Consider the following 56,295-nt stretch of genomic DNA (forward strand, 5'->3'; position numbering starts at 1 on the left):
CGCCCCGGTCTCGATCCAGCGGATCACCTGGGGCGCGTAGGCGCTGGACGGCTTGCCGGCCACTACGGGGGCCTGCAGCGGGATGTCCAGCACGGGCAGGGCCTGGCCGAACACCTTGATCGCCTCGACCGGCCCGGTGACGGCGCGGACCTTCACCCCGCCGCCGGCCGAGGCCAGCAGCTGGGCGTCGCCCACCACCATGAAGCTCGGCCCCTCGGCGCGCAGCACCGACCAGGCCTTGGCGATGATCTCCGGTCCGATTCCGGCCGGATCGCCTGCGCTCAGGGCGAGAGCTGTCGTCTTCACCGGGTCTCGATGGTCGCCGAGTTGCGCAGGTCTCTCAGATAACGTTTGGAGATCAGCGCAAGCTGTTGTCCACGCAGGCGATTTTCGATCTGATCATGCGTCGGCGCCTGGGCTCCGGACTGCCGCTTGCCGCAGACGGCGATCAGGTGCAGGCCGGCGTCGGTGCGGATCGGGTCGGAGACCTGGCCGACCTTGAGGGTGTTCGCGGCTTCCTGGAAGGCCGGGGCCAGGTCGGTGATCTCGGCCTCGCCCAGATCACCGGCCACCACGCCCTCGACCTTGCCGGCCGTGGCCTCGAGGGTCTCGCAGCTGGTGATCCTGGGCTTGAGGTCGACGAGCAGCTTCTGGGCGGCGTCGACCTGGGCCTGCGGGGCGTCCTTGGGCAGGGCCACGGCGACCTGCTTGAGATCGACCAGGGCCGTCTTCGCGCCCGACCGCTTCTCGCGCAGATAGATGATGTAGACGCCGTCGCGCACCGGGATCGGGGCCGACAGCTGGCCGGGACGCAGTTGCTCGAGCGCGGCGTCGACCTCGGGAGGCATTTCCCCGGGGCTGACCCAGCCGGCGTCGCCGCCGTTGGCCGCTGTCGGCGAGGCCGAGAACTGGCGGGCCACGGCCGGGAAGGGCGCGCCCTGTTGCATCTGGGCGACCAGCTGCTTGGCGCCGTTCTGGGCCACTTCCATGCCGCCGACACGCGCGGCGTCGATGAACACTTCGCTGACCTGGTATTGCGGCTTGCTGGCCGCCTCGGCCTGCCGGCGCTCGAAGGCCTTGATCTGGTCGTCGCCGATCCGCAGCCGCGAGCCGTAGCGACCGCTGATCCAGGCCTGCCAGCTGCTGTCGGCGCGGATCTGGGCCTTCCAGGTGTCGATGCCGACGCCCTGGGCCTGCAACTGCTGGGTCAGCTGCGCCCCAGTCATGTTGTTGCCCTTGGCGATGTCTTCGATCTGCTCGTCGACTTCCTTGTCGGTCGAGATGATCGTGATCTTCTGGGCCTTCTCGACCCGACGCAGCTCCTGCATCTGGACGTGCTCGTCGATCAGCGACCGAAGAGCCTCCTGCTCCAGCTGGGGCAGGTTCTCCTGGGTCGGCTGCAGGCCCGAGGTGACCATCAGCAGGCGCATGCGCTGCATCAGGTCATAGCTGGAGATGATGTCGTCGTTGACGACCGCGGCGACGCTTTCCGACAGCGGATTGGCGCGCGCCGCGGCGGCGGCCGGCGCCGCCGGCGCGTCCACAATTGGGGGCGCCGCGGGAGCGGCCTCCTGAGCCAAAGCCGGCAGGCCGAGGCTCGCCACGGTCAAGGCGAGGATGGAAGCGGTGCAGGCCGCCAGTTTCGTCACGCTACGCGCAGACCGCATCGGTATTGTCGTTCCTCTAGACGCGTCCAAAGGAAGGCGCGCGCTTAATCGCGCGTCCCCCGACGCGGTGACATTCTAATCGGTGTACAGTGTGTCGCCCAATGTGGCGAGCGTTAGGCGCATCACCACCGACTCATTGGACTTCAACTTCAGGCCGTTCGCGGTTTGTGTGTAGCGGTCTTCGTTTTGATAGATCACGTCCAGTCGGACGCAGTCGTCCTTATAGTAGACGCCGAGGTCGCGGCGGGTCCAGGACCACTTGCTGTCGCTGGCCGGCAGGCCGAAGGTCCGGGCGTCCTGGTACGACAGGCGCCCCAGGGCGGTCACGCCCCAGTTCTCGCGGATCTTGTAGTCGCCGACGAAGTCCAGGTTCTCCTGGCGGAAGCCGGTCGTGTCCTTGTTGTCCTTCAGGTAGCGCAGGGAGCCGAAACCACGGGCGACCGAGGCGTCGAGGCCGGCCTCCAGGCGGTTGAGCTTGCTGGTGTCGTTGTCGAAGCGTGCGCGGGTGAAGGCGGTGATCCCACGGATCGGCGTGACCGTGGCCGCCACGACCCAGTCGGAGGCCTTCTGGTCGAGCCCGGCCCGGGTCGGCATCAGCGGATCGACCTTGGTGCGCAGGCTCCGGCCCAGCAGGACGCTGCCGCCCCGGCCGTCGGCGAACTTCACCGTCGCGCGGCCGCCCACGTTCATGCGCGTGCCGCCTTCGTAGAGGTCGAAGCCGGGCGACTTGTTGACGTCGAACAGGTTGGTCTCGTCCAGTTCGAAGTTGGTGCTGTCTTCGTTGAAGTAGATCGGATTGCCGGCGGGATCGCGGGCCACGACGATCGGCACCCGCGAGCTGTCGGACCCGGTGGCCAGCTGGACCAGGGGCTCGAGCACCACGCTGCCGCCGCCCTGCAGCGGCTTGAAGAAGGGCATGCTCAGGTCGACCCCGGCGACGCCCAGTCCGCGCGAATAGTTGATGTTGGTGGTCGTGTCGCCCGCGACCGTGGCGGCGAGCGGCAGGAAGACGTCGCTGACGCGATAGGTGTCGCCGCGCGCCTGGGCGAACGGCTCGACGCGCAAGCCCGAGCCCAGGGTCAGGCTGCCGCGCCAGTCGGCCTTGATCGAGCCGCGGACGGAGTCCACGCCGTCCTGGCCCTTGTAGGCGGCGTAGGCGTAGGGCGGTTCGCCGAACTGGGATTCCGAGCGGGTCAGGACCACGCCGGACCCCTGGACGCGAAGACGGCCGCCCAGGATGGGCGATTCCGGTTCCCAGCGTCCCTCGACCATCGGGCCGATCAGCGGGAAGGCGCCGCTGTTCTCGAACCGGTTCGCCAGGCCGGCGGAATTGACCTGCACGACCCGCAGGCCTTGCACCGAGATCATCGAGGCCGACAGATAGGATCGATCCGATTGCCGGGTCGCGTAGATCTGCGACATCAGGCGATGGTCGTCGGCGGTGAACTGGCCGCGCTGGGCGTAGACGTCGCTGATGTCGTAGTCGTCGAAGATCAGCGCCTGGGACGCCCGCTCGGCGCTGAAGCCCCACTTCCACTTCTCGTCGATGTCGAACAGGCCCTTGGCCAGGATGTAGCTCTTGGCCGTCGCCTCGCCGAAGCGGTCGCCGTGGTTGTCGAAGTCCTTGTCGTAGGTGAGCCCGACCCGCGCCTCGACATAGCCCGAATAGAACCGCTTGCGGTACTGGGCCTTCAGGAACGGGTTAACTTTCGTGTTGAATTGAGGGGTTACCACCAGATCCTGAGACGGCGACAGCACGAACAGATAGGGCTGCTCATAGACCAGGCCGCGCTTCTTGGAGACGCTGATCTTGGGCACCAGGAAGCCGGAGCGGCGTTCGGTCTGCGGATCCGGATGCCAGAACACCGGCAGGTACATCAGCGGCGCGCCAAACACCCGGATGGTCGCGCCATGGTAGTAGACCAGGTGGTTGTTCTTGTCCTGGACCACCTTGTCGGCCTGGATGCTCCAGGTCGGCTTGGGTTTCTCGGCGCACACCTCGCAAGGGGTGTAAATCGCCTTGTTCAGTTCGGTGATCTGCTCGTTGCGGCGCACGGCGCTGTCGGCGGCGATCTTGATGTTTTTGTCCAGGCGGGCCGAGAAGCCGCGGGCAAAGCCGGCCTTCAGGTCCTTGTCCATGGTCATGTCGTTGGCGAACTCGGCGGTGCCGTCGGCGTTGATCAGCGTCACGTGGCCGTGGGCGGTGACCACCTCGGTCTTGGTGTCGTAGACCACCTCGTCGGCGCGCAGGGTGCGGCCCTGGTATCGGGCCTCGACGTCGCCTCGCGCGATCATCTTCTGATTGGCGTCGTCGCGGATCAGAAGATCGGACTCGAGATAGTAGCCCGTATCGCCCAGGCCGTCGTCGACGGCCGGGGCGGGCGCGGGGGCGGCGGGGATCGTGGCGAGCGGCTGCTGCGCCTGCGCCGAGGCGGCGAGGGCGAGCCAGGCCGCTCCGGCCAGCAGGACCGCGCGGCCCTTCTCTTTCGCCCCCCAGCGAAGCTCCATCATCAAAGTCCTCGATCCCGGCGACACAGACTCAACCATCCTCGGTATAGCAAAGCAGCGTCAGACCCGCCAAAAGCGCCACGATGGGCGGGGTCCAGGCCGCCATGGCCGGCGTCAGCACATCGGCCTTGCCCAGTGCGCCACACAGCTCGTTAAAGAAGAAGAAACCAAAGCCCAAGGTTACGCCCGCGCCGGCCAGGCCCGCCAGCCCGCCCAGCCGCATCAGGCGCAACGAGAACGCGGCGGCCAGCACCGACATGGCCGCGAACAGCAGCGGCGTGGCCAGGACCTGCTGCAGCCGCAGGCGGAACGGGATCGACGAGAACCCCGCCGCCTCGGTGCGCCTGATGGTCTCGGGCAGCAGCCAGACGGCGATGGCCTGGGGGTTGTTGAACCGTTCCGACGCCGTACGGTCGTCGAGGTTGGACGGCATGGTGTAGGTCTCGGAGCGGATCGCCCCGGCCCCCGGCATGGCCACGCGCACGCCCGACAGTCGCCAGAAGCCGGGTTCCAGCCGGGCCTCGTCGGCCTCGATCCGCTGCGCGAACTGCAGCGAGCCGTCGGGCTGGACCGCATAGACGAACAGCGACACGCCGCGCAGGCGGACGGCGCCTTCCACCTGATCGCGCGCCCGGGCGCGAATGACCACCTGGGTTTTCTCGTCGCCCTGGCGCAGCCACAGGCCCTTGGGCGCCGACTTCAGATAGCTTTCCATCAGGGCGTCGCGCGAGGTTTCGAACTGGGCGCTCATCGCCGAGGTCAGCGGATTGAGCAGGGTCAGGGTCAGCACGCCCATGATGAAGGCGGCGATCGCCGCCGGCATGATGAAGCGCCAGGCCGAAACGCCGGCCGCCCGCATGGCGATCAGTTCGCTGCGCCGGTTCAGCCCGACGAAGGCCCCCAGGGTTCCGAACAGGAAGATGAAGGGCGTCAGCACCAGGATGGTGGCGGGCGCCTGCAGCACGGTCAGGAACAGCAGTTGGCCGAAACCGACGTCGGCCCGGGTGCCGACGTTCTTGGAAATATCGACGAAGGCGATCAGCATGACCAGCACGGCGACGACGGCCAGGGCGGCAGCCAGGCCGGCCAGGGTCTTCCTGAGCACATAGCGCTCGATCATGCCGACGCCGATCATTGGACGCCCAGCGGCTGGAGGGCGTCGTGCGAGCCGATGGCGATGTGGCGGGTGACCTTCTGGCGGAAGATCTGCCGCAGGCCCCACCAGATCGCCGCCAGCGGCACAGCGTATTGCAGCGGATTGAGCCAGACGTCGTTGTCGCAGGCGGCCTTGACGCCGAAGCCCACGATCTGAACCAGGGCGGCGGCGGCCCCGACGATCGCGATCCGTCGGCCGTAGCCCATTCGGCTGAATGATCCACCGATCACCGCCGCCACCGCCATCGACATCATGGCCAGATTGTAGAGCGGACTGGCCAGGCGCCAGTGGCCTTCGGACAGCAGCTTCTCGCGGTTCTGCTGTTCCCACTCCTGGGTCAGGTCGGGGAAGAACAATTCGTGCGGGTAGCGGTCGCCGATCTTGTAGTGCAGCAGTTCGTCGCTCTGGAACAGCGAGCTGAGGTCGAAGGTGTATTCGTCCCACGACAGGTACTGCAGCACGCCGGAGCTGGAGAACTCCTGGTTGGAGCCCTTTCGCAGCACCAGCACCGGCAGGCCCTTGCGTTCGGCGATGACGCCTTCGCGGGCGGTGTAGGTGATGGCGCCGCCGTCGGCCTTTTCCTGGTGGATGAAAAGGTTGTGGATGATCTGGTCGCGGTCGATCGTCTGGGCGTAGACCGTCAGGCCCGGCCCTGGCTCGGTGAACTCGCCCGGACGCACCAGGGTCGAGGCCAGATCGGACTTGATGTCGAAGAACGTCTCGCGAATCGCCCGCGAGCTCCATGGCGCGACCCAAAGGCTCATGACCAGGGACAGCAGCGTAGCGAACACGGCCAGGCGCATGGCCGGCGAGATCACGCGCCAGCGGCTCATTCCGCCGGCGAAACAGACCACGATCTCCTGTTCCGTATGCAGCCGGTTCAAGGCCACGAGCGTGGCCACGAACAGGGCGATCGGCAGAATCATGCTCAGCAGCTGGGGCAGGGCCAGGGCGATGATCTTCAGGAAGACCATCGCGCTCTGGCGCTGTTCGATCAGGACGTCGAACTCCGACAGGCTGCGCGCCAGCAGGGCGAGCGCCACCAGCGCCAACGTCGCCAACAGCGTCGGGCCCAGCAGCTGGCGGAAAAGATAGCGTTCGATCAGGCGCATCGACGTGGGGACGGGGACCGAGGGGACGGGAATAAGGCGGAGTCGCGCGGCGCGCCCCCAGGGAAGGGTCCCTTCTACACGGCGTGTTCGCGTACGCACAACCGCTCAAGTCAGGCGTAAAAGCGGCGTTCGTCCCCGCCGCGCCGAGGGGCCCGACGATTGGTGCTTTTCTTCGGTCCGGGTTTGGGTCAATCCAACGGGTCGAAGGTCCCGCCAGGGCTCCACCGGTTATCAGGAGCGCGTCATGCGTATCGAGTTCGTCACCGCCGACGCCCAGGCCGGCGCCAACGCCGCCCTGGCCGTCCTGGCCTATGAAGCCGCCGCCCTGTCGCCGGAGGCCAAGGCGGTCAACGAGGCGACCGGCGGGGCGCTGGCCCGGGCCGTCGCGGGCGGCCGCTTTACGGGCGCCAAGGGCCAGACGCTGGACCTGATCGCGCCCGCCGGCCTGGAGGCCGCCCGCGTGCTGCTGGTCGGCGTCGACGGCGACGGCGCCTTCGAGCCCGAGGCCGTCGAACTCGCCGCCGGCCACGCCTTCCAGGCGCTGAAGGCTTCGGGCGTCACCGAACTGGTGCTGAAGCTGGGCGGCGACGCCGAGACCGCCGCGCGGGCGGCCTTCGGCGTCAAGTTGGCCGCCTATCGATTCGACCGGTACCGCACCACCGAGAAGGCCGAGAAGAAGCCCTCGGTGAGCGTGGTCAAGGTGGCCGCCGCCGACCCGGCCAAGGCGCGCAAGGCCTTCGCCGCGCTGGAGCCGGTCGCCGACGCGATTCTGTTCAGCCGCGACCTGGTTTCCGAGCCGGCCAACATCCTGCATCCCGAGGAATTCGCCGCCCGCGTGAAGGGGCTGGAGGCGCTGGGCCTGGAGATCGAGATCCTGGGCGAGGCCGACATGGCCAAGCTGGGCATGGGCAGCCTGCTGGGCGTGGGGCAGGGCAGCGTCCGCGAGAGCCAGCTGGTGGTGATGAAGTGGCTGGGCGCGCCCGACAGGTCGGCCCAGCCGGTCGCCTTCGTCGGCAAGGGCGTCTGCTTCGACACCGGCGGCATCTCGATCAAGCCGGCCGACGGCATGGAGGACATGAAGTGGGACATGGGCGGCGCGGCCGCCGTGGCCGGCGTCATGCACGCCCTGGCCGGTCGCAAGGCCAAGGTCAACGCCATTGGCGTGCTGGGCCTGGTCGAAAACATGCCCGACGGGAACGCCCAGCGCCCCGGCGACGTGGTCACCTCGATGTCGGGCCAGACCATCGAGGTCATCAACACCGACGCCGAAGGCCGCCTCGTCCTGGCCGACGCCCTCTGGTACTGTCAGGATCGCTTCAAGCCCAAGTTCATGGTCGACCTGGCCACCCTGACCGGCGCCATCATCATCTCCCTGGGTCATGACCTGGGTGGTTTGTTCAGCAATAACGACGGCTTGTCGGAAAAACTTCTCGCCGCCGGCAAGGCCGAACGCGAGCCGCTGTGGCGCATGCCGATGCCGGCGTCCTACGAGAAGCAGATCGAAAGCCCGATCGCCGACATGAAGAACATCGGCGGCCGCCCCGCCGGCTCGATCACCGCGGCGCTGTTCCTGCAGAAGTTCGTCAACGGCGTGCCGTGGGCCCACCTGGACATCGCCTCGGTGGCCTGGAAGAAGCCCTCGACCGACCCGACCGTCCCGGACGGCGCGGTCGGCTTCGGCGTGCGGCTGCTCAATCGCCTCGTGGCCGACGCCTACGAAGGCTGACCTTGACCGCCGCGCCCTGCGACATCTGGTTCTACCACCTCGAGCGCAGCCCCTTGGAAGAGGTGCTGCCCGGGCTGCTGGAAAAGACCCTGGGGCGCGGCTGGCGGGCCCTGGTGCGCGGCGGCGATCCGGCCCGCCTGCGGGCGCTGGACGCCCATCTGTGGACCTGGCGCGACGACAGCTTCCTGCCGCACGGCCTGGATGACGAGCCGATGGCCGACCGCCAGCCGGTGCTGCTCACCGACCGGCTGGACAACCCGAACGGCGGCCAGGCGTTGTTCCTGCTCGACGGGGCCGAGCCAGGCGACCTTTCGGCGTTCGAACGCTGCATCCTTTTGTTCGACGGCCGCGACGAGGAGGCCCTGCGCCTGGCGCGGGGCCGATGGAAGGCCTTCAAGGGCGCGGGCCATCCCGTGTCCTACTGGCGCCAGGGCGCCGAACGGGGATGGGAGAAACAGGCATGAAGCGGTTCGTATTGGCTGGCGTGGCGCTGCTGCTGGTCTCCTGCTCCAGCGGCGCGCCGCCGGCGCCCGCTCCCATGCCGCCGCCGACCACCCCGACCGCGCCGCCGGCCGTCGCCTTGCCCGCCAAGCCGCCTGTGGCGGAGAAGGACCAGTGCGGGTTGAAGGACGCCCAGGCGTTCGTCGGCAAGAACCGCACCGACCTGCCGGCCCCGGTGGATCCCTCGCGCTGGCGGGTGGCCTGCACGACCTGCCCGGTGACCATGGACTACCGTCCCGACCGGCTGAACATCCTGTTCAACCCCGACACCGGGGTCGTCCAGCAGGTGAAATGCGGGTAGGGCGTATGCCGACCTGATCGCTTCAGGTCGCGCTTCCGATATGGGTTTCGGGCCTTCTTCGTCACGTGCTCATCGGGAAGCGGCGATCGTACGCCAGCAGTTCAGGTGGACCAACACCAGGTGAGGTACGACCGATTTTGACGTTCCTGAGAGCGAGGATCTTAAGGTCGCGACACGTTCGCGACCATTTTGAACCTCCTACTCTCAGGGCATCTTTTTATGACTGTTCCCTCTCTGCCGATTAGCGGCACAATCGTGGTCAGCACCAGCGAAACCTGGCCAGCGGACCTCATCTATACTTTTGCGCCAGGCGCGAAGATTCAGGTCACCTCCGGCGCCGTGCTAACCATTCGCGGTCGGGTCGAGGCCGGCCGGGCGAAGATTTTCGAGACCATCGGCGCCGGCAGCAAGGTCGTCGGCGTCTCGGAGGTCATTCCCGAATGGTGGGGCGCAACCGGCGATGAGTTAAATAACGACGCGCCCGCCCTCCAGGCGGCGGTCGACTGCGTCAGCGCGGCCGAAAAATCGGCTTCAGCCGGCGGCCGGGCGCGGGTGGTTCTCCAGAGCTATGGGCGCTATCGTTGCGACAGCACTATAGAATTGAAACCTTCGCCGGGCGTGGCGCTGTCGATCATCGGCGCGGGCACGGTTCTGGACGGGTCTCGCCTGATCGCTGGCTCGACCAGCACGACCGGTCCGCTGCTAAAGATTTCGCCGGTGACCCTCCCGGAAATCGGCTCAGTCATCGACGTGGAACTAGCCAATTTCGCCCTGGTTCGAGGGGCCTCGGCCATGGAAACGGGTCTACTCGTCGGTGGTCAAGGCGATCCGCAAGCCTATTGCCGCGTCAACAATCTAATGATCGATGATTTCAAGATTGGCCTGAACCTGACCAAAACCCGGCTCTGGCACATCTCTGACTGCTTGATCTCGTCACGCGAGGAAGCCGGGGCCCGGGCCTGCTTGATCGAGGACGGCGGTGGTCGCTGCGGGGATCTGCAGTTTACGAGCACTATCCTACAGGTGAAGGGCGCCTCCACGCCGGCCGGTTCGAGCACTGTCAGAATCCAGAACACGACGGCTGGCACGGAATTGAAAGGCATCCGCTTCAGCGACTGCGTGTTCTACGGCGGCGCTGTGGGCCTAGACCTCTACAGCACGCGGGAGCTCGGTGACATTTATGTCTCGACGGGCTGCCAGTTCGACTACGAGGCTCCCGGTACACGAGTGTTGGCGACCGCTGACGGCTCCGGCGTGATCGACAACGTCCAAATCACCGGCGTCGATTTTCGCGGCGCCAACGCTCAAATCATTCCCGTGCGTTTCGAGAAAGCCCAGATCACAGCAATCGTTCGGGACATCTCGATCACGGAATGCCGGTTCACCGGCTTTGAGCGGGCGGTTCATATGTACGGGGTCACAGGCGCGGTGGTTTCCAACAACAGATTGTATGCCATCGGAGGTTTCTTCGCGGGGGCCAACATCGACTGGGCCATCGCCTTTTCCGATTGCAACTGCTTCTCGGCGATCGGCAACATCGGCCACAACTCATCCAGCTACGTCCTGCAACATGGCGTGATGGTGGTAGGGACCTCGGACGACTTTACCGTGATCGGTAACGCCTTCAGCGGACTGACGACGAACACCGCTGTGATCAATGGAGCTTCCGGAGTTCACAAGCAGGTCGCTTTGAATACGCCGTAGGCCTCCTTCGGGGTGTGGGAGGTTATCGCCGGCCCACGCCCGGGAACAGCGCCGGCTCGCCGTCGAAGACGCCCAGATAGCCCAGCTCGCCCAGCAGGGGGGTCAGGGTGTCGGCGTAGTCGTCGGCGTGCTGGTGCTGGTGCAGGGGCGCGGGCCGGCCGGCCTGGTCCTGCAGGCGATAGACGGTCCACATCTTGCCCTGCGGGGCCGGGGCGCCGGGCTGCAGGTAGCGGTGCTCCCAGCCCACCAGGGGCGGCACGCGGCCGATTTCGACGTCGAACGGCCGGTCGCGAAAGGCCAGGTCCATGTCCAGCCGCATGGCCTCGGCCAGGCGCTGATCCAGCCAGTCGCCGAACGCGGCGAGCACCACCGTGGCCGACAGGCCTTCGGGATTGGCGACGATGTGATTTCGGGACGTGGTTCCTGAACTCATGCGAGCAGGAATACGCGTTGCGGGTCACGTAAAGGATAAGAGACGTGGTTTAGGCGCATTTACCATGCCGATCTATTCGATCGATCGGCCGAATGCTCGAGCCGCGCCGGTCAAAACCCGCCGTTTCCGGTATTCGCCAAGCCATGGTCAAGCTTAGACGTGGTCGAGGCGATCGAAAAAGCGACATCGACTGTTGCCAAGCTGAAGACCGGCCTTCAGCATCATGCCACCTCAGGGAGAGCGACGAATGAGCGATCAGGCGACGGCCTTGGCGTCCGTGGATTTCGACAAGGCGCGGTTCGCCGCCACGCTGAAGACCCGCGCCCTGCCGCCCTATGGCGCCGGCCAGTGCGCCAAGTACGTGCGAATCGCCCTCGAGGCCGCCGGCATGGCCACCGGGCCCAATCCGCGCCTCGCCAAGGACTACGGGCCCTATCTGGAGGCGCGGGGCTTCACCGCCGTGGCGCGCTTCGTCTCCGGCGACGCCGTCAGCAAGGGCGTCGATTCGGCCGGGTTCAAGCTGGAGGTCGGCGACGTGGCGGTGATCCAGAACCCCAGCAGCAGCACCGCCGGGCATATCCAGGGCTATGATGGCGCCAACTGGATCTCTGACTTCGTCCAGGACGCGTTCTGGCCGGGACCGGCCTATCGCGGCGAGAAGCCCAGCTACGTCATCTACAGGCGCTGAGATGAGGATCGCGATCCTCGCCCTGCTGGCCGGCCTCGCCGCCGGCCCGGTCGCGGCCGGGCCGGCGTCCCAACCGATCGTCGACCCGCTGCTGGGCCTGAAGCTGCCGGCCGGGGCGCGGTTCACGGCCGCGGCCGCCGACCTGGTCCAGGCCTGTCCGGCCCTGGCCAACGCCCGCTGGGACCGGCGGATGTGGATCTTCGCCCAGGCCGGCAACGCCAGCACGGCGGCGGGCGAGGTCCTGGTGGTCGGCGGCGAACTGGTCGAGCGGGCCGGCGACAGGCCGGCCGTCGAGGTCGACAGGGTCGGGGTGCTGCTGTCGCGCGCGCCTGGCGCCTGCCGGCTGATCGGCCCGCCGCGCGAGGTGTTCGACTATGGCGAGGACGGCGTGACGCCGGCGACGCTTGAGGCCCTGGCCCAGGACGCCGCGCGCCGCTACGCCCAGGGCCTGGGCGGCCAGGCCGCGCTGCGCAAGACGTTGAAGCGCCAGCGTATCCAGGCGGACCAGGTCAAGTCCGCCGCCCTGCGCCGGGCCTTCTTCGACCGCAAGTAGGCCTCAGGCCTCCGCCGCCGCCAACTCCTCGGCCAGGCTCATCCAGGTCGCCTCGGCCTCGTCCAGCTTGGCCTTGGCGTTGTCGCGGCGCTTGGTCAGTTCGGCGACCTTGGCGGGGTTCTTGTAGAGCTGCGGATCGGCCAGCTGGGCGTCCAGCTCCGCGACCTGGCGGGTCTGGCGGGTGACCACCTGCTCGGCGGCCTCGATCTTGCGCTTCAGCGGCTCGATGGCGACGGTCTTCTTCGGCGCGGCGGCGGGCTCGGCCTTGGCCGGCTCGCGCGCCACCTGGGTCGGTTTGACGGCCTGCTTGGCGCGGTCGAGCACGAACTTGGCGTACTCGTCCATGTCGCCGTCGAAGGGCTTGACCGTGCCGTCTGCGGCCAGCCACAGGCGGTCGGCGACCAGCTCCATCAGCGAGCGGTCGTGAGTGATCAGGATCACCGCACCCTCGTAGTCGTTCAGGGCGTCCAGCAGGGCGCGGCGCGAGTCGATGTCCAGGTGGTTGGTCGGCTCATCCAGGATCAGCATGTGCGGGGCGTCCATCGCCACCAGGTTCAGCAGCAGGCGCGCGCGCTCGCCGCCCGACAGGCTCTCGACCTTGGTCTCCTGCTTCTCGAAGCCCAGGCCGAACTGGGCCAGGCGCGAGCGGCGCGAGCTTTCCGAGGCGTCCGGCATGGCCCGGCGGATGATCTCCAGCGGGGTGTCCTCGGGATCCATCGCCTCGATCTGGTGCTGGTGGAACCAGCCGACCTTCATCTTGCGGTCACGGTGGAACTCGCCCGACTGCACGCCCAGGGCCCCGGCGATCATCTTGGCGAAGGTCGACTTGCCCGCCCCGTTGACGCCCAGCAGGCCGATGCGATCGTCCAAGTCCATGCGCAGGTTGAGGTTCTTGAGGATCGCGCGGCCGGGCTCGTAGCCGACATAGGCCTTTTCCAGCCGGATCAACGGCGGCGGCAGCGGGCGAGGCGGCGAGGGCAGGGTGAAGGGCGCGACGCGCTCCTCGATCGTGGTGGCCACCGGCTCCATCTTGGCCAGGCGCTTCATGCGGGACTGCGCTTGCGCCGCTTTGGAGGCCTTGGCCTTGAAGCGGTCGACGAAGGCCTGCAGGTGGGCGCGCTCGGCGTCCTGCTTGGCCTTGGCCGACAGCTGCAGGCGGGCCTTCTCGGCGCGGCGCTTCTCGAAGTCGTCGTAGCCGCCGGTGTAGAGTTCCAGCTTGCCGCCGGCCAGGTGCAGCATGTGGGTGCAGCTGTTGTTGAGCAGCTCGCGGTCGTGGCTGACGATCAGGGCGGTGTGCGGGTACTTCTGGAGCCTGGCCTCCAGCCACAGCGCGCCTTCCAGGTCCAGATAGTTGGTCGGTTCGTCCAGCAGCAGCATGTCCGGCTCGGCGAACAGGGCCGCGGCCAGGGCCACGCGCATGCGCCAGCCGCCCGAGAACTCGGCCATCGGCCGGCCGAGGTCCTCCTGGGTGAAGCCCAGGCCGACCAGGATTTCCGACGCCTTGGCCGGGGCGGCGTCGGCGTCGATCTCGATCAGCCGGGCCCAGATCTCGCCCATGTCCTCGGGCGCGGCCGTGTCCAGGCTGGTCAGCAGGCGGTGGCGCTCCTCGTCGGCCTCCAGCACGGTCTCCAGCAGGGTGAAGGGCGTGGCCGGATGCTCCTGGTCCACCGAGCCGATCCGCGCGCTCTTGGGCAGGCTGATCTCGTCGTCGCCGGCGTGCAACTGGCCCAGGATCAGCTTGAACAGGGTGGACTTGCCCACGCCGTTGCGGCCGATCAGCCCGACCTTGGCGCCGGGCGGCAGACTCACGCTGGCGTGGTCGAAAAACCGCCGACCCCAGGCGTCGAAGGTCAGGTCGTTGATCTGAAGCATTTGATTTTAAGGTTACGCGGCGGGTTGGCGGGGAGGAGGCGCCCGGCTATAAGCCCGCAACCTCCCAATCGACAAACTTTCTCTGTGAGATTTTCGGATCATGACCGAACGCACCTTCTCGATCATCAAGCCTGACGCCACGCGTCGTAACCTGACCGGCAAGATCAACGCCGTGATCGAGGACGCCGGCCTGCGCATCGTGGCCCAGCGCCGCGTGAAGCTGACCGAGGCGCAAGCCAAGAAGTTCTACGAAGTCCACGCCGAGCGTCCGTTCTACGGCGAGCTGGTCGCCCAGATGACCGCCGAGCCGGTCGTCGTCCAGGTGCTGGAAGGCGACAACGCCGTGGCCAAGTACCGCGAAGTCATGGGCGCCACCAACCCGGACAACGCCGACGAAGGCACGATCCGCAAGCTGTTCGCCCTGTCGATCGGCGAGAACTCGGTCCACGGTTCCGACAGCCTGGAGAACGCGGCCATCGAGATCGCCCAGTTCTTCAAGGACGAAGAGATCGTCGGCTAAGGCTTCCGCCTTACCGATCCGAGGAGGCCGGCGGAGCGATCCGCCGGCCTTTTTGTTTGCGCGGGCCGCCCCGTATCGGTGACGATCGATCGCATCGAAGCTGGGGAGCCGCCATGAAGGACTATCGCCGCCGCGACGTCGCCCTGGCCGCCGGGCTGTCGGGCGTGGCCGGCTATGTCGACGCCATCGGCTTCCTGAAGCTGGGCGGCTTCTTCGTCTCGTTCATGAGCGGCAACTCCACGCGGCTGGGCGTCGGGCTCGCCACCGGCCAGTGGGCGATGGTCCGCACGGCCCTGGCGTTGATCGGCCTGTTCGTCGCCGGCGTGGTGCTGGGCGCGCTCGTGGCGCGCCGGGCCGGCGAGGGGCGGCGTTCCGTGATCCTGGCGTTGGAGGCGGCGCTGCTGGCCGCCGCCGCCGCCCTGATCTCCCTCGGTTTCGACACGGCCGGCGTCGCGGCCATGGTCCTGGCCATGGGCGCGGAGAACGCGGTGTTCCAGCGCAACGGCGACGTCGGGGTGGGGCTGACCTACATGACCGGCGCCCTGGTCAAGATCGGCCAGCGGATCGCCGCGGCCCTGACGGGCGGCGATCGCTGGGCCTGGGGGCCCTACGCGCTGCTGTGGGCCGGCCTGAGCCTGGGTGGGGCCCTGGGCGCGGCGGCCTATCTGCGGGTCGGCGTCCTGGCCCTGTGGGCGGCGGCCGGGGTGGTGGCGACCCTAGCGGCGGTCAAGGCCTGGCGGGAGCGGCGGGCGGTTTAGGCTTGTGAGCTCGATCCGCCCCTTGCGGTTGTCATCCCGGAAGCCTCACAGGGGCTGTTCGGGACCCAGGGGCCGGCGCAATGCGGTGGTCCTGGGTCCCGGGTCTTCGCTGCGCTTCGCCCGGAATGACAACGGGAGGGGCTAAATCGCCGCGCGCCTCTCACCCCGCCGGCGCCTTGGCCGCCTCGGCCGCGCGCAGCAGGCGCAGGACGTTGCCGCTCCAGATCTTCTCCAGGTCGGCCTTGGTGTAGCCCTCGGCCAGCAGGGCCTGGGAGATCTTCCAGTAGTCCGACGCGTCCTCCAGGCCGGTGACCCCGCCGCCGCCGTCGAAGTCGATGCCGATGCCCACGTGGTCGACCCCGGCCACCTTCAGGACGTGGTTGAGGTGGTTCATGAAGTCGTCGAAGGTGGCCTTCCTGACCGGCCACTTGGCGTCGATGGCGTTGCGCTCGGCCATGAAGGCGGCGCGGTCCGTCTCGCTCATCTTCGACCGCGCCCCGACCTTGGCCATCAGGGCCGCCATCGCCGCCTCGCGCTCGGGGTTCTTGGGCGCGTCGATCATGTAGCTGGAAAAGGCCTCGACCTGGATCACCCCGCCGCTGGCGGCCAGGGCCTTGAGCCGGGCGTCGTCGACGTTGCGCGGATGGTCGAACACCGCCTTGCAGCCCGAGTGGGTCAGGATCACCGGGGTCTTGGACAGGGCGATCAGCTGGTCCAGCACCTCGTCGGACGAGTGCGAGCCGTCCAGCACCACGCCCAGCCGGTTGGCCTCGGCGACGAACTGTTTCCCCTGGGGCGACAGACCATGCCACTCGGACTTGTCGGTCGAGCTGTCGGCCATGTCGTTGTTCTTGAAGTGGGCCAGGCCGCTGATGCGAACGCCCAGCGCGTAGAAGGTCGACAGCAGGCTGACGTCGCCGTCGATCGGATAGCTGTTCTCGATGCTGACGAACACCACGCGCTTGCCCTGGGCGGCGATGGCCGCGGCGTCGTCGGCCTTCAGCGCCAGGGCGAACTTGTCGCCGTGCTTGGCCACCATCTCGCGGATCTCGACGCCGCGGATCAGGGCCGCGTCACGGGCGGCGCGGGTAGCCTCGGGCGTGCGCGGGCCCTGGGGCGTGTAGATGGCGAAAAAGCCGCCATCCAGCCCGCCCTCGACCATGCGCGGATAGTCGATCTGCGAACCGTCCTTGGCCGCGTCGTGGCGGTCGAGGATGTCCCAGCCCGGCCTGCCGAAATTGGCCGGGGTGTCCAGGTGGGTGTCGAGGGTCAGCAGGCTCTCGTGGATCTTGCGGGCCGAGGCGGCGGTTTCGGCGGCGTGGGAGGGAGCGGCGGCCAGGAGTAGGGCCGCGACGGCAGTCGTCAGGAACAGGGAGCGGGTCATGGAAGCACTCGAACGCTGTCCGGCCGGTCTCGCGAAAGACCGGCCGGAACGTGGGCCTAGAAGTCGGCGGAGAGGGTGAACTGGATCGTCCGGTGCGAACCGGGGCGGAAGCTGGCCGGGGTGCTCACCGTGGTGTTGATCGTGCCCAGGTACTTCTTGTCGAAGATGTTATCGACATTGACCCGCGCCTTGACCTGTTCGAACGGCCCGGCCCCGAAGCCATCGCCCAGGTCGAGATAGGCGTTGACGATCGTATAGCCCTTGGTGGTCTCGCTGTTGGTGAAGTTGGTGTAGCGGTCGTCGATGTGGCGGGCCGAGACGTTGAACACCACCCCGTCGGTCGGCTCCACCGTCACCCCGCCCTGGAACAGCCATTTGGGGAAGTCGGGCACCGCGTTGCCGGCGATCTTGAGCGCCGCCGGCGTCGGCGTCAGGGTGAAGTTGGCGATGTCGTCCTGGAATTCCGACTTGTTGTACGAGGCGTTGGCGTTGAAATAGATCTTGCCGCCCAGCAGGTCCGGCTTCCACTGGCCGCTGAACTCGGCGCCCGACGCCTTCACCGCCCCGACGTTCTGGTAGAAGGTCTCGGTCGTGCCGCCGCCGCCCGGCACCAGGGCCGCGAAGGCCTGCAGGCGGTTCTTGAACTGCGTCTTGTAGACCACCACCGAGGCGTTGAAGGTCGGCCGGTTGGCGCGGTAGCCCAGTTCCAGGTTGGTCGAGGTCTCGGGCTTGGGGCCGGTCACCGCCGGGCTGGCGGCCGAGAACACGTCGTCGGCGCCGCGGGGCAGGGCCATGTTCTCCGAATAGGACGAGAAGATCTGGTCGCGGCTGTTGAGGTTGTAGACCACGCCGACCTGCGGCAGGAAATCGTCCTTCCAGTTGGCCTTCAGGGTCGGCTGGCGGCTGTTGATGTAGTCGGCCGGATTGCGATAGCCGCTGATCTTGTAGTCGATGTCGGTGGCCTTGAAGCCCAGCTCGACCTTCAGCTTGTCGTCGACCAGGCTCAGGGTGTCCTTCAGGAAGAACTGCGTGGTCTGGCGGGTCGAGACGTAGTTGCGCTGCCGGTGGACGGGCTCGTTGAACAGCGGCGCGCCGTCGGGGTTGCCGTCCTGCACGTTGTAGCGCGCCTGGGTGCGGTGATAGTCGTCGTCCTCGAGCCATAGGCCCGCCTCGAGCTTGTTGAAGCCCGCGCGCCAGGCGATCTTGCTCGTGACGCCCTTGCGGGTGCCGTCGATGCCCGACAGGCCGTATTGCAGGCCCCTGGGCGCGGTCAGGCCCGGCACGATCAGCCGCTCGGCGTTGTAGCTGCTCAGCGAGGTGGCGTAGGCCTCGGGCGAGACGCCGTAGCCTTCCTTGTCCTCGTAATAGCCGGTGGCGGTGACGTCGATGGCGTCGGTGATCGGGGTGTTCAGGGTCAGGCCGTACAGGTGGTCCTGCCGGCTGTTGACCGCGAACTTGTAGTACTGGGCGTAGTTGCTGTTGGAATAGGGCACGCCGGCCGTGGTCTGCGGCAGGCTGGAGTCGGTGGCCGCCGTGCCGAACGGCGTCGAGAGCGGCACGTGGCCCAGGTAGGCGAAGCCGCGCCCCTTGCGGCCGAACACGTCGCCCGCGGTCCCGGCGTACTGGGCCTTGGTGATCGACGGGCTGTCGTAGTCGAAATAGTCGTTGTGCACGGTCTGGAAGCTGATGTTCCCGCCGTTTGGCAGGGCGTAGTTGATCTTGCCCTCGTAGTGCTTGCGGTCGATCGTGCCGGGGCCGCGCCACAGGTCGCCCTTGATGATCGAGGCGCTGGCGTAGGCCGACCAACCGGCGTGCTCGCCGGTCTCCAGGCGCAGGAAGGTGCGGCGCAGGCTGTCGCTGCCCAGGGTCAGGCTGGCCGAGCCGCCGGCGTCCTCGGACGGCTTCTGGGTGAAGTAGTCGACGATCGGTCCCAGCGAGGCGTAGCTGGGCAGGCTGACGTCGCCGGCCCCGGCCGAGGCGGTGACGCGCGAAAGGTTCTCGTTGTCGACATAGCGGTAGATCGGGCTGCCGCCGAACTGGTCGCTGCGGCCCATCGGGATGTTGTCCAGCAGGAAGCCGATCTGCTGGAAGTTGAAGGCCCGCACCGAGACCGAATTGCCGAACTCGTACATGCCCAGGGCGTCGTTGGCCTGGACGTTGAAGCCGGGCAGGGACTCCAGCATCTTCAGGCCGGTGACGCCGGCCGGGGCCGACAGCAGGGCCTCGCGGGTTATCGACACCGTGGCGGTGGCGTGGTCGGTGCCGATGGCGACGCTGGCCTCGGACACCCGGGCCCCGGTGACGACCAGTTCGTCGACGGTCGAGGCCTTGTCGGCCTCCTGGGCCAGGGCCGGCGTCGCGCCGCCCAGGACCGAAGCGGCCAGCAGCAGGGCCCGGAAGTGGCGCGAGGCCGGCGAAAGGCGCGTGTTCGTCATGACTATCCCCAATCTTTTGACGGGGGCTAAGCTCGACGGTCTGTCTATCTCGGTAAATTCAGAAAAGCTGCTCGCGGCGATAATATAAAATCAGGTCCAAGCGTCGCGCACTCATGTATAAATTATGAACAATAGAAATGATTCTTATTGTATCCGCAAATGAGTATCTCACGAAAACCGCACAGGTTATCGTGTCGAGGTCGGTCGGGTTTTTGAAATCGGGTCAGAACTGGGAGTCAGGTCATCGGCAGCCAGGAGGTGTCGCGACGGACCGTCATGGCCCGTCTTCCGCACCCCCGCTGTCCTTGGCGCCTGAGAGATTCAGCGACGCCGCCGTCCCGGCGGGGATCGCCTTGCTCCTTCGGCGAGGGCGCACGCAGACGCGCCCTGCTTTCCAGCGTTCCGAGGCCGTCGCGGTCCTTCTGCTTGAGCGTTTCCGGGGCGGTTTCGCCTTCAGCGCCGGGCCGGGGCCCGATCTCTCCCGCGAGAGCGCCTACAGAAGGTTCCGTAACCGAGGCGGCGTCAATTCAGGGCGACGCCAGCGCGCTGGGCAAGACGCCGGGCGCCGTTTTGAAACGCAACCCGCGCCGCTTTTCGCGGCGTCCTGTCGAGCGGAAGTTCGCCCTCGTGCAAGTCGGGGCGCTCAGAGGCCGCGCACGAACGCCGCCAGGGTCGCCGGATAGAGCCTGTGCTCCTGCTCCAGCACGCGGTCGCTGAGCATGGGCTCGGTGTCGCCGGGCAGGATCGGTACGCGGGCCTGGCCCAGGATCGGGCCTTCGTCGACGCCGGCGGTGACCAGGTGGACGGTGCAGCCGGCCTCGACCTCGCCGGCCCCCAGGGCGCGGCCGTGGGTGTCCAAACCCGGATAGGCCGGCAGCAGCGACGGATGGATGTTCAGCATCCGGCCTTCCCAGGCGTTCACCAGGTACGGGGTCAGGATGCGCATGTAGCCGGCCAGGGCCACGACCTGGATCCCGCGCGCGCGCAGGGCCGCGTCGATGGCCCGCTCATGGGCCTCGCGATCCTTGCCGTAGGGCTTCTGGTCGACGGCCAGGGTCTCGACGCCCGCGGCAGCGGCGGCGGCCAAGCCGCCGGCCTCGGGCCTGTTCGACAGCACCAGGGCGATCTCGAACGGGCAGGCGGGGTCCTGGGCGGCCCGGACCAGGGCCTCCATGTTGGAGCCCCGGCCGGAGATCAGGACGGCGACCTTGGTCTTCATGCCTCTAGGCCTGGACCAGCTGCCCGCAGATGAACGCGTCCTCGTCGGCGTTCAGCAGGGCCGCCAGCACAGGCTCGGCGTCGCTGGCGGCGACCACCAGGATGAAGCCGACGCCGCAGTTGAACGTGCGGCGCAGCTCGTGGTCGCTGATGCCGCCCTCGCGCTGCAGCCAGTCGAAGACCGGGGGCAGGGGCCAGGCGTTCCAGTCGAACTCGGCCTTGAGGCCCTCGGCGATGCAACGCGGCGGGTTCTCGATCAGGCCGCCGCCGGTGATGTGGGCGCCGCCCTTGACCCGGCCCGACTGCAGCAGGGGCAGGATCGACTTCACATAGATGCGGGTCGGGGCCATCAGGGCCTGCGCCAAGGTCTTGCCTTCCGCGAAGGGCGCCGGGGCGTCCCAGGCCAGGCCCGAGCGCTCGACCACGCGGCGCACCAGGCTGTAGCCGTTGGAGTGCGGGCCCGACGAGCCGACGCCGATGATGATGTCGCCGGCCCGCTGCCTGTCCAGCTTGGGCAGCACGCCGTCGCGCTCGACCGCCCCGACCGAGAAGCCGGCCAGGTCGTACTCGCCGTCGCCGTACATGCCGGGCATCTCGGCGGTCTCGCCGCCCACCAGGGCCGCGCCGGCCAGCTTGCAACCGTCGGCGATGCCGGCCACCACGCTGGTGGCGGTGGCGACGTCGAGCTTGCCGGTGGCGAAATAGTCGAGGAACAGCAGCGGCTCGGCACCCTGGGCCAGCAGGTCGTTGACGCACATGGCCACCAGGTCGATCCCGACCGTGGCGTGCATGCCGGTGTCGATGGCGATGCGCAGCTTGGTGCCGACGCCGTCGGTGGTGGAGACCAGCAGCGGGTCGTCGTAGCCGGCCGCCTTCAGGTCGAACAGGGCCCCGAAGCCGCCCAGGCCCGCCTCGGCGCCGGGACGCCGTGTGGCCTTGGCCAGGGGCTTGATCGCCTCGACCAGGGCGTTGCCCGCATCGATATCGACGCCGGCCTGGGCGTAGGTGAGGCCGTTCTGGGGGTCGCTCATGCGCTTGCTCTGGCTCGAAGACGGCCCAATGGGCCGTTTTTGAAAGGAAACTTGCCGCTCCCCCCAAGCTTGTGCTTGCAGACTCGGGGGTGCGCGAGGCTATTAGCAGCCGATGACGACGATCACCACTACCGCTGAGCTGGCGGCGTTCTGTAATGAGCTGAAGGGTCAGCCCTTCATCGCCGTGGACACCGAGTTCATGCGCGAAACCACCTACTGGCCCAAGCTGTGCCTGATCCAGGTGGCTTCGCCGGACACCGAAGCCTGTATCGACCCGCTGGCCGAAGGCATCGACCTGGCGCCGCTGCTGGACGTGCTGCGCGATCCCTCGGTCCTGAAGGTGTTCCACGCCGCCCGCCAGGACGTCGAGATCTTCAACAATCTCGACGCCATGCCCACGCCGCTGTTCGACACCCAGGTCGCAGGCATGGCCGCCGGGTTCGGCGAGCAGATCGCGTACGACGCCCTGGTCCGCCAGATGCTGAAGATCGAGCTGGACAAGTCCAGCCGCTTCACCGACTGGGCCCGCCGCCCGCTGAGCGACAACCAGCTGACCTACGCCATCGCCGACGTCACCCACCTGGCCACCCTGTTCCCCATCCTGCGCGACCGCCTGGACAAGGCCGGCCGCCTGGCCTGGGTGGAAGAGGAGATGAAGGCGCTCAACGATCCGGCCGCCTACGACGTCGATCCGGAAAAGGCCTGGCGCCGCCTGCGTCCGCGCAAGACCGCCGCCAAGTACCTGGCGGTGTTCAAGGCCGTGGCCGCCTGGCGCGAGCGCACGGCCCAGAGCCGCGACCAGCCGCGCGGCCGTATCCTGAAGGACGAGGCCATCGACGAGCTGGCCACCCAGGCCCCGACCTCGCTGGAGGGGCTCAACACCCTGCGCAGCGTGCCCAAGGGCTTCGGCGGCTCCAAGTTCGGCCCCGACCTGCTGGCCGCGATCAAGGCCGCCCTGGCCGATCCGGAGGGCTACGCGCCGGTGCTGGAGAAATCCGGCCCACCGCCGCCCGCCTCGGCGGGCGCCGTGGTCGAGCTGCTGAAGGTGCTGCTCAAGGCCCGCGCCGAGGAGGCTGGCGTGGCGTCCAAGCTGATCGCCACCGTCTCGGACCTGGAGAAGATCGCCGCCGACGACGAGGCCAACACGCCCGCCCTGCAGGGTTGGCGGCTGGAGGCCTTCGGTTCGGACGCCCTGAAGATCAAGCGCGGCGAGCTGGCCCTGGTCCTGGACGGAGCCCGCGTGCGGGTCGTCGAGGTCCGCCGCGCGGCGCCCAAGGCGGGCTAGAACTTCGCCTTCGCCGGTGGCTCGGCCACCGGATGCAGGGCCTCACAGCAAGGCGCCGCGGCGGTCTTTCGACTGTCGCGGCGTCTTTGTTCCTGAGCTCTGTTTCCCCTGGTCGGGCGCCTACGCCCTATCGCGCGATGTGCGGAAGGAGGTCGCTGGCCGCCACGACCAGCGATCCCAGCACCACGCCGTGGAACACGCAGCCGACGATCACGGTGCGCTTCACCGACCAGCCGGCGTCGGCCGCGAAGGCGCGGGCCAGGTCGTTCTGCAGGCGGCGGGCCGGGCCGACGACCGATACGTCGCTGGCGTCGGCGAGCCGCAAGGCGGGCCGCGCGCGCGGCGCCGGAAAGGCGGTGATGTGGTCTTCGACCTGTTGGACTTCGACGATCCGCTGCTTCTGCATGGATGCTCTCCCCGTTTATGAGGTGGAGCTTGCGATGCCTGTGGATAATAAACCGTACTCGCCGACCGGTGTTCGGGCGCGGCGGGGTGTCGCGGCGGACGGCCAAAAGAAAGGGCCGGCTCCTCGCGGAACCGGCCCCGTCCATCTTTCCAGACGAAGCGTTTAGTAGGTGAAGCGCACGCCCAGCTTGAAGGTCCGGCCGATCAGGCCGGGATAGTGGAAGGTGGTCAGGAAGTTCGGGGCGCTGGCATAGGCGCCCGGCGCGACCGGGGCCTTCTCGTCGAACAGGTTGCCGACATGGCCGTAGACCTGGACCGAGTCGGTGATCTGGGCCGTGCCGTTCAGGTCGACGTTGACGAACTTCTTGATGTAGCAGAACCGCTGGCCCAGGGCCGTGTTGCCGGTCGCATACTGGTTGGCGGTGACGCAGTCGGTGCTGGTCCGCTGGTCAGCGGCCACCGATTTGATCTTGCCGACATAGTAGGCGGTGGCCGACAGGCTGTAGCGGCCCCACTCGACCGTGTTCTGCCAGTTGCCGCGCCAGTCCGGCGTGCCGTTGCCCGAGGACAGCTGGTACGGACCCAGCGTGCCGGCGTACTTCTGCACGCCGTTGGACGTGTGCAGGTCGGACTTCAGGACGTGGGTGACCTCGACGCGGCTGGTCAGCTTGGCGTCGAAGGGCAGGTTCGCCTTGGCCGTGGCCGAGAAGTCGACGCCCGAGGTCTTGGAGAAGTCGGCGTTCACGAACGGCGCGTTGATGATCAGCACGCGGGGCAGGGCGTTCGGGAACAGTGGATCGATGGCGTCGACCAGGTTGCACGAATAGCCCGGACCCACGGCCGCCACGGCGGCGCAGGCGCTGGTGACGTTGGTGCCGGTATAATAGGCGTTGCGGGCGTTCGCCAGCAGCGGGCCGGCCACGATCAGATCGGACTTCTTCACGTCGTAGTAGTCGACCGTCAGGCTGAGCCACGGGGTCGGCTCGGCGATCACGCCCAGGGTGAAGCTGCGCGACTTTTCCGGCTTCAGGTCCGGATTGCCGACATAGCCGCCGCCCAGCGAGTAGGCCTGGGCGTAGGGGTTGGTGTTGCCGCCCGAGGTGAGACCGCCGTGGGCGTTCTGGAAGCTCGGCGGCGGGGTGAAGGTCGAGAAGCCGGCGTACTGGCTGCGCGCGCCCGATTCGGCGAAGGTCGGAGCCCGGAAGCCCTGCGAGTACGTGCCGCGGAACGCCAGTTGGCGCAGCGGCGTGTACTTGGCGCCGATCTTCGGGGAGAAGTGGCTGAAACCTTCCGAATAGTGGTCGTAGCGGCCCGAGGCGTTGATCTCGAGCTGATCCAGGACCGGCGCCAGCACTTCGAAATAGCCGGCCGTGACGGTGTGCTTGCCGAACGCCGACGAGGTGGTCAGCGAATAGGTGTCCAGCTTGGCGTTCTGGTTGTTGTTGACCAGTTCTTCCTTGCGGACCTGGCCGCCGACGGCCAGCTGCATGGTCCCGCCCGGCAGCTCCCACAGCTCCTTGGTGATCGAGGCGTCCAGCGAGTACATCGTCGAGTGCGACGGCGTGGTCACGGTCGGCGAGATGAAATCGCGGACCGCCTGGGTGTTGTTGCCCGGGTTCACGAAGTCGTAGCTGCCGGTGTTGATCGACTTCAGCAGGTTGGCGATGTTCAGGAAGCCGTACTGCTCGATCTTCAGGTTGTCGCGGGCGGCGACGGCGTCGATTCGCCAGTTCCAGTCGCCCCCGAAGTCGCCCTTCAGGCCCGCGGTGCCACGGTAGACCTCGTTCGTGCGGTCGCTGCCGGCCGGGATGTCGCCGAACAGATAATAGGTGCGCGCCGCGCCGTTGGAGGGATCGTTGGCGAAGGCGGTCGCATAGGGGTTGTTCGGGTTCAGGCGACGGCCGGCCGCGGCCGGATCGGCGCAGTTGACGCCGGAGGTGCAGATCCAGACCGGCAGGACGATGCCGGGATTGGTCGAGGCCAGGGACGGCGATCCCCCGAACGGCTGGGTGTTGCGCAGGGCGCGCGGCTGGTTCTTGATGCTGACGAAGTCGTAGGAGTAGCTGCCGGTGACGTAGCCCTCGACATTCTCGCCCAGCTTGAAGCTCAGGCGACCGTTCAGCGCGTAGCGCTCCTGCTTCGGCTGGATCTGGTTGTAGAGGTCGACCAGATCGTACTTGCAGCCCGTGCCGCGCGCGGCGCCGGTCGTCACGGTATAGGTGCCGGCCAGGCAGGTGCCCAGGCCCAGCGCCGTGTACTCGCTATAGGCCGACGAGCCCGTGCCGATGGTGAAGGGCGTGAGGCCGCCGGTCAGCGGGTTGTTCAGGTCGCTTTGGGTGGTGCGCACGACGACGGCGGTCGGGGTGGCGGTCGTCAGCGTGCTGTCGGCGGTGTTGTTGTCCAGGCCGCCGATCGGGCGCAGGTCCTGGGTGTTGTAGGGGAAGCCGCGGCTGTGGCTGGTGACGCGGCCGTCCTTTTGGTACTCGCCGTTGACGTAGAAGTTCCAGCCCTTCTCGGCGTAGTCGCCGTAGCCGAGGGTCAGATCGAAGCGCTGGTGGCGCGCGTCGCGTTCCTGGCTCTGGCCGAATTCGGCGCTGCCGGAAACGCCTTCGAACTGCCTCTTCAGGATCAGGTTGACGACGCCGCCGATGGCGTCGGCGCCGTAGCTCGACGAGGCGCCGTCCTTGAGGACTTCGATACGGTCGATCAGGCTGAACGGAATGCTGTTGAGGTCGACATAGGCGTTATGGCCGTCGTCGTTGATCGGGAAGTTGGCCGAGCGCAGGCCGTCGATCAGCACCAGGGTGGAGGAAACGCCCAGGCCGCGCAGCGAGACGGCCGAGCCGCCGGCGCTGAAGCCGCTCTGGAAACCGGTGCCGATCGAACCGGCGCCGTCGGCCGAGACCGACCGGATCGCGTCCGTGGCCGTCGTCATGCCGGCGCGCTGCAGGGTCTGCGAGGTCATCACCGTGACCGGCGAGGGCGTCTCGGTGTCGGTGCGGCGGAACAGCGAACCGGTGACGACGATTTCCTCGACCTCGGTCTGGTCGGCCGGGGCGGCGGTCTGGGCGGCGGCCTGACCGGAGCCGAATGCGGCGATGGCGGCGCCGCAGATCATCGTCGTGGCCATCAGCCGCGCGCGCGTGGGTTTAGTTCTCAAGTCGGTGACCCCCAAATATGCAAGGCGCGGTTCGTCGCGCCGCGATGACCTACGGCTTAGCTTTCCTAAGCGTGGTTGCAGCAGGGCTACCGATGATTGGGATGATCGGTCAATAGTTGTCGCATTAATGAAATGGAACGTGGTTTTTTTGACACAAAGAGGCACGACTTGACCCGCAATGTTGCAGGATCGAAATGCTCATTTTCAATGCGTGAAGCTGCGCGCATCGACAGGCTTTCGGCCTGATCGTGCTCGCACAATCCTGAGATGCGCCTTCGAGGCGGCTTTCAGAGCGCGGTGATCTTCAGCTTCAGGCCCAGGATCGTCGCCAGGGCGCCCGCTCTTTTGGCGGTCTGCTCGCCCAGGAGCAGGTCGGCGTAGCCCGGCTCGGCGGCCAGCAGCAACTCGCCCTTGTCGATGGCGAGTCGCGACCGGGCCAGCAGTGGCGCGCTGCGGCCCGACAGGTCGCAGCCCAGGCGGATGGCGGCGCCGACGGCCCGGGCCCGTTTCAGGCGGCCCGGCGACAGCAGGCGCTCCAGCACCTCCAGCTCCGGCGGGGTGAAGGCCGTGGCGTGGCGGGCGAAGGCGGCGGCGGCCAGGAAGGCCCGCTCGGCGTGGGTCTGGCCGGCGATCGGCGCGCGCAGCACCTGCTCGAACACCAGGTCGGCGCGATGGTCGGGGTGCAGCCGCGCGCCCAGGTCGGCCAGGCGGCAGGCGGCCGAGGCCAGGACGGCGTCGCGGTCGCCGAAGCACGGCGGCAACTGGGCCAGGGCGGGAGCCAGCCAAGCGTCCAGCGCCGCGCCCAGCTCGTCGGCCACGCCCTGCCGCGCGCCCAGGGAGGCGCAGCCCTCGACCAGCGGGTCCAGCCGGCGCACGCCGGGCGGCATGGCCTCGAACAGCAGGCCCTCGCGCACGCCGAAGGCCGAGATCTCGATGCGCTTGAGGTCCAGGCTCTCGATCAACTGCTCCAGCACGACGGCGGCGTAGGGCAAGGTCTCCGAGCGCTTCTTGCTCATGCCCTCGATGCGCTCGAGCGAGCTTTTCGACTGGTGGGCGACCAGGCGCGCGGCGTCCAGGGCCTCGGCGCGACTGATGCTGTACTGGTGGACCACATGCAGCGGGTAGCCGGTCAGGCGCATGTGCAGCAGGGCCAGGTTGCGCCAGGCGCCGCCGACGGCGTGGAAGACGTCGGTCCTGAAGGCCTGGGCCACCGGCGCCAGGCGCTGGGCGCACAGCCGCCGCACGGTCTCCAGGTCGAAGCCGTCCGACAGGCCCAGGCTGAACGGTCCCAGCGGCAGGGTGACGCCCAGGCCGGCGCCCGTGGTCTCCAGCCGGACCAGCTCCAGGCTGGCCCCGCCCAGGTCGCCGACCACGCCGGTGGCGTCGGGCGCGCCCGCCAGCACGCCCAGGGCCGCGTAGCGCGCCTCTTCCTCGCCCGACAGCACGCGGGTGGAAAAGCCGGTCTCGGCCCTGATCTGCGCGACGAAGGCCGCCCCGTCCCTGGCCTCGCGCACGGCGGCGGTGGCGGCGATGAAGGTCTCGGCCGGCTTGACCGCCTCCAGCACGGCGCGGAAGCGCTTCAGCGCCGCCAGGGTCTGGGCCACGCCCTCGGGATTCAGCCGGCCGCCGTCGCCCAGGTCACGGCCCAGCCCCGCCAGGACCTTCTCGTTGAAGACGGTCCAGATGGCGCGGCCTTCCAGCCGGTACACCACCAGGCGGACCGAGTTGGAGCCGATATCGATAACGGCCGCGTCGCGCGGCGCCGCAAAAGGCATGGGCTTGGTTTAGCGCATTGGGCGGGGAGGGGAAGGCGGCGCGCGCAAAAAGGTTGCCCGCTCCACAGCTCAGCGTTTCAGGCCGATCAGCGGCGCCGGGTCGTGCAGCGTCCGCCGGCAGGCGCGCACGCGCCAGCCCGCCTCGCCCTTCTCGTAGTAGCAGGACCCGAAGCTGACGGGCCGGCCATTGGCGCGACGTCCGCCCTTGGTCATGGCGTAGGTCCCGTCGGGGCTGATCAGCAGGTGCTCGACCGGCTTGGGCCGGACCGGGCAGCGGCCCCACGAGCGGCCATTGGCCATCACCTGCCAAGGTGGTCTGTAGATCACGCCCGACTTGAACAGCGCCCGTTCGCGCGCCCTGGCCCAGGCCAGGTCGGCGGCGTCGCCGACCTGCGTGTCGCCCGGAACCGCGGGCAGGGCGAAGATCACGCAGATCCGCGCCTGCTCGGCCGGGCGCGGCCCGCAGCCGGCCAGGACCAGCGCCGCCAGGACGACGACGGCGCGCCTCACCCCCCGCCTCAACCTCGTCTGCGCGGCCCGACGTGGTCGAAGGCCTGGGGCAGGTCCTTCACCTTGTGGCCCCGGCCCGACAGGCTGGGATTGGTCATGAAGTACTCGTGGGCCGAGAAGGCGCCCTTGCGGTCCCAGGCCGGGTCGCGGGCGTAGTGGCCCTCGGCGTCGAGGTTCCAGCTCTGGGCCTCGTCGTTGAGGTTGGCGACCATGATCTGGTTCAGCACCTGCTGGTGCACGGTCGGGTTTTCGACGGGGACCAGGCTCTCGACCCGGCGGTCCAGGTTGCGCGGCATCCAGTCGGCCGAGCTGATGAACACCCGGGTCTGCGGGCCGGGCATCGGGCCGCCGTTGGCGAAGGCCACCACGCGGGCATGCTCCAGGAACCGGCCGACGATCGACTTGACGCGGATGTTCTCCGACAGTCCTGCAATCCCAGGTCTTAAACAACAAATCCCGCGCACCACCAGGTCGATCTGCACCCCGTCCTGGCTGGCCGAGTAAAGGGCGTCGATGATCTGCGGGTCGACCACGGCGTTCATCTTGGCCCAGATCGCCGCCGGCCGGCCCTCGCGGGCGTTGCGGGCCTCGGTGGCGATCATGGTCAGCAGGTCCGGCTTCAGCGTCTCGGGGCTGAACGACAGCTTCTCCAGCCCGTGCGGCTGGGCGTAGCCGGTGATGAAGTTGAACAGCTTGCCCCCGTCGCGGCCCAGGGCGGGGTCGCAGGTGAACAGCGACAGGTCCGTATAGACCTTGGCCGTCTGCGGGTGATAGTTGCCGGTGCCGAAATGGCAGTAGGTGCGCAGGGCCTCGCCCTCGCGCCGCACCACCACCGACAGCTTGGCGTGGGTCTTCCAGTCGACGAAGCCGAACACCACGTGCACGCCCGCGCGCTCCAGGTCGCGGGCCCACTTGAGGTTATTCTCCTCGTCGAACCGGGCCTTGATCTCGACCAGGGCGGTGACGTTCTTGCCGTTGTCGGCCGCCTCGATCAGGGCCGCGACGATCGGGCTGTCCTTGGACGTGCGGTACAGGGTCTGCTTGATCGCCAGCACGTTGGGATCGCGCGCCGCCTGGCGGATGAACTGCACCACCACGTCGAAGCTCTCGAACGGGTGGTGGACCAGGATGTCCTTCTCGCGGATCGCGGCGAAGCAGTCGCCGCCGTGGTCGCGCACCCGCTCGGGGAAGCGGGCGTTGTAGGGCTTGAACTTCAGGTCCGGACGGTCCGGCGGGATCAGCTCGGCCATCTGGGCCAGGCCCAGCTTGCCGTCGACCAGCACCACGTCCTCGGGCTGGGCGCGCAGGCCCTCGATGATGAACTCGCGCAGGTCCTCGGGCATGGTGGTCTGGATCTTGACCCGCACCACGCGGCCCAGGCGGCGCTTCTTCAGCCGCGCCTCGAACTCGCGCACCAGGTCCTCGGCCTCTTCCTCGATCTCCAGGTCGCTGTCGCGGATCAGGCGGAACAGGCCGCGGCCCTCGACCTCGTAGCCGGGGAACAGGTGCCCCAGGAACAGGATGATGAAGCTTTCCAGCGCCACGATCCGCCGCTCGCGCTTGCGCGTGCTCCTGGCCGGCGCCTGGGAGAGCTCCCAGAACCGCTGCACCTGGCTGGGCACCGGCACCAGGGCGTAGAGGTGCTTGTCGTCGGCGATGCGCCGCAGCTTGAGCGCCAGGCAGAAGCCGAGGTTCGGGATGAACGGGAACGGGTGGGCCGGGTCGATGGCCAGAGGCGTCAGCACCGGGAACATCCGGGTCAGGAAGATCTCCTCGGCCCGCTCGCGGTCCGGCCCGGCGATGTCCTTGGCGTCCAGCAGCTTGAGGCCCTCGCCCCACAGCTCGGCCCGCACCTCGCGCCAGATCCGCTGCTGCTCGGCCATCAGCTCGGCCGCCGAGGCGTTGATCCGCGCCAGCTGCTCGCCCGGCGTCAGCCCGTCCTGGCTGACCACCCGCACGCCCTCGCGCACCTGGCCCTTCAGGCCGGCCACCCGGACCATGTAGAATTCGTCGAGGTTGTTGGCGCTGATCGACAGGAACCGCAGCCGCTCCAGCAGCGGGTGGCGCGGATTGGCGCTCTCCTCCAGGACCCGCTGGTTGAAGGCCAGCCACGAGGTCTCGCGGTTGAAGAACCGCTCGGGCGAGCCCGCCAGCTCCTCGTCCAGCCGCAGGCCCGCCAGGTCCGGCGCGGCCGGCGAGGGCGCGGCGGGCAGGTCAAGGGCGGCGGCGTCGGTCATGGGGGTCTCCGGTCTACTGTGTACAGAGTGACGGAGGGTGGTGACAGGAGCAAGACAAAGGGCGGCGGGGGGCGAAGCTTCGCCTGGAAAGAGGGGGGGGGGGGGGGCGGTGTTCGCGGCGCGACGTCACGAACTATTGTCATCCCGGACGAGCGCGCAGCGCGAAGATCCGGGACCGGGGCCTGAGTTCGGCGCTTGTGGCGGTCCCGGATCCGCGGCCTTCGGCCTTGTCCGGGATGACAGCCGTCTAGGAGACGGAGGGAGCAGCCCTCACTCCTCCTCGTCGTCCCCGCCGAAATCCAGCACCGCCAGGGCCAGGGCCTTGTTGACCTCGCGGCCCTGCTCGATGGACGCCTCGTCCAAGGCCGCCACCGCCGCCAGGGCGGCCGGCGCCGAGCGGGGCAATCTCGCCATCAGGTAGGGATAGAGGTCCGTCGCCGGCCGGATGCCCGCCGCCTCGAAGCCGCGCCGCAGCACCGCCTCCAGCACCAGGTCGTCGGGCGCCTCGATCCGGGCCACGGTCAGGGCGTTGAGCCGCGAGCGCAGGTCGGGCACGTCGGCCTCCCAGGCCACCGGGGCCAGGCGGCCGGTCAGCAGCAGCGAGCCGCCGTCGACCCCGGCCATGTTGATCAGGTGGAACAGGGCCTCGTCGTCGACCAGGTCGCCGTCAGCCCGGCGATCGGCGTCCTCGACCAGCAGCGGCCGGCCGCGCAGGGCGGCCAGGTCCAGCGGCGCCTTGCCGCCTAGGGGCCTCGGAGAGGCCGCCTCGACCACCACGGCCCCGGTCCGCCGCGCCCAGTCGCGCGCCAGGTGGGTCTTGCCCGTCCCCGCCGGCCCGACCAGGGCCAGCCGCCCGTCGGGCCAGGCCGGCCAGGCGTCCAGGCTCTCCAGCGCCAGGGCGTTGGTCGGCGACGCCGCGAACGACTCCCGGTCCCAGCGGGGCGGGACGGTCAGCGGCAGTCGGAACTGACGGGGCAAGGCGGCGTCCGGACAGGGTTACTCGGTTACCGGAGATATAGGCTGCGTCGCGGGGAAGGGCGAGGTGGGCGGACGGTTTGGCTGGGGATGAGGGGCGGGGAGGTGTGGATGGGGCAAGCGTTCGCTCCGCTCCCGCCTCCAACGTCCGTCATTGCCGCCCTTGTGGCGGGAGCCCCTCGTCCCGTCGCGCGGGCGAAGGAGTGGCGCGCCAGCGCGCCAAGGCGGGTCGCACGTTCATAGCGACCCACGGTGGTTGGCAGCGATAGGGTCGGTTTGTCGGCAAGAGGTGACTAAGAGGTGACGACGAATTTCGCCCTATTGGATGCTCGTCTCTCGTCAGTCTGCTGGATTCCAGCGCTCAATCTCGAGCGCGGCGAACGAGTCGAAAAATGCTTCCATGAAAGTGGGAAACCAGGCGCTATCCATCCCCATTGATCGCCGCCCCTCCACCGGTTCGGCGCCAACTAGACCCCAAGGGCACTTAGGCCCGAAGCCTTCTTCGCAGTACGCGATTGCTGTACCTGATCCGGCAGAGTCGTCGAGCACCACCCAGCCAAGGTACTGTTGGTCGGACGCTCCGTAGTCCCAGTCCAACCTTGTTGCGATCGGTTCAACCAAAAGGCTGCGTACTAAGGCGACGATGCGCGGATCATTGACCCTTAGCAATTCCGCGTCGATCCCGGCTTTGAGGGAGTCTCCTGTGATGCTCATGCGCGGAATGTAGCACGACCTCAGCGGCCGATTGCCGCCCTGAACAGACGATCAGCAGGCCCGCTCCAGGTGCCGACAAACCACCTAAACCTGCCGAGGAACCGGCGTCCAATTGAACACCGCTTCATAGAGATCGTCCCAACGCGGGTTGTCGCGTTCGATCAGGTTGATCTTCCATTGGCGCGGCCAGCGCTTGATCGAGGTCTCGCGCTGGATGGCGTCGGTCATCTGGTCGTGGATTTCGTACCAGACCAGGCGCTTGAGGCCGTAGCGGCGAGTGAAGCCGCCAACCCCCTCGCGATGCTGGATGATACGACTGTGGAACTGGCCGGTGACGCCGGTGTAGAGCGTGCCGCGATAGCGGTCGGTCATCATGTAGACGGCGATCCAGGCGTCGGCGGCGACCATGTTGGACCTGTCGGGACGATATGAAGCTATAGGTTGATATTAGCCTTATCACACCTCAGCCGTCATTCCCGCCCTTGTGGCGGGAACCCCTTCGTCCGTCGCAAGAGCAGCGGTGTGGCGCGCCGGCGCGCCAAGGCGGCGCACCGTCGGCTGAACCAGGGGTTCCCGCCACAAGGGCGGGAATGACGGGCGGTGGGGCTGGCGGTGGGACACGCTATATGTGTCAAATGACCACCTCCACCTCCCAAGACCTCGCCGCCTGGCGCGCCCGCATCACCAAGCCCGCCGGCCCCCTCGGCAACGCCTCCCGCGCCGTGCAGCGGAAGATCAACACGATCATCCCCGAGAAGGTCCACGCCGCGATCACCGCCGCCATGGAGGGGATGACCAAGGCGATCCTGACCGGGGCCGACTTCGCCACGGCGTCTCCGCTCCAGGACGCCACCCTGGAGCAGCGGGAGGCCAAGGTGGCGACCGCCATCCAGGGCTGGAAGACCGCCGCCGGGGCCGAGGGCGGGGTGGCGGGGGCGGGCGGGTTCCTGCTGGCGGCGGCCGACTTCCCGCTGCTGATGAGCTTCAAGCTCAAGCTCTTGTTCGAGATCGCCGCCCTCTACGGCCATGACGGGAGCGTGCTGAGCGAGCGGCTCTATATCCTGCACATCTTCGAGCTGGCCTTCTCGGACGTCGAGCACCGCCGCAAGGTGCTGGAGGCCATGGACGACTGGGACGCGCGGCCGCATCCCGCCGACCTGAAGGGCTTCGACTGGCGCTCGTTCCAGCAGCAGTACCGCGACCACATCGACCTGGCCAAGCTGGCCCAGCTGCTGCCCGTGGTCGGCGCCCCGGTCGGGGCCGTGGTCAACTGGCGGCTGACGGCCCACCTGGGGAAGACGGCGATGATGGCCTATCGGATGCGGTGGCTGGCGGGGGAGGGGCGGACGGAGCGGGCGGCGAGCGGGGCCTCCTAGCGGAATCCCATTTTTATCCGCTCATCCCGGCGAATGCCGGGACCCAGATCCCATGGCTGGGTGGAGGATTGGAGAGACTCAGCGCTCCTGGCGTCAGCCACACCGCCATTCCATCTGGGTCCCGGCATTCGCCGGGATGAGCGGAGTTTGGGTGGTTTATGCTCGGCGTATCCGCGATGAACCTCAGCGAAATCAACGCCCTGAACTTTCTCGACCCGTTTCTGTCCTCACCCCTTCCAACCGCCCTTATCCTTGACCCACCTCGTCGCATGGAAAGGGCGCATGGCCAGCGACCGATGCGGCGGCGAGGGGCGATCGAGCGGGTAGCTCTGTCGGTGGTGTTGTCCGCGTGCGTAAGGACAGGACCAACCTCGCGTCTCTGGTGCCGGTCGGGCCTGTTATACAGATACGACGTGGCGCGAGGGCCGGCGGAGCAGCAGGCGAGCGGTGACGCGCTCGCGGTCCGGGACCGGGTGTCGTTGACCTGGCCCGCCCGTCGGAGGCTTCAAGGCGGCGAGGCCCGAACAGGGCTCAGCGCCGCAGGCTTCCGGATAACGACCGCGCGGAGCGATCTGGGCTTCGTCGAAACGGTTACTCTTCAAACACTCCGGACGATGTCCGGCGCTCCGCGACCCTTTCCATAACCTCAGCGGAAGTCCGCGTGAGAGCGAGAGATCGTGCCGGTGACCACTTGCCCCCACCTGGCGGCTTCGCCGCCTGTCCGCCCCCAGAGGGGGCGGAGCCGAGGCTCTTCCCCCTCTGGGGGAAGACGACCGCGAAGCGGTCCGTAGGGGGCAAGTGACCGGGGCCAGAATCCTTGACATCCACGCCCCCCCATGCGCCTTTCCGCCCCTCGAAAATCACGCGTTCCAAAGACTTTTCCATGACCTCGACGCACGCCTATCGCACCCACACCTGCGGCGCCCTGCGGGCCTCCGACACCGGCGCCGGGGTGCGCCTGTCGGGCTGGATCCACCGCAAGCGCGACCACGGCGGCCTGGTCTTCATCGACCTGCGCGATCATTACGGCCTGACCCAGCTGGTGCTGCACCCCGAGACCCCCGGCTTCGCGGTCGTCGAGCGCCTGCGGGCCGAGAGCGTGATCCGGGTCGATGGCGAGGTGATCGCCCGCGACGCCAGCGTGGTGAACCCCAACCTGCCGACCGGCGAGATCGAGATCCGCGTCTCGGCCGTCGAGGTGCTGAGCGAAGCCGCCGAGTTGCCGCTGCCGGTGTTCGGCGAGCCGGACTATCCCGAAGAAATCCGGTTGAAGCACCGCTATCTCGACCTGCGCCGCGAGACCCTGCACAAGAACATCGTGCTGCGCAGCAAGGTGATCCAGTCGATCCGCTCGCGGATGTTCGCGCAAGGGTTCAACGAGTTCCAGACCCCGATCCTGACGGCCTCGTCGCCGGAAGGGGCGCGCGACTTCCTGGTACCGTCTCGCCTGCATCCGGGCAAGTTCTACGCCCTGCCCCAGGCCCCCCAGCAGTTCAAGCAGCTGCTGATGGTCTCGGGCTTCGACCGCTACTTCCAGATCGCCCCGTGCTTCCGCGACGAGGACCTGCGCGCCGACCGCAGCCTCGAATTCTATCAGCTGGACGTCGAGATGAGCTTCGTCACCCAGGAAGACGTGTTCGCGGCCATCGAGCCGGTGATGCACGGGGTGTTCGAGGAGTTCTCGGGCGGCAAGCCGGTGTCGCCCATTGATGGGACTCATAGTTTCACCAACGATTTCGGCCAGACCCTGGAGCACAAGGGCTTCGAGCGCCTGACCTACGCCCAGTCGATGGCCTGGTACGGCAGCGACAAGCCCGACCTGCGCAACCCGATCAAGATGGCCGACGTCTCCGAGCATTTCCGCGACGGCGGTTTCGGCCTGTTCGCCAAGATCCTCGGCGCCGACGCCAAGAACGCCATCTGGGCCATTCCGGCCCCGACCGGCGGCAGCCGCGCCTTCTGCGACCGCATGAATTCGTGGGCCCAGGGCGAGGGCCAGCCGGGCCTGGGCTACGTCTTCTGGTCCGAGGACCAGGGCGCGTGGGGCGGCCCGATCGCCAAGAACCTGGGCGAACCGACGCAAGGCCTGATGGAGAGCCTGGGCCTGGGCCAGGGCGACGCGGCCTTCTTCGTGGCCGGGGATCCCTCCGTGTTCGCCAAGTTCGCGGGCCTGGCCCGCACCCGGGTCGGGACCGAGCTGAAGCTGGTCGACGAGAACCAGTTCAAGTTCTGCTGGATCGTCGACTTCCCGATGTTCGAATGGAACGAGGAGGAGAAGAAGGTCGACTTCTCGCACAACCCGTTCTCGATGCCGCAGGGCGGGCTGGAGGCCCTGGAGACCCAGGACCCGCTGACCATCCGCGCCTACCAGTACGACATCGTCTGCAACGGCTACGAGCTGTGCTCGGGCGCGATCCGCAACCACAAGCCGGAGATCATGCTCAAGGCCTTCGAGACCGCCGGCTACGGCGCCGAGGTGGTCGAGGAACAGTTCGGCGGCATGCTCAACGCCTTCCGCTTCGGGGCCCCGCCGCACGGCGGCCTGGCGCCGGGCATCGACCGGATCGTCATGCTGCTGGCCGAGCAAGTGGCCATCCGCGAGGTCATCGCCTTCCCGCTGAACCAGCAGGGCCAGGACCTGCTGATGAACGCCCCGGCCGAGGCCCTGGACAAGCAGTACAAGGAACTGCACATCCGCTCGGCCCCGCCGATCAAGGTCTAGGTTGGCGAGGCCCGGCGCCCATGAAAAAGCCCTCCGGTCCAGCGGGATCGGAGGGCTTTTTTGTCCGGCGCGCGGGGCGGGCCTAGTTGCCCAGGTCCTTGACCGGTTTGGCCGGCGCCGGGGGCCTGGGCGGCTTCGGCGGCCTGGGAACGGCGGCCAGGCGGGCGGCGGCGGCGATCTCGGCGCGATGGGCCTCGACCTGGGCCCGGGCGGCCTCGGCCTGGGCGCGCTCGAAGCTGGGGCTGACGCGGACCCGGACATTGCCCGAGCAGTTGCGGATGGTCAGGCCGCGCGGCAGCCGGGTGCCGCCGTCGCCGCAGGCCTCGTCCAGCTGGTCCTGGTCCAGGCCGCGGGCGTTGGACAGGTCGGCCCCGCCGAGACTGGCGCCGGACAGGTCGGCCCCCGCGAAGTCGGCGCCGTTGAAGATCGCGCCGCGCAGGGTCGAGCCCGTGAACTCGGCGTTGCGGAACGAGGCCCGCTCGTAATTGCCGCCGGTCATGTTGCTGGCGTTCAGCTCCGACGAGCTGAAGTTGGCGCCCCTGGCGTTGACGCCCTGCAGGTTGGCGCCGATCAGCTCGCTGCTGGACAGGTTGGCCCGTTCCAGATTGGCGCCCTGGAAGCTGGCGCCGTGCAGTTCGCTGCTCGACAAGTCGACCCGGCCAAGGTCGGCGGCGACGAAGTTGGCGCCGCTGCTCTCGATACCCGACAGCCGGGCGTCGGTGAAGATGGCGTGGGAGAAGCCGGCGCCCCGCATTTCGGCGCCGCGCAGGTCGGCCCGCGACAGGTCCGCGCCGGTGAAATTGGACCCGAAGAAGCTGGCGCCGCGCAGGTCGGCCCCGATCAGGTTGGCCTTGGCGTAGTTGGCGCCGGTGAAGCGCGCGCCGGTCAGCTTGCGGCCCGACAGCTCGCAGCTCACGCAGGCGCCGCCCAGCGAGATCATCCTGGCCACGTCCTTGTCCTCGACCCCGGCATAGGCCTGATGGGCCATGGCTGACAGGGCGAGCGACAGAGCGGCGATCGTGATCCGCAAGCGGGACATCGAAACCTCCAGACCGGTCAAGATAAGCGACCGTGTGGGTTACGATTTGGGGCCGTCGAGACCCAAGCGCCACTTAAATCGCGGTAATGACGGAAGTTTAACGGCAAGCGGGCACGGAAAGGCCGCGTGGCAAGCGGGTGGACATATCGCCGCAGGCCCGGTTCAGCTGGGCCTGGGTCAGGCCCACGGCGCGGTCCATCTCGGCGCCCGAGAGGTTGGCGCCGGCCAGGGTCGCGCCCCGGAAGTTGGCGCCCTCCAGATAGGCGCCGACCAGGCTGGCGTTGGTCAGGTTGGCCCCGGCGAAGCTGGCCCCGCCGAACACGCCGCCGTAGAAATTGACGTCGCGCAGGTCGCCGCCGGCGAAGCTGGTGCGGTTCATCTCGGCCAGGCTCAGGTCGGCCTGGCGCAGGCGGGCGCCGGCCAGGTTCCGGCCCTTGAGCACCGTGCCGGAGAGGTCGGCCTGGAACAGGTTGCAGCGCGGGCAGCTGGCCCCGCCACGGACCTGGGCGATCTGGCTGGCGTTCTGGGCCGTCGCGGGACCGGCCAGCAGCAGCAGGCCGGCGGCGGCGAGGATCGGGAGCAGCGGTTTCATTCTGGCACGCGTCTTTCGGCGGGAACGGCGATCAAGCATGGCCACGCAAGCTTAAGGCCAGGCAAACGGCTAGCCGGCGTCGCTCTCGCCGGGAGAGGCGTCGGCCTGGGTTCCACAGCTGTCGCAGACCACCAGGCCGCCCTTGCGGCTCAGGGCCAGGTCGCCGCAGGCCGGGCAGACGTCCCCGCTGGCCCCGACCGGTCGGGCTTCCTGGTCCCGGCGGCCGCCGAACGGCAGGAACACCAGGTTGTCGGGCGCCGCGCCGCGCGAAAAACCCTTGGAGATGAACTTGCTCGCGGGCAGGGGCTCGGGCCCCGCCTCGCCATCGGTCGCGCCTTCGCCCCGGCCCAGGCCGTCGGCGTTGAATTCGCCCGGATCGGCGTTGGCCAGGTCGTCCCGCCCCAGGTACGAGACGCCCAGTTCGCGGAAGATGTAGTCGAGGATCGACGTCGCCGAACGGATCGAGTCGTTGCCCGTCACCGGGCCGGCCGGCTCGAACTTCGTGAAGACATAAGCGTCGACGAACTCGTCCAGCGGCACGCCGTATTGCAGGCCGATCGAGATGGCGATGGCGAAATTGTTCATCAGGCTGCGGAAGGCGGCGCCTTCCTTGTGCATGTCGATGAAGATCTCGCCGACCTCGCCGTCTTCGTATTCGCCGGTGTGCAGATAGACCTTGTGGCCGCCGACCGCAGCCTTCTGGATATAGCCTTTGCGGCGGTCGGGCAGCTTGCGGCGAGCGCGGCCGCCGCGCTCCACGATCCGCTCGACCACGCGTTCGACGATCCGCTCCTTCACCGGGGCGGGACTTGGGACGACGGCCTCGGCGCGGGCCGGCCTGGGCGCCTCGGCTTCCGCCTCGGGCAGGGGAAGGGCGAAACCCGCCGGCGGCGCGGCGCGGTTCAGGCGCAGGGCCCGGACGCCGGCGCGGGCGGCGGCGGCCTGCAGGCGGGCGGCGTCCGACGGGCGCGCGTCGAAGGGCAGGTCCAGCACGGCCGGGGTGGCCAGGCAGGTGAAGGTCTCAACCGCGGCCTGCATCGCCAGCCGGTCGGCCAGGACCGGGGCCTCGATCGCGGCGAACAGCGCCCGAAGTTCGCCTTCCAGGGCCTCGCAATCGGACAGGCGGCGCGCTCCGAGGGCATGGCGCTCGGCGGCCTCGATCTCGACCTCGGAAAAGCCGGCGAAGGCCAGGGTGTCGAAGTCCGGATCGGCCAGGGCCTCCGCGGGCGCGCCCAGCACGTCGCTGAGGAAGCCCGCCCCGATCACCGCCGGGGCGAAGGCGGCGCGCAGGCCTTCGGCGTGGCGCAGGGCGTCTTCGGCCAGTTCAATTTCATGAGCCGTGAAGCCGCGAGCCTGCAGCACCGTATGGTCGATCGCCGGGGACTCGGCCAGCGAGCCGTGGCCGACGGCGTGGCGACGGGCGGCGTCGAAGTCGGCGCCCGCCTCGCTCAGGCAAAGGTGGGCGGCGGCGCTGAAGGTGGGAACCAGCAGGCCGTCAGCGGTCTCCGCCGTCGAGACCGACGGGGCGGCGTCGGCGGGGCCCAGAGGCTTGCCGCCCAGGCGAAGGGCGGCCTCCGGATCGGCGAAGGCGGCCACCAGGCGGGACGAGCGCAGGCCGTGCTTGCGGGCCAGGCCATGGCCGACAGCCAGGGCCGCGGCGGATTCCGAGGCCAGGGGCGAGCGCAGGGCGGCGGCGCGGACGCGACGTTCGGCCAGGCCGCGCAGCACCGTCTGGCGCTCCTGGGCGAAGGCGGGATCGGCGCCGAGCACGGCGGCGGCCTCGGCGCTGGCGCTGAGCGCAGCGCCAACCGCCAGGGCCCAGAGCGCCGAGGCGGCGTCTCGTCCAAGGTCGCCGGCGGCCGACAGCCCCTGGGCCAGCAGCCAGTCGCCGACCCCGGCCAGGCCGATCTCGGCCGGGCGGTCGCCGCGTTCGATTTCCAGGGCCGTGGCCCACAGGCCCACCACCTGGTTGAAACCGGCGGTGTCGAAGGTCTCGCCGTGCTGGAAGGCGGTGACGTCGATCGCGGCGCGAACCGGCGCGCCCCGGGCCAGGGCTTCGGCGTCCTCGGGCGACAAGGCCAGCACCAGGGCGCTGGTCTCCCAGCCGATCTGGGCGGCGAAGTTGGCGGCTTCGTCGACCGCCGCCACGCCCTGGCGGGACGCCGAGGCGACCATCGGGGCGACGGCCTTGGCGTCCGGTTCGATCAGGGCCGTCCGCGGCGCGCCGGCCAGGGCGATCGCGTCAAGGATCATGCGGTCGTCGGCGCCCAGGTCGCGGGCCCGGCGCGCGGCGCGGCCGAGCGCGCTGTTCTTGGTGGGATCGGCGCAGGTCCTGGCCTCGCCATGGCAGCGTTGGACGGCGTCGCCGACCTGAGCCAGGGCCGCGTCGAGCCGCGCGGCGGCCTTGGCGGCCAGACGCGCCGACCGCCAGTGCGCCAGGCCGTCCTCGGCGGCCCGCTTGAATTCGATTTCTCCAATGTCGGGCAGGCGTCGCCGCGCCACGGCGGCGCCGGCTGGAGCGGCCGTCCCCGTCAGCATGGTGGCCAGCAGGGCGTCGCGGAAAGCGTCGGCGTCGGCGGCGTCTCCGAACAGGCCATCGGACAGTCCTGCCTTGGCCAGGTGGTCGGCATAGCGGGCCGGGCCGCCGCCCAACGGCGCCTCGGAGTCGATCGCGCCGTCGTTCCGGTCCCGGGCGGCCCAATCCAGCCAGGCCTCGACCCTGGCGTCCGTCCAACCCTCCGGCGCCAGCGCCTCGACCACGGCATCGGGGCGTTCGATCTCGCGCAACGCGAGGCGCGGGGCGGAGACGGGGTGTCGGGACTGGATGCGCATGGGCGATTCCGCAGCCTGGGCGCCTGGATGCGCCAAGAATTAGCCATCCTAGATCGTGGAACGGCGGCCTTCAATAGATGTGGGGTGCCGCCGCGTCCTGATCCACAAGATGTTGAATGGAGGTTGTCGCGCCGCGTGCTGGACGCTGAAGGGCCGCCGACCTATAGTCCGGCCGCTTCGCAACGCCTTGGCGTTGCCCGAAACCCTCCCGAATCCGGGACCCTTGCGAGATTGGTGCTTACGCGGTGCTGAAAGCGATCTTCACGTGGTGGAACGGCGCGACCATCGGTCAGCGCTTCCACATTAGCCGTCGTGGCGTGTTCGTCGGCCAGGACGACTACGGCAACCGCTACTTCGAAGCCCGAGACAACAGCGACAGCTATGACGACCGCAAGCGCCGCTGGGTCATCTACGAAGGCTACGCCGAGGCGTCCAAGGTGCCGCCGGAATGGAGCGGCTGGCTGCACTACACCTTCGACGAGCCGCCGACGACGGCGCCGCTGAAGCGCCGCGCCTGGGAAAAGGACCACCATCCCAACCTGACCGGCACCATCCACGCCTGGCGGCCGAAGGGCTCGCTGACCCGGGGCGGCGAACGCGCGGTCGCCACCAGCGACTACAAGCCCTGGTCGCCCGAATAGGATGACGAACCGGCGGCTCTTGACGGGCGTGGCGACGCTGGCCCTGGCGGGTTCGCTCGCCGGCGGCGGAGCCTGGGCGTTGCAGAATACGCCGCAGCAACCCCCGGCCGCCCAGGCGCCGCCCACGGCTCCCGCGCCGGTCGTCGCGCCGCAGCCGTCGCGACCGACGCCGGGACCGCGCCCTGCGGCGCCCGCCGCCACGCCCGCGACGACCCCCTCGGCCTCCGCCTCGGGCGCGCCGGCCCAGGCTTCGCCGCCCGCCAAGCCCGCGGCGGCCGCGGCCGACAAGCCGGCCGAGCCGCTCAAGCGGGCCCGCTCCTCGGTCGCCGTCCTCCAGGCGCTGGACAAGGTGACGACCGAGACGATGCGGTTCGAGGCTCCGGTCGGTCAGCCGATCCGCTACAAGACCCTGATTTTCACGGTCCGCGCCTGCGAGACCACGGCGCCCGACGAGGACGCCCCGGATTCGGTGGCCTACGTCACGGTCGACACCCAGCCCAAGGCCTTGCCGGGCCGGGTGGCACCCCCCGGACGCCAGATCTACAAGGGCTGGATGTACGCCAATTCCCCGGGCCTGAACCCGCTGGAACACCCGGTCTATGACGCCTGGTTGATCGCCTGCAAGACCTCAGCGCCGGTGGCGCCGGCCGCCAGCCGATAGAAGTCGGCCTGTGCCGTCCAGGCCCGACCCAGGCGACGGCGATAGTCGGCCCGAGAGATCTCGGTGGTCCCGAACTGTTCGAGATGCTCGGTGATGAACTGGGTGTCCAGCAGCCGATAGTCGCCGACGATCAGCCGGCCCGCCAGATGGACCAGCGCCACCTTGCTGGCGTCGCGGCGGATCGAGAACATGCTTTCGCCGAAGAAGCAGGCGCCGAACGCCACCCCGTAGAGCCCCCCGACCAGGTCCTCGCCGTCCCAGCACTCGACGCTGTGCGCCAGGCCGCGCGCGAACAGTTGGCCATAGAGCCGCTGGATCGGATTGTTGATCCAGGTCTCCAGCCGGCCCGGCCGCGCGGCCGCGCAGGCTTCGACAACCGCGTCGAAGGCCGTGTCGATACGGATTTCGAACGGCTGCGCCCGGACGGTGCGGGCCAGACGGCGCGGGACGTGCACGCCGTCCAGCGGCAGCACGCCCCGGCGTTCCGGATCGATCAGGAAGATGCTCTCGTCGTGGCGGGCGTCCGCCATGGGAAAGACGCCGCGCTCGTAGCAGGCGATGAGATCATCGACCGTGAAGGCGTCGTCCATGGCGTTCCGCCCGACCCTTTGAGCAGAACCTAGCCCTGCGCCTTGATCCAGCGCTCCAGCCAGTGGATGTCGTAGTCGCCGGCCAGGATGTCGGGTTGCACCAGCAGGTCCTGGAACAGCGGAATCGTCGTTTCGATGCCGCCGACGACCATTTCGCCCAGGCACCGACGCAGGCGCGCGATGCATTCCTGGCGATCGCGGCCATGGACGATCAGCTTGCCGATCAGGCTGTCGTAATAGGGCGGGATCGCGTAGCCCGTATAGATCGCCGAATCCAGCCGGACGCCCAGGCCGCCAGGGGCGTGGAAGTCGGTGATCGTGCCCGGCGAGGGCGTGAACGTCCGCGCGTTCTCGGCGTTGATCCGGCACTCGATGGCATGGCCTTCGAAGACGACGTCGTCCTGGGTGAACGACAGCGGCAGGCCGGCGGCGATGCGGATCTGCTCGCGGACCAGGTCGATGCCGGTGATGGCTTCGGTCACGGGATGCTCGACCTGCAGGCGGGTGTTCATCTCGATGAAGAAGAACTCGCCGTTCTCCCACAGGAACTCGATGGTGCCGACACCCAGATAGCCGATCGCCTTGACGGCATCGACCACGATCTTGCCGATCTTGGCGCGGTCGGCCGCGCCGAGGGCGGGCGAGGGGGCTTCCTCCAGGACCTTCTGGTGGCGGCGCTGCAGCGAACAGTCGCGTTCGCCCAGGTGCACGACATTGCCATGGCTGTCGGCGATGACCTGCAGTTCGATGTGGCGCGGCTTCTGGAGGTAGCGCTCCATGTAGACCGTGTCGTCGCCGAACGCGGCGCGGGCTTCCGAGCGGGCCGTGGAGACGGCTTCGGCCAGGTCCTCGCGGGTCTGGGCCACCTTCATGCCGCGCCCGCCGCCGCCCGAGGCGGCCTTGATCAGCACGGGGAAGCCGATGCGCTCGGCGGCCTCGAAGGCCTCTTCCTCGGTCGACACGCCGCCGTCCGAGCCCGGCACGACGGGAATGCCCGCGTCCTTGACGGCCTGCTTGGCGGTGATCTTGTCGCCCATCATCCGGATATGCTCCGGCTTGGGCCCGATGAAGGTATAGCCATGCGCGCCGACGATCTCGGCGAAGCGGGCGTTCTCGGACAGGAAACCGTAACCCGGGTGGATCGCCTGGGCGCCGGTGATTTCCGCGGCAGCGATGATCGACGGGATGTTCAGATACGACTTGGCGGCCGAGGCCGGACCGATGCAGACGCTCTCGTCGGCCAGGCGCACCCACATGGAATTGGCGTCGGCCTCGGAATGGACCGCCACGGTGGCGATGCCCATTTCCTTGCAGGCGCGGTGAACCCGAAGCGCGATCTCGCCTCGGTTGGCGATGAGGATCTTGTCAAACATGCCGATTACTCGACGATGACGAGCGGCTCGCCGAACTCGACGGGCTGGGCGTCTGCCACCAGGATCTCGACGACCTTCCCGGCCTTGGGAGCCGAGATCGGGTTCATGGTCTTCATGGCTTCGACGATCAGCAGGGTCTGGCCGGCGCTCACGGTGTCGCCCACCTTGATGAAGGCGTCGGCGCCGGGCTGCGGCGACAGGTAGACGGTGCCGACCATCGGCGACTTCACGGCTTCGCCGGCATGGGCGGCCGGCGCGGGCGCGGCGGCTTCGGCGGCGGGCGCGACCGCGGCTGGGGCGTAGGCCGGCGCGGCCGGGGCCTGGACATACTGGGTCGCGGCGGCGGCGACGGTCAGTTCCCGGGCGACCCGGATCTTCAGGCCCGCGTGTTCGACCTCGATCTCCGAGAGGCCAGTGTCCTTCAGGATGTCGGCCAGCTTGCGGACCAGGCGAGCGTCGATCGACGGGGTCTCGACCGGATCGGCGGGGGCCTTGGGATTGGACATGGAAGCTTACCTTGCTGTCTTCTGAAGCCGGGGTCGCCGGCTAGTTCGCGCCGATCAGGCCGGCTGCGGCCTCGATCGCCAGTTCATAGCTCGCCGCGCCGAAGCCGGAGACGATCCCGGTCGCCGCGAGCGAAACGAAGGTGTGGCGGCGGAAATCCTCACGCGCCGCCGGGTTGGACAGGTGACACTCGATGACCGGGATATTCAAGGTCTTCAGGGCGTCGAGGAGAGCGATCGACGTGTGGCCGTAGCCCGCCGGATTGATCACCAACGCGCAGGCTTCTGTCCGGGCTTCCTGAACCCAGTCGATCAGCACGCCTTCGTGATTGCTCTGCCGGAAGACGACGGAAAGACCCCGAGCGGCCGCGCGCGCCTCGCAGCGCGTACGGACATCGTCGAGCGTGTCCTTGCCATAGATCTCGGGCTCGCGCGTTCCCAACAGGTTGAGATTGGGTCCGCTCAGCACATGGATCGGTTTTACCATTCGGCTCCGCCGTCGATTCCGGGAGGTCTTGTATAGCCGGTTCCCCCGCGTCACAAGCAGGGCTCGCTTAGGAGGTGACATGAGGCTTCTATTGAACGGCGAGGAACGGGATGTCGCCGGGATCGCCAGCATCGCGGATCTGGTGTCGGCCCTGGGCCTGGACGCCCGCAAGGTGGCGGTGGAACGCAATCTCGAGATCGCGCCGCGCTCGACCTACGCCGACACCGCCTTGGCCGACGGCGATCGGATCGAGATCGTCACTTTCATTGGGGGCGGGTGAGGCTGCGGGTTTGAAACCCGGGATGGGCGGGCGTAAATGCAGGTCATGAACGCGCACGCCCCCCCCGAATCCGCCGTTTCGGCCATTGACGCCGAAGACACCTGGACCGTCGCCGGCCGGACCTTCCGCTCCCGGCTGATCGTCGGCACCGGCAAGTACAAGGACTACGCCACCAACGCCGCCGCGGCGAAAGCCGCTGGCGCCGAGATCGTCACGGTGGCCGTACGCCGCGTGAACCTGACGGATCCGACCCAGCCGCTGCTGGTCGATTACGTCAAACCCACCGAATTCACCTTCCTGCCCAACACCGCCGGCTGCTTCACCGGCGAGGACGCGGTGCGCACCCTGCGCCTGGCCCGCGAGGCCGGCGGCTGGGATCTGGTGAAGCTGGAAGTGCTGTCCGACCCAAAGACCCTCTATCCGGACATGGAAGAGACCCTGCGCTCGCTGAAGCTGCTGGTCGCCGAGGGTTTCCAGGTGATGGTCTATTGCTCCGACGATCCCGTCTACGCCCGCAAGCTGGAGGAGGCCGGCGCGGTGGCGATCATGCCGCTGGGCGCGCCGATCGGCTCGGGCCTGGGCATCCAGAACCGCGTGAACCTGCGGATCATCGTCGAGAACGCCGGGGTGCCGGTGCTGGTCGACGCCGGCGTAGGCACGGCGTCGGACGCGGCGATCGGCATGGAGCTGGGCTGCGACGCGATCCTGATGAACACCGCCATCGCCGAGGCCAAGGATCCGATCCGCATGGCCAGGGCGATGAAGCACGCGGTGATCGCCGGCCGTGAGGCCTACCTCGCCGGCCGGATGCAGAAGCGGCTCTACGCCGATCCCAGCTCGCCGCTGGCGGGCCTGATCTAGGCCGGAGCCTAGACCTTCTTGGCCTTGCCGGCTCGGGCCTGGTCGATCGCCAGGTTCAGGGCGTGCATGTCGGCGCCCGGGATCATCTGGTCGCCCACGAGGAAGGCCGGTGTTCCCTCGATGGCCAAGGCCTCGGCCAGGGCGTGGGTATCGGCCAGGTGCTGGGTCGTGGCCTCCGACACGCCCGCCGCGCGAGCCTTGGCCACGTCGATGCCGATCTGCTGGGCGATGCGGACGACGCCCGCTTCGTCGAGGCTCTTTTCGGCCATCAGGCGCTTGTGCAGTTCGATGGTCTTGCCCTGGTCCTTGGCCCCCAGGACCATGCGCGCCGCGACCTCGGAATCGTGGCCGAAGATCACGAAGTCCTTGAACACGAAGCGCACGTCCGGGTTCTTCTGGATCAGCTCGACGATCTGCGGCGCGGCCAGCTTGCAGTAGCCGCAGCGGTAGTCGAAGAACTCGACGACGGTGATCGAGCCGTTCGGGTTGGCCACGAAATCGCGCGGGTCGCGCTCCAGCGCCTGGCGATACTTGGTCATCGCGCTCTGGGCCGCCTTGGTCTTTTCGGCCACCCGCTTTTGCTGGAGCTTGTTGCTCATCTCGACCAGCACCTCGGGGTGCTCGATCAGATAGGCGTGGACCTTTTCGCCGAACGCCTTGTCGGCGTCGGCCTTCCCGCAGCCGATCAGGGAAAGGGCGGCGAGGGACGCGGCGGCGAACGCCAGCGGGCGGGACGTCAGGGGCATGGAGATCTCTGAAAAGGGGCGGCCTAGCGGCGCAGACCCGAGGTGACGGCGCCTTCCTTGGCCAGGTCCTTGAGATCCTGGTTGGAAGGGTTGGAGGTCAGGACGATGTCGGTGGCGCGGCGCCATTCCACGCTGTCCTTCTTGAGCAGTTCACGGGCGCGCATGGCGAAGACCCGGGCTTCCTGGGTCGCGCCCATGTTGAAGTACTGCTCGGCGGTGGCCAGGCGCGCCTGGCCGTCTTCGCCGCGCTTGTCATAGGCCTGGGCCAGCAGGCGCCAGGCGACGGAATTGTCGCTTTCGTCGAGCAGCGAGCGCTTCAGCTCGTTGATGCCTTCCTCGACCTTCTTGGGGTCGTCGAGTCCGATCAGGGTCTGGCCCAGATTGACCCGCAGCAAGGCGGCGTCGGGTTTCAGCGCCACCGAACGGCGCTGCGGCTCCTCGGCTTCCTTGACGCGATTGAACTCGAACAGGATCTGGCCCTTCAGCTCCCAAAGATAGGGATTGTTCGGGTTCTCGGTGATCAGCCCGTCGAGGATCTTCAGGGCCCGGTCGGGCTCCTTCATCTGGTAATAGGCGATGGCGCGCGCGTAGCGGGCGGGGAAGGCCCGGTCGCTTTCCTTGTATTTCACGATCGCCACGCCGGGATTGATGAAGCCCTCCAGCTTGGCCTTCATGATCTCGTGCTCGGCCAGGGATGCAGGATCGTCGACGGCGTTGTAGTGCGGCAGTTTTTCGACCCGGCTGCGCAGGGCGTCGATCCGATCGCCCGATAGCGGGTGGCTGCGGAAATAGGCGAAGCGCCGCGACTGGTCGAAAACCTCCTGGTAGCGGAAGTTGTCGAAGAACTCGACGAGGCCGCGGCCCGACTGGCCGGTGGCTTCCAGAAAGCCGGCTCCGGCCTGGTCGGCGCGCGATTCCTGGTCGCGGCTGTAACCCAGGGCGCCGAGCTGGCCGAAATAGGAAGCGTTGCCCATCAGAACCGCGCCGGCGTCGGGTGCGCCGGCCAGGGCGGCCAGGACGCCCAGGCCCATGGTCAGGATCATCGGCTTGAGGCCGGCCCGCATCATTTCGCCCGAACGCAGCGGGTGAGCCCCGGCCAGGTGCCCGGTTTCGTGGGCGATGACGCCTTTCAGCTGATTGGGCGTCTCGGTCTGCAGGATCAGGCCGGTGTTGAGGCCCATCATCAGGCCCTGGGTCGCGAAGGCGTTCAGTTCCTTGTCGCCCACCAGCAGGATGCGGACCGTCTTGGGGTCCAGCCCGGCCGCCGCGTAGATCGGGTCAGCGTCGCGGTGAAGGATTTCCTCGATCTCGGTGTCACGGATCAGCGAAGGGCCGTTCTGCGCATGGGCCGGCGCGACGGGAGCGAGGATGGCCGCCAGCAGGGCCAGCACCGACAGCGCCGATCCCGTCTTCCTGGTCATTTTTTCGGAAGCCGCCCTTACCCGGGAGGTCATCGAAACTCTCCTGATCGCGCCCCCGCGCTCAAGCCGGCAGTCTAGCGCGGTTCTCGACGGGCTGGGAACCTTCCGTCGAACGCACCCCGCGGATATAGGCGTGAAGCTCGGCGGGACCAGGGTCCCGCCGAGCTTCATCTCAGGATCGTCAGCCCCGACGCCACCAGCCGCGCTTGGGCTTCTCCGGCGGGGTCAGGATTTCGGCCGGGTCGGGCTCGACGACGACCGGAACCGGTTCCGCCGCGGCGACCGCGACGGGCTCCGGCTCGACGACCGGAGCGGGGATCTCGACTTCGGCCGCGACAAGGGGCGTTTCCTCGATCGCCTCGATCGCCTCGACCGCTTCGATGACGGGCGCTTCAACGGGGGTCTCGGTCGGCGCCTCGGCGTCGGCGGCCTTGCGTCCCCGACTGCGGGGACGGCGCGCCTTCTTGGGAGCCTCGTCCTGCGGCGGCAGTTCCACCCAGACGTCGGCCGGCGGACCTTCGATCACGGCCGGCGGCAGAGGCGCGACTTCCAGCTCGGCGACGTCGACCCGCAGGGCGGGGGTGCGTTCGGCGCGGGGCGCGTCCGGCGCCTCGGTCCGTTCGCCGCGTTCACCGCGACCGCGTCCACGACGACCGCCGCGGTCACCGCGCTCGGCGCGCTCAGGACGCTCGGCGCGTTCCGCGACCGGGGCCTCCACGCGTTCCGGACGCTCGGAGCGCTCGGGGCGGGCGCCGCGACCGTCGAGTTCGGCGGGATCGTGCCAGACGAAGGCGTTCTCGCCGAACGGCACCCGCGGGCGGGTCCAGGCGAAGGCGTCGGCCGGACGATCGCCGTCCTCGCGACCGCCGCGACGACCGCCGCGACGCCCCCGGCGACGGCGACGGCGGCGCGATTCCTCGTCCTCGCCCTCGATGTCGCCTTCAGCGCGGTCGGCGCCTTCGGCGTCGTCCTCATCCTCTTCGCCGAGGGCCTCGGCCGGGGCCTCGTCGCGATCGTCGCGACGGCCGCCGCGACGGCGACGCTTGCGGCCGCGACGGCCGCTTTCGTCCTCGGAGGTTTCGGCGCGGGCCGGCCGGGCGGCGCGGGGGGCTTCGTCGTCCTCGCCCTCGTCTTCGTCCTCGCCGACGATCTCCTCGTCTTCTTCGTCTTCCTCGTCCTCGAACGTCTCGTCGTCATAGACGGGGTCGGGCTCGATCGGCGCGAAGATCTGCGGGGCAGGGCGCTCGCCCAGTTCCGTGCGGTCGATGTCGTGCTCGGCCTGGTGCAGGCTGTCGTCGACCAGGACCGTGACGAACAGGGCGTGGGTCTGCTGCAGGCGCAGCAGATAGGCGCGCTTTTCGTTGAGGATGTAGATGCCGACCGGCCGGCTGACCTTCAGGGTGACGGCGCCGCCGCCCTTCAGGGCCTCGACCTCGACCGCGCGCAGGGCGGCCAGGGCGCTGGATTCGACCGAGCGGACGCGACCGGTGCCGTCGCAGTGTTCGCAGACGTGGGTGGTGCCTTCCAGCACGCCGGTGCGGCGGCGCTGGCGGCTGATTTCCATCAGGCCGAACCCGCTGATCTTGCCCATCTGGATGCGGGCGCGATCGTCCTTCAGGGCGTCCTTGAGGACCTTCTCGACGGTGCGGTTGTTCTTGGCTTCATCCATGTCGATGAAGTCGATAACGATCAGGCCGGCCAGGTCGCGCAGGCGCAGCTGGCGCGCCGCTTCCTCGGCGGCCTCGACGTTGGTCTTGAGCGCGGTGGCCTCGATGTTGCGCTCGCGGGTCGCCTTGCCCGAGTTGACGTCGATGGCGACCAGGGCCTCGGTCTGGTTGATCACCAGATAGCCGCCGGACCGCAGCGGCACGACCGGCGAATAGATCTGGGCCAGATGGTCCTCGATCTTGTGCTTGACGAACAGCGGCGCCGGCTCGCGGTAAGGGAAGACCTTCTTGGCCTGGCTCGGCATCAGCATGCGCATGAAGTCGCGCGCTTCCTTGTAGCCGGCCTCGCCCTCGACCCAGATGCCCTCCAGGTCCTTGTCGTACATGTCGCGGATGGCGCGCTTGACGAGGTCTTCCTCCTCGTAGATCAGCGCCGGGGCGATCGAGTGCAGCGTGTTGTCGCGGATGTTCTCCCACAGGCGCAGCAGGTACTCGTAGTCGCGCTTGATCTCGGCCTTGGTGCGCTTGGCGCCCGCCGTGCGGACGATCAGGCCCATGCCCTGCGGCACGTCCAGGCCCTGGACGACGCTCTTGAGGCGCTTGCGGTCGGTGACCGTGGTGATCTTGCGGCTGATGCCGCCGCCGCGCGCGGTGTTGGGCATCAGGACGCCATAGCGGCCCGCCAGCGACAGATAGGTGGTCAGGGCCGCGCCCTTGTTGCCGCGCTCTTCCTTGACGACCTGGACCAGCATGATCTGCCGGCGGCGGATCACTTCCTGGATCTTGTACTTGCGCATCAGGCGGCGCTTGCGGCGCGCCAGTTCTTCCTCGACGGCGTCTTCCTCGTCGTCGACCACGTCGCCGTCATCGTCCTCGCGGGCGTGATGGTGATCGTCCTCGTCGTCATGCGAATCGTCGCGCATCAGCGCTTCGCGGTCGGCGACCGGGATCTGGTAGTAGTCCGGATGGATTTCGTTGAAGGCCAGGAAGCCGTGGCGATTGCCGCCATACTCGATGAACGCAGCCTGGAGGCTGGGCTCAACGCGGGTCACCTTGGCGAGATAGATATTTCCTCGGAGCTGCTTTCGGGTCTGGCTCTCGAAATCGAACTCTTCAACCCGCGTACCATCCACGACCACCACACGCGTCTCTTCGGCGTGGGCGGCGTCGATCAACATCTTCTTCGACATAAAGGGTATCTCCACGGCGCGCGGCGGACGCTAGGTCCGGGCGCCGATATGATTGAAAGGCGCGCACGTCACCGCCCGTCGCCCCGCCGAAGCGGTTGCGGTAGGTCGGTCGCCAAAGGCGGTCGGGTGCGGCGCAGCCCATAAGGTTTCTGTGTTCCTTAAACGCGCCGGAGGGCGCGGATCGGATGGAGCGTCGACGCCGGAGCGGCTTAAGGGTCCGACGCGAACCCTGCGGGACGATCCAGCGAAGGCTTCGCGCCTCACGCTGGTAATCGAGCCCAAACTCGTTTCAGTCCGGCGGCTCCGGCCGCGGACGCGGATTGCACCCTAAGGAATGCAAGCACGTCCGTGAGATAGGAGCCGCTCACGCTTTCCGCCATGACGATCACGGCGCTCAGCGCGCGGACCATAGTGTAGCAACATCGTATCGTAAAAGAAAAGCGCTCGACTGAACGGACCTGCGCGGCCTTGTCGCGCCTTGGGTTAACGCTTTCTCTACCCGAAAATGCGGATATCGGTTTTTAGGTTTAGATTGGGCCCTTGGGGCGAACGGCGGCATGAGCAAGGTCTTGATCTGGGCGGCGAGGACGGGGTGGGCGCGGGCGGCCATGATCCTCGGCGGCCTGGCCCTGGCCGGCGTCGCCGTGGCCATGGCCCAGGGGCCGGCGCCCGCCGCCGGTGTCCAGAAGGTCCGCTTCGGCGGCGACCGCAACGAAACCCGGATCGTCATCGACCTCGATCGCGCCGCCACCGGCAAGCTGCTGGCCGACGGCGCCGCCGATCGCCGTGTGGTGATCGCCCTGCCCAACGTCTCGACGGCGGGCGACCTGCAGGGCGCGGGCCAGGGTCTGGTCGAGCGCTGGGCGATCGACGAAGCGGCGGGAGGGGCCCGTTTGCGCCTTGACCTGAAGGCCAACGCCGAGGTCCGCCGGCGCTTTCTGCTGCCGCCGGGCGATGGCGCCTCGGCCTATCGCTACGTCATCGATCTGAAGTCCACGGACGCCCCCGGAACGGCGCCGCCGCTGGCCTTGAAGCCAACGCTGGTCTCGGCGCCGGCGAGGGCCCCGGCCCTGCGCCTGAAGAAGGTGATCGTCATCGACGCCGGCCACGGCGGCAAGGATCCCGGCTCGTCGGGTTCCGACACCGCCGAGAAGGACGTCACCCTGGCCGCCGCCAAGGCGCTGAGGGCCAAGCTGGAGAAGTCTGGCCGCTACACCGTGGTCATGACCCGGCAGTCCGACACCTTCGTACCGCTGGAGGCGCGGGTCCAGATCGCCCGCCGGGCCGATGCGGATCTGTTCATCTCGCTGCACGCCGATTCGGGACCCGACGCCACGACCCGCGGCGCCAGCGTCTACACCCTGTCGGAAAAGGGCACCGAGCGCGTCGCGCGGGTGCTCGAGAAAGACGACTGGCTGATGAAGGCCAACCTGCCGGGCCGCGACCGCGCGGTTAGCCAGATCCTGCTGGACCTGTCGCAGCGCGCCACCAAGAACCGCTCGGCCGCCTTCGCCGAAACCCTGCTGCAATCGGTGGGCGAGGAGACGACGCTGCTGCGCCGCAGCCATCGCGACGCCGGCTTCATCGTGTTGCTGGCGCCCGACGTGCCGGCCGTGCTGCTAGAGATGGGCTTCATCACCAATGTCGACGACGAGAAGCTTCTGAAGTCTTCGGCTGGTCGCGGTCGACTGATGGACGCCGTCGCCGGGTCGATCGAATCCTATTTCGCGGCCCAGACGCGCCTGGCCGCCCGCTAAGCCGGAAGGGCCGGCCCGCCTGGGATGGCGAGAGCCGTTGGCGCCTTGCCCGATGCGCGCTAGAGGACTCGAACGGAGCGGGCGAAAGTGCGTCGCCCGACGGAGGTGGCGTGGATCTGAAGCCTAGACAACGATGGATCGCCATCGCCGGCGTCACGGTGCTGTCCGCGATCGCCGTGGCCGGCTTCGCCATCGCCATCTACGCCGCCTGGTTGTTCCACGACATGCCGGACGCCGGCGAGCTGCAGGACTATCGCCCCCCGACCGCCACGCGCGTCTACGCCTGGGACGGCACCCTGATCGGCGAATATTCCAAAGAGCGCCGGATCTTCGTGCCCTATGACCAGATCCCGCCGCAGCTGGCCCAGGCCTTCCTGGCCGCCGAGGACCACAACTTCTTCAAGCACGGCGGCGTCGACGTCGGCGGCTTCTCGCGGGCCATGCTCAACAATATCGGCAACGCCGCGCGCGGTCGACGCCTGGAGGGCGGCTCCACCATCACCCAGCAGGTGGCCAAGAACGTCCTGCTGACCAGTGACGCGACGGTCGGGCGCAAGTTCAAGGAAGCCATCCTGGCGCACCGCCTCGAGCAGTCGCTGGACAAGCAGCAGATCCTCGAGCTGTATCTGAACGAGATCTGGCTGGGCTATCGCTCGTACGGCGTCGGCGCGGCCGCCTACAACTATTTCGGCAAGTCGCTGCCGGAGCTGACCCTGGCCGAAAGCGCCTTCCTGGCGGCGCTGCCCAAGGGCCCGGACAACTATCATCCGATCCGCAACAAGGCGAAGGCCAAGGCCCGGCGCGACTGGATCCTGGGCCAGATGGCCGACCTGGGCTGGGTCAGCCAGGCCGACGCCAGGAAGGCGAAGGCCGAGGACCTCGTCGTCCAGCCGGCCCCCAAGCGCGCCGCCTATCGCGACGCCGACTATTTCGTCGAGGAAGTCCGCCAGCGGGGCGTCGCCACGCTCGGCCCACGCCTCAACGAAGGCGGCTATTACATGCGTACCACCCTGGATCCCAGGCTGCAGACGGCGGCGCGGGTGGCGCTGATGGAGGGTCTCGAGAAGTACGACCGTCGGCACGGCTGGCGCGGCGCCTGGGGCCATGTGGAAACCCTGGACGCCGACTGGGAAAGGCAGGCGCTGAAGAAGGCTCCGCCGTCGGAACGTCGCGGCTGGCGGCCGGCCATCGTCACCTCGGCCTCGGGCGGCGTCCGCCTGGCCAAGGGCGAGGGCGAGGGGACCATCGCCGGCGAGGACATGGCCTGGGCCAACGCCACCAAGGGCCTGAAGGTCGGCGACCTGGTGTTCGTGGAGAAGCCCGATGGCGCCGCCGCCTACCGCCTGCGCCAGATCCCGATCGTCAACGGCGCCCTGGTGGCCATGGAACCCTATAACGGTCGTGTCGTGGCCCTGGTCGGCGGCTACAGCTTCTCGCTGTCGAACTTCAACCGCGCGACCCAGGCGATGCGTCAGCCGGGGTCGGCGTTCAAGCCGTTCGTCTACGCCACGGCCCTGGAGAACGGCTACACGCCGGCCAGCGTGGTGGTCGACAGCGCCATCACCCTTAAGGGGGCCAATGGCCAGGACTGGAGCCCCGAGAACTATCACAAGAAGTTCTACGGGGCCTTGCCGCTGCGCAAGGGCCTGGAGCAATCGATCAACGCCATGACCGTGCGCCTGGCCCAGAGCGTCGGCATGAAGAAGATCGTCGAGACCGCCAAGAAGACCGGCGTCACGCGTGACATGGCGCCGGTCCTGGCCATGGCCCTGGGCGCGGGTGAGACCACGCCCTTCAAGCTGACCACGGCCTATACGCCGTTCGTCAACGGCGGTCGCCGGGTCGAGCCGCACCTGATCGAACTGGTGCAGGACCGCGAGGGCAAGGTGATCTTCCGCGCCGACAAGCGCGACTGCGTCCGCTGCAACGCCGGCTTCAACGGCGACGAGAGCCCCCGCATCCCGGCGCTCGGCGAGCAAGTGATGGACCCCATCACCGCCTACCAGATCACCTCGATGCTGCAGGGCGTGGTTCAGCGCGGCACCGCGGCCCAGGCCAGTTCGCTGGGCTATCCGCTGGCCGGCAAGACCGGCACGACCAACGAGTACCGCAGCGCCTGGTTCATGGGCTATTCGCCCAACCTGGTGGTCGGCGTGTTCATCGGCTTCGACGACAACCGCTCGCTGGGCGAGGGCGAAACGGGCGCGACCGGCCCGGTGCCCATCTTCATGGATTTCATGCGCGAGGCGCTGAAGGGCCAGCCGAAGACCGAATTCAAGGTCCCCGCCAACGCCAAGTTCGCCATGGTGCGGGGCATCCGCGAGGCCTTCCGTCCCGGCACCGAGCCCAAGGTCTTCGTGCCGACCGAGAGCAGCGGACCCCAGCCCTATGGCCAGGCGTGGCCCGACGGCCAGGTCGGACCGGCCCCGACCCAGGGCCCCGCCAAGCCGCCGCCCCAGGCGCCGGACATCAGCGGGCTCTACTAATCGTCGATCAATCCGCCCGGGGTCATTGCGCCGACTCCGGACGCGGGCTATGTCCCGCGCCCTTCAACACTGTCACGGAGTTACGTGATGAGACCGGATGTCGAGGCCTCAGCGGCTGACATCGAGCAGTCCGTGGGACTGCTCAGGAGGCGTCTTTGACTGGGATGCCGCCCTACGCAAGCTCGATGAGCTGAACGCCCGGGTCGAGGACCCGACCCTCTGGGATCGTCCGGCGGAGGCCCAGGCCGTCTCGCGCGAACGCGCTGGCCTGGCGGCTCGCGTCGAGGCCGTGCAGGTTCTCGAAAGCGGCCTGAAGGACGCGCTGGAATATGCCGAACTCGCTGACATGGAGGGCGACGAGGCCCTGCTGGAGGACGCCCGCGCCCAGCTGAAGGACCTGAAGGAGCGCGCCGGCCGGGCGGAGCTGGAGGCCCTGCTGTCCG

Annotated in this window: 47 protein-coding genes and 1 riboswitch (2 of these 48 cut by a window edge); of the genes, 18 read left to right on the forward strand and 29 right to left on the reverse strand. The window is 68.4% G+C overall.

From position 1 onward, the window contains the following. From pdxA to lptF, 5 genes are all read right to left on the reverse strand, one after another. Positions 1-306, reverse strand: partial view of a 4-hydroxythreonine-4-phosphate dehydrogenase PdxA gene (gene pdxA, locus AC07NX_RS16150; protein ID WP_494643155.1) — the beginning only. It extends 699 nt beyond the left edge of the window; only the first 306 of its 1,005 coding nucleotides appear in the window; it begins with the start codon at positions 304-306; its stop codon lies beyond the left edge, outside the window. Further along, positions 303-1,667 (reverse strand): peptidylprolyl isomerase, encoded by a 1,365-nt coding sequence (locus tag AC07NX_RS16155; RefSeq protein ID WP_494643156.1) that lies wholly within the window; start codon positions 1,665-1,667, stop codon positions 303-305. Before AC07NX_RS16155 ends, pdxA begins: the two co-directional genes overlap by 4 nt. 75 nt (positions 1,668-1,742) lie before the next feature. Next, complete coding sequence (locus AC07NX_RS16160) at positions 1,743-4,178, reverse strand: LPS-assembly protein LptD (RefSeq protein ID WP_494643157.1); 2,436 nt, start codon at positions 4,176-4,178, stop codon at positions 1,743-1,745. Between the two features lie 28 nt (positions 4,179-4,206). Further along, positions 4,207-5,310 carry an LPS export ABC transporter permease LptG gene (gene lptG, locus AC07NX_RS16165; RefSeq protein ID WP_494643158.1) on the reverse strand — a complete coding sequence of 368 codons (1,104 nt, stop codon included), beginning with the start codon at positions 5,308-5,310 and terminating at the stop codon, positions 4,207-4,209. Further along, the gene (lptF, locus tag AC07NX_RS16170; protein ID WP_494643160.1) at positions 5,307-6,443 is read right to left on the reverse strand and encodes an LPS export ABC transporter permease LptF; all 1,137 of its coding nucleotides are present in this window, start codon (positions 6,441-6,443) and stop codon (positions 5,307-5,309) included. The genes lptG and lptF overlap by 4 nt, the downstream gene beginning before the upstream one ends. 244 nt (positions 6,444-6,687) lie before the next feature. Between lptF and AC07NX_RS16175 the strand changes: the two genes are divergently transcribed. The 4 genes from AC07NX_RS16175 (at position 6,688) to AC07NX_RS16190 (ending at position 10,675) form a co-directional block, all read left to right on the forward strand. Beyond that, positions 6,688-8,169 carry a leucyl aminopeptidase gene (locus tag AC07NX_RS16175; RefSeq protein WP_494643161.1) on the forward strand — a complete coding sequence of 494 codons (1,482 nt, stop codon included), beginning with the start codon at positions 6,688-6,690 and terminating at the stop codon, positions 8,167-8,169. Between the two features lie 2 nt (positions 8,170-8,171). Beyond that, positions 8,172-8,633 carry a DNA polymerase III subunit chi gene (locus AC07NX_RS16180; protein WP_145688773.1) on the forward strand — a complete coding sequence of 154 codons (462 nt, stop codon included), beginning with the start codon at positions 8,172-8,174 and terminating at the stop codon, positions 8,631-8,633. Next, positions 8,630-8,971: a peptidase inhibitor I78 gene (locus tag AC07NX_RS16185; protein ID WP_494643162.1), complete on the forward strand. Its 342-nt coding sequence runs from the start codon at positions 8,630-8,632 to the stop codon at positions 8,969-8,971. The genes AC07NX_RS16180 and AC07NX_RS16185 overlap by 4 nt, the downstream gene beginning before the upstream one ends. A gap of 255 nt (positions 8,972-9,226) precedes the next feature. Then, a complete protein-coding gene (locus AC07NX_RS16190; RefSeq protein ID WP_494643164.1) occupies positions 9,227-10,675 on the forward strand; it encodes a hypothetical protein in 1,449 nt (482 codons plus the stop codon). Positions 10,676-10,697: 22 nt separating this feature from the next. Here the strand turns inward: AC07NX_RS16190 and AC07NX_RS16195 are convergent, their stop codons facing one another. Then, entirely contained in the window at positions 10,698-11,108 is a 411-nt protein-coding gene (locus AC07NX_RS16195; RefSeq protein WP_494643165.1) for a hypothetical protein, read from the reverse strand. A 247-nt stretch (positions 11,109-11,355) separates the two neighbouring features. Between AC07NX_RS16195 and AC07NX_RS16200 the strand changes: the two genes are divergently transcribed. Both AC07NX_RS16200 and AC07NX_RS16205 read left to right on the forward strand, forming a co-directional pair. After that, on the forward strand, positions 11,356-11,796 hold the full coding sequence (locus AC07NX_RS16200; RefSeq protein ID WP_494643166.1) for a hypothetical protein: 441 nt from the start codon (positions 11,356-11,358) through the stop codon (positions 11,794-11,796). Position 11,797: 1 nt separating this feature from the next. Then, positions 11,798-12,349, forward strand: coding sequence for a hypothetical protein (locus tag AC07NX_RS16205; protein ID WP_494643167.1), 552 nt, complete (start codon positions 11,798-11,800; stop codon positions 12,347-12,349). 3 nt (positions 12,350-12,352) lie between these two features. Here the strand turns inward: AC07NX_RS16205 and AC07NX_RS16210 are convergent, their stop codons facing one another. After that, on the reverse strand, positions 12,353-14,221 hold the full coding sequence (locus tag AC07NX_RS16210) for an ABC-F family ATP-binding cassette domain-containing protein (RefSeq protein WP_494643168.1): 1,869 nt from the start codon (positions 14,219-14,221) through the stop codon (positions 12,353-12,355). 100 nt (positions 14,222-14,321) lie between these two features. On the opposite strand from AC07NX_RS16210, the gene ndk reads away from it, so the two are divergent. Both ndk and AC07NX_RS16220 read left to right on the forward strand, forming a co-directional pair. Then, the gene (gene ndk, locus AC07NX_RS16215) at positions 14,322-14,741 is read left to right on the forward strand and encodes a nucleoside-diphosphate kinase (RefSeq protein ID WP_494643170.1); all 420 of its coding nucleotides are present in this window, start codon (positions 14,322-14,324) and stop codon (positions 14,739-14,741) included. Positions 14,742-14,854: 113 nt separating this feature from the next. Then, positions 14,855-15,499, forward strand: coding sequence for a YoaK family protein (locus tag AC07NX_RS16220; RefSeq protein ID WP_494643172.1), 645 nt, complete (start codon positions 14,855-14,857; stop codon positions 15,497-15,499). 160 nt (positions 15,500-15,659) lie between these two features. On the opposite strand, the gene AC07NX_RS16225 is transcribed toward AC07NX_RS16220, so the two are convergent. The 4 genes from AC07NX_RS16225 to purM form a co-directional block, all read right to left on the reverse strand. After that, positions 15,660-16,883 (reverse strand): dipeptidase, encoded by a 1,224-nt coding sequence (locus tag AC07NX_RS16225; RefSeq protein ID WP_494643174.1) that lies wholly within the window; start codon positions 16,881-16,883, stop codon positions 15,660-15,662. A gap of 56 nt (positions 16,884-16,939) precedes the next feature. Further along, the gene (locus AC07NX_RS16230) at positions 16,940-19,330 is read right to left on the reverse strand and encodes a TonB-dependent receptor (protein WP_494643176.1); all 2,391 of its coding nucleotides are present in this window, start codon (positions 19,328-19,330) and stop codon (positions 16,940-16,942) included. Between the two features lie 392 nt (positions 19,331-19,722). Next, positions 19,723-19,812: riboswitch (glycine riboswitch) on the reverse strand. A 149-nt stretch (positions 19,813-19,961) separates the two neighbouring features. Next, positions 19,962-20,537, reverse strand: a complete 576-nt coding sequence (purN, locus tag AC07NX_RS16235) for a phosphoribosylglycinamide formyltransferase (protein ID WP_494643177.1) — start codon at positions 20,535-20,537, stop codon at positions 19,962-19,964. Between the two features lie 4 nt (positions 20,538-20,541). Beyond that, on the reverse strand, positions 20,542-21,567 hold the full coding sequence (purM, locus tag AC07NX_RS16240) for a phosphoribosylformylglycinamidine cyclo-ligase (protein WP_494643179.1): 1,026 nt from the start codon (positions 21,565-21,567) through the stop codon (positions 20,542-20,544). Positions 21,568-21,679: 112 nt separating this feature from the next. Between purM and rnd the strand changes: the two genes are divergently transcribed. After that, positions 21,680-22,852, forward strand: coding sequence for a ribonuclease D (gene rnd, locus AC07NX_RS16245; RefSeq protein WP_494643181.1), 1,173 nt, complete (start codon positions 21,680-21,682; stop codon positions 22,850-22,852). Positions 22,853-22,979: 127 nt separating this feature from the next. Here rnd and AC07NX_RS16250 read toward each other — a convergent pair whose 3' ends face one another. The 8 genes from AC07NX_RS16250 to AC07NX_RS16285 all read right to left on the reverse strand — a co-directional run bounded on the left by AC07NX_RS16250 (position 22,980) and on the right by AC07NX_RS16285 (position 33,036). Further along, positions 22,980-23,258 carry a hypothetical protein gene (locus AC07NX_RS16250; RefSeq protein WP_494643183.1) on the reverse strand — a complete coding sequence of 93 codons (279 nt, stop codon included), beginning with the start codon at positions 23,256-23,258 and terminating at the stop codon, positions 22,980-22,982. 162 nt (positions 23,259-23,420) lie between these two features. After that, entirely contained in the window at positions 23,421-26,387 is a 2,967-nt protein-coding gene (locus AC07NX_RS16255; RefSeq protein WP_494643184.1) for a TonB-dependent receptor plug domain-containing protein, read from the reverse strand. A gap of 317 nt (positions 26,388-26,704) precedes the next feature. After that, positions 26,705-28,192, reverse strand: a complete 1,488-nt coding sequence (locus AC07NX_RS16260; RefSeq protein WP_494643186.1) for a Ppx/GppA phosphatase family protein — start codon at positions 28,190-28,192, stop codon at positions 26,705-26,707. Positions 28,193-28,261: 69 nt separating this feature from the next. Next, positions 28,262-28,702: a hypothetical protein gene (locus AC07NX_RS16265; protein WP_494643188.1), complete on the reverse strand. Its 441-nt coding sequence runs from the start codon at positions 28,700-28,702 to the stop codon at positions 28,262-28,264. An 8-nt stretch (positions 28,703-28,710) separates the two neighbouring features. After that, the gene (locus AC07NX_RS16270) at positions 28,711-30,939 is read right to left on the reverse strand and encodes an RNA degradosome polyphosphate kinase (RefSeq protein WP_494643189.1); all 2,229 of its coding nucleotides are present in this window, start codon (positions 30,937-30,939) and stop codon (positions 28,711-28,713) included. Positions 30,940-31,209: 270 nt separating this feature from the next. After that, positions 31,210-31,917: a DnaA regulatory inactivator HdaA gene (gene hdaA, locus AC07NX_RS16275; protein ID WP_494643190.1), complete on the reverse strand. Its 708-nt coding sequence runs from the start codon at positions 31,915-31,917 to the stop codon at positions 31,210-31,212. 336 nt (positions 31,918-32,253) lie between these two features. After that, positions 32,254-32,628: a hypothetical protein gene (locus AC07NX_RS16280; protein ID WP_494643191.1), complete on the reverse strand. Its 375-nt coding sequence runs from the start codon at positions 32,626-32,628 to the stop codon at positions 32,254-32,256. Positions 32,629-32,712: 84 nt separating this feature from the next. After that, positions 32,713-33,036, reverse strand: coding sequence for a GIY-YIG nuclease family protein (locus AC07NX_RS16285; RefSeq protein WP_494643192.1), 324 nt, complete (start codon positions 33,034-33,036; stop codon positions 32,713-32,715). A gap of 227 nt (positions 33,037-33,263) precedes the next feature. Between AC07NX_RS16285 and AC07NX_RS16290 the strand changes: the two genes are divergently transcribed. Together AC07NX_RS16290 and aspS are read left to right on the forward strand one after the other, a co-directional pair. Continuing rightward, a complete protein-coding gene (locus tag AC07NX_RS16290) occupies positions 33,264-34,004 on the forward strand; it encodes an EcsC family protein (RefSeq protein ID WP_494643193.1) in 741 nt (246 codons plus the stop codon). A gap of 883 nt (positions 34,005-34,887) precedes the next feature. Further along, complete coding sequence (gene aspS, locus AC07NX_RS16295) at positions 34,888-36,726, forward strand: aspartate--tRNA ligase (RefSeq protein WP_494643195.1); 1,839 nt, start codon at positions 34,888-34,890, stop codon at positions 36,724-36,726. Positions 36,727-36,808: 82 nt separating this feature from the next. On the opposite strand, the gene AC07NX_RS16300 is transcribed toward aspS, so the two are convergent. The 3 genes from AC07NX_RS16300 to AC07NX_RS16310 all read right to left on the reverse strand — a co-directional run bounded on the left by AC07NX_RS16300 (position 36,809) and on the right by AC07NX_RS16310 (position 41,189). Continuing rightward, positions 36,809-37,765: a pentapeptide repeat-containing protein gene (locus AC07NX_RS16300; RefSeq protein WP_494643196.1), complete on the reverse strand. Its 957-nt coding sequence runs from the start codon at positions 37,763-37,765 to the stop codon at positions 36,809-36,811. Between the two features lie 97 nt (positions 37,766-37,862). Further along, entirely contained in the window at positions 37,863-38,357 is a 495-nt protein-coding gene (locus AC07NX_RS16305) for a pentapeptide repeat-containing protein (protein WP_494643198.1), read from the reverse strand. Between the two features lie 69 nt (positions 38,358-38,426). After that, positions 38,427-41,189: a TSCPD domain-containing protein gene (locus AC07NX_RS16310; protein ID WP_494643200.1), complete on the reverse strand. Its 2,763-nt coding sequence runs from the start codon at positions 41,187-41,189 to the stop codon at positions 38,427-38,429. Between the two features lie 245 nt (positions 41,190-41,434). Here AC07NX_RS16310 and AC07NX_RS16315 point away from each other — a divergent pair, with 245 nt between their 5' ends. Next, on the forward strand, positions 41,435-41,830 hold the full coding sequence (locus tag AC07NX_RS16315; RefSeq protein ID WP_494643202.1) for an NADH:ubiquinone oxidoreductase subunit NDUFA12: 396 nt from the start codon (positions 41,435-41,437) through the stop codon (positions 41,828-41,830). A gap of 1 nt (position 41,831) precedes the next feature. Further along, entirely contained in the window at positions 41,832-42,491 is a 660-nt protein-coding gene (locus AC07NX_RS16320; protein ID WP_494643204.1) for a DUF2155 domain-containing protein, read from the forward strand. Here the strand turns inward: AC07NX_RS16320 and aat are convergent. From aat to AC07NX_RS16340, 4 genes are read right to left on the reverse strand one after another with little or no spacing between them, the layout of a single operon-like run. Further along, on the reverse strand, positions 42,428-43,081 hold the full coding sequence (gene aat / locus AC07NX_RS16325) for a leucyl/phenylalanyl-tRNA--protein transferase (RefSeq protein ID WP_494643206.1): 654 nt from the start codon (positions 43,079-43,081) through the stop codon (positions 42,428-42,430). The two genes, AC07NX_RS16320 and aat, sit on opposite strands and share 64 nt — an antisense overlap. A 29-nt stretch (positions 43,082-43,110) precedes the next feature. Further along, on the reverse strand, positions 43,111-44,454 hold the full coding sequence (accC, locus tag AC07NX_RS16330) for an acetyl-CoA carboxylase biotin carboxylase subunit (protein WP_494643207.1): 1,344 nt from the start codon (positions 44,452-44,454) through the stop codon (positions 43,111-43,113). 5 nt (positions 44,455-44,459) lie between these two features. Then, positions 44,460-44,960: an acetyl-CoA carboxylase biotin carboxyl carrier protein gene (accB, locus tag AC07NX_RS16335; RefSeq protein ID WP_494643209.1), complete on the reverse strand. Its 501-nt coding sequence runs from the start codon at positions 44,958-44,960 to the stop codon at positions 44,460-44,462. Positions 44,961-45,000: 40 nt separating this feature from the next. Beyond that, positions 45,001-45,444, reverse strand: a complete 444-nt coding sequence (locus AC07NX_RS16340; RefSeq protein WP_310078814.1) for a type II 3-dehydroquinate dehydratase — start codon at positions 45,442-45,444, stop codon at positions 45,001-45,003. A 79-nt stretch (positions 45,445-45,523) separates the two neighbouring features. Between AC07NX_RS16340 and thiS the strand changes: the two genes are divergently transcribed. Beyond that, positions 45,524-45,724: a sulfur carrier protein ThiS gene (thiS, locus tag AC07NX_RS16345; RefSeq protein ID WP_035076945.1), complete on the forward strand. Its 201-nt coding sequence runs from the start codon at positions 45,524-45,526 to the stop codon at positions 45,722-45,724. A gap of 45 nt (positions 45,725-45,769) precedes the next feature. Beyond that, positions 45,770-46,585, forward strand: coding sequence for a thiazole synthase (locus tag AC07NX_RS16350; RefSeq protein WP_494643210.1), 816 nt, complete (start codon positions 45,770-45,772; stop codon positions 46,583-46,585). A gap of 8 nt (positions 46,586-46,593) precedes the next feature. On the opposite strand, the gene AC07NX_RS16355 is transcribed toward AC07NX_RS16350, so the two are convergent. The 3 genes from AC07NX_RS16355 to AC07NX_RS16365 form a co-directional block, all read right to left on the reverse strand. Continuing rightward, complete coding sequence (locus AC07NX_RS16355; RefSeq protein ID WP_494643211.1) at positions 46,594-47,331, reverse strand: DsbA family protein; 738 nt, start codon at positions 47,329-47,331, stop codon at positions 46,594-46,596. Between the two features lie 23 nt (positions 47,332-47,354). Further along, complete coding sequence (locus tag AC07NX_RS16360) at positions 47,355-48,752, reverse strand: M48 family metalloprotease (RefSeq protein WP_494643213.1); 1,398 nt, start codon at positions 48,750-48,752, stop codon at positions 47,355-47,357. Positions 48,753-48,933: 181 nt separating this feature from the next. Continuing rightward, positions 48,934-51,609 (reverse strand): Rne/Rng family ribonuclease, encoded by a 2,676-nt coding sequence (locus tag AC07NX_RS16365; protein WP_494643214.1) that lies wholly within the window; start codon positions 51,607-51,609, stop codon positions 48,934-48,936. A 557-nt stretch (positions 51,610-52,166) separates the two neighbouring features. Between AC07NX_RS16365 and AC07NX_RS16370 the strand changes: the two genes are divergently transcribed. The 3 genes from AC07NX_RS16370 to prfB form a co-directional block, all read left to right on the forward strand. After that, the gene (locus AC07NX_RS16370; protein WP_494643215.1) at positions 52,167-53,366 is read left to right on the forward strand and encodes an N-acetylmuramoyl-L-alanine amidase family protein; all 1,200 of its coding nucleotides are present in this window, start codon (positions 52,167-52,169) and stop codon (positions 53,364-53,366) included. 110 nt (positions 53,367-53,476) lie between these two features. Then, positions 53,477-55,852, forward strand: a complete 2,376-nt coding sequence (locus AC07NX_RS16375) for a penicillin-binding protein 1A (RefSeq protein WP_494643216.1) — start codon at positions 53,477-53,479, stop codon at positions 55,850-55,852. Between the two features lie 87 nt (positions 55,853-55,939). Continuing rightward, a protein-coding gene (gene prfB, locus AC07NX_RS16380) for a peptide chain release factor 2 (RefSeq protein WP_494643217.1) occupies positions 55,940-56,295 on the forward strand; the annotation gives its coding sequence in 2 pieces (ribosomal slippage) (positions 55,940-56,008 and positions 56,010-56,295; 1,119 coding nt in all) (it continues 764 nt past the right edge of the window).

This window comes from Caulobacter sp. GW821-FHT09A05, from assembly GCF_059418465.1.

What these genes read in the sequence shown, in the direction of transcription:
- AC07NX_RS16155 (WP_494643156.1), bottom strand. Translation starts at nt 1,667, where the DNA reads ATGCGGTCTGCGCGTAGCGTGACGAAACTGGCGGCCTGCACCGCTTCC.
- AC07NX_RS16160 (WP_494643157.1), bottom strand. Translation starts at nt 4,178, where the DNA reads ATGATGGAGCTTCGCTGGGGGGCGAAAGAGAAGGGCCGCGCGGTCCTG.
- lptG (WP_494643158.1), bottom strand. Translation starts at nt 5,310, where the DNA reads ATGATCGGCGTCGGCATGATCGAGCGCTATGTGCTCAGGAAGACCCTG.
- lptF (WP_494643160.1), bottom strand. Translation starts at nt 6,443, where the DNA reads ATGCGCCTGATCGAACGCTATCTTTTCCGCCAGCTGCTGGGCCCGACG.
- AC07NX_RS16175 (WP_494643161.1), top strand. Translation starts at nt 6,688, where the DNA reads ATGCGTATCGAGTTCGTCACCGCCGACGCCCAGGCCGGCGCCAACGCC.
- AC07NX_RS16185 (WP_494643162.1), top strand. Translation starts at nt 8,630, where the DNA reads ATGAAGCGGTTCGTATTGGCTGGCGTGGCGCTGCTGCTGGTCTCCTGC.
- AC07NX_RS16195 (WP_494643165.1), bottom strand. Translation starts at nt 11,108, where the DNA reads ATGAGTTCAGGAACCACGTCCCGAAATCACATCGTCGCCAATCCCGAA.
- AC07NX_RS16200 (WP_494643166.1), top strand. Translation starts at nt 11,356, where the DNA reads ATGAGCGATCAGGCGACGGCCTTGGCGTCCGTGGATTTCGACAAGGCG.
- AC07NX_RS16205 (WP_494643167.1), top strand. Translation starts at nt 11,798, where the DNA reads ATGAGGATCGCGATCCTCGCCCTGCTGGCCGGCCTCGCCGCCGGCCCG.
- AC07NX_RS16210 (WP_494643168.1), bottom strand. Translation starts at nt 14,221, where the DNA reads ATGCTTCAGATCAACGACCTGACCTTCGACGCCTGGGGTCGGCGGTTT.
- ndk (WP_494643170.1), top strand. Translation starts at nt 14,322, where the DNA reads ATGACCGAACGCACCTTCTCGATCATCAAGCCTGACGCCACGCGTCGT.
- AC07NX_RS16220 (WP_494643172.1), top strand. Translation starts at nt 14,855, where the DNA reads ATGAAGGACTATCGCCGCCGCGACGTCGCCCTGGCCGCCGGGCTGTCG.
- AC07NX_RS16225 (WP_494643174.1), bottom strand. Translation starts at nt 16,883, where the DNA reads ATGACCCGCTCCCTGTTCCTGACGACTGCCGTCGCGGCCCTACTCCTG.
- purN (WP_494643177.1), bottom strand. Translation starts at nt 20,537, where the DNA reads ATGAAGACCAAGGTCGCCGTCCTGATCTCCGGCCGGGGCTCCAACATG.
- purM (WP_494643179.1), bottom strand. Translation starts at nt 21,567, where the DNA reads ATGAGCGACCCCCAGAACGGCCTCACCTACGCCCAGGCCGGCGTCGAT.
- rnd (WP_494643181.1), top strand. Translation starts at nt 21,680, where the DNA reads ATGACGACGATCACCACTACCGCTGAGCTGGCGGCGTTCTGTAATGAG.
- AC07NX_RS16250 (WP_494643183.1), bottom strand. Translation starts at nt 23,258, where the DNA reads ATGCAGAAGCAGCGGATCGTCGAAGTCCAACAGGTCGAAGACCACATC.
- AC07NX_RS16255 (WP_494643184.1), bottom strand. Translation starts at nt 26,387, where the DNA reads ATGGCCACGACGATGATCTGCGGCGCCGCCATCGCCGCATTCGGCTCC.
- AC07NX_RS16260 (WP_494643186.1), bottom strand. Translation starts at nt 28,192, where the DNA reads ATGCCTTTTGCGGCGCCGCGCGACGCGGCCGTTATCGATATCGGCTCC.
- AC07NX_RS16270 (WP_494643189.1), bottom strand. Translation starts at nt 30,939, where the DNA reads ATGACCGACGCCGCCGCCCTTGACCTGCCCGCCGCGCCCTCGCCGGCC.
- AC07NX_RS16280 (WP_494643191.1), bottom strand. Translation starts at nt 32,628, where the DNA reads ATGAGCATCACAGGAGACTCCCTCAAAGCCGGGATCGACGCGGAATTG.
- AC07NX_RS16285 (WP_494643192.1), bottom strand. Translation starts at nt 33,036, where the DNA reads ATGGTCGCCGCCGACGCCTGGATCGCCGTCTACATGATGACCGACCGC.
- AC07NX_RS16290 (WP_494643193.1), top strand. Translation starts at nt 33,264, where the DNA reads ATGACCACCTCCACCTCCCAAGACCTCGCCGCCTGGCGCGCCCGCATC.
- aspS (WP_494643195.1), top strand. Translation starts at nt 34,888, where the DNA reads ATGACCTCGACGCACGCCTATCGCACCCACACCTGCGGCGCCCTGCGG.
- AC07NX_RS16300 (WP_494643196.1), bottom strand. Translation starts at nt 37,765, where the DNA reads ATGTCCCGCTTGCGGATCACGATCGCCGCTCTGTCGCTCGCCCTGTCA.
- AC07NX_RS16305 (WP_494643198.1), bottom strand. Translation starts at nt 38,357, where the DNA reads ATGAAACCGCTGCTCCCGATCCTCGCCGCCGCCGGCCTGCTGCTGCTG.
- AC07NX_RS16310 (WP_494643200.1), bottom strand. Translation starts at nt 41,189, where the DNA reads ATGCGCATCCAGTCCCGACACCCCGTCTCCGCCCCGCGCCTCGCGTTG.
- AC07NX_RS16320 (WP_494643204.1), top strand. Translation starts at nt 41,832, where the DNA reads ATGACGAACCGGCGGCTCTTGACGGGCGTGGCGACGCTGGCCCTGGCG.
- aat (WP_494643206.1), bottom strand. Translation starts at nt 43,081, where the DNA reads ATGGACGACGCCTTCACGGTCGATGATCTCATCGCCTGCTACGAGCGC.
- accC (WP_494643207.1), bottom strand. Translation starts at nt 44,454, where the DNA reads ATGTTTGACAAGATCCTCATCGCCAACCGAGGCGAGATCGCGCTTCGG.
- accB (WP_494643209.1), bottom strand. Translation starts at nt 44,960, where the DNA reads ATGTCCAATCCCAAGGCCCCCGCCGATCCGGTCGAGACCCCGTCGATC.
- AC07NX_RS16340 (WP_310078814.1), bottom strand. Translation starts at nt 45,444, where the DNA reads ATGGTAAAACCGATCCATGTGCTGAGCGGACCCAATCTCAACCTGTTG.
- thiS (WP_035076945.1), top strand. Translation starts at nt 45,524, where the DNA reads ATGAGGCTTCTATTGAACGGCGAGGAACGGGATGTCGCCGGGATCGCC.
- AC07NX_RS16350 (WP_494643210.1), top strand. Translation starts at nt 45,770, where the DNA reads ATGAACGCGCACGCCCCCCCCGAATCCGCCGTTTCGGCCATTGACGCC.
- AC07NX_RS16355 (WP_494643211.1), bottom strand. Translation starts at nt 47,331, where the DNA reads ATGCCCCTGACGTCCCGCCCGCTGGCGTTCGCCGCCGCGTCCCTCGCC.
- AC07NX_RS16360 (WP_494643213.1), bottom strand. Translation starts at nt 48,752, where the DNA reads ATGACCAGGAAGACGGGATCGGCGCTGTCGGTGCTGGCCCTGCTGGCG.
- AC07NX_RS16365 (WP_494643214.1), bottom strand. Translation starts at nt 51,609, where the DNA reads ATGTCGAAGAAGATGTTGATCGACGCCGCCCACGCCGAAGAGACGCGT.
- AC07NX_RS16370 (WP_494643215.1), top strand. Translation starts at nt 52,167, where the DNA reads ATGAGCAAGGTCTTGATCTGGGCGGCGAGGACGGGGTGGGCGCGGGCG.